Below are 52599 nucleotides of genomic sequence, written 5' to 3' on the forward strand. Positions count from 1 at the left end.
CACGTTCGCCTGATCCGGATGCTACTCCCGATCACCCTCCGCCGAGTCCCCCTCGCGCACGTTCCTCCCCAAGCCGCCGCGCCCCGGACTCACCCGCCTGGAGGACGGCCCGTCACCCGACCCCGCCCGGTCCACCCGTACGGCTCACCCGGGCGCCTTCCCCCCTACCTCCCTCGGCTACTCCGACCGTGCACCGGCGCGCCGGGCAACGGGGTCCAGGCTCCTCCGAGGAACCATCAGAAAAGGGACACGCCGCTGCTCACCCCCCGTACGGACACCCCGTCGCCCCCCAAGCGGGCATACCGCACGCACCGGACACTCCGAGGGACACCCCCCGACGTGAAGACGGAATAAGGGACCGACATAATGTCCGTCGTGGCGACAGCAACAGCAGTAGAAACCGGGCACGCGCACGGATCGGTCAACCGGCCGAACATGGTCAGCGTCGGAACGATCGTCTGGCTCAGTTCCGAGTTGATGTTCTTCGCGGCCCTCTTCGCGATGTACTTCACGCTCCGCTCCGTCAAGGGGCCGGAGTTCTGGACCGAGAAGGCCCACGCCCTCAACGTGCCCTTCTCCTCGGTCAACACCACGATCCTGGTGCTCTCCTCGCTGACCTGTCAGCTCGGCGTGTTCGCCGCCGAGCGCGGAGACGTGAAGAAGCTCCGGGCGTGGTTCATCCTCACGTTCGCCATGGGCGCGGTCTTCATCGGCGGCCAGGTCTTCGAGTACACCGAGCTGGTCAAGAAGGACGGCCTGTCGCTGTCCTCCGACCCGTACGGCACGGTGTTCTACCTGACCACCGGCTTCCACGGGCTGCACGTGACGGGTGGTCTGATCGCCTTCCTGCTGGTCCTGGGACGGACGTACGCAGCCAAGCGCTTCACGCACGAGCAGGCCACCGCCGCGATCGTCGTGTCGTACTACTGGCACTTCGTCGACGTCGTGTGGATCGGCCTGTTCGCGACCATCTACCTGATCAAGTAACCAGCTGATCAGGTCGCTGGCCACCGGCTGCGGCCCCCGCCCTCACCGGCGACGGGCCGCTTCTGCCGGTGCCGACGCTCCCACCGACCGACCGCGCGCGCAGCCCTAGACAGGCAGCCTCGTGCCGGCCAGACCGGCCGCCGGGTGCACCCACCAGTCGACCAGATCCTGACACCGGGGTTATTCCGTGAAAAAGCTCTCCGCACGACGGCGCCACCCATTGGCGGCGCTGGTCGTCCTACTTCTCGCCCTGGCGGCAACCGGGGGGCTGTACGCCGCGTTCGCGCCCGCCGACAAGGCGCAGGCCGACGTCGCCGCGCAGTCGCTCGCGATCGATGAGGGCAAGAAGCTCTTCGCCGTGGGCTGCTCCTCCTGCCACGGCCTGAACGGCCAGGGCAGCAGTGACGGTCCGAGCCTGGTCGGCGTCGGCTCCGCCGCTGTCGACTTCCAGGTCGGCACCGGCCGCATGCCGGCCCAGCAGCCCGGCGCCCAGGTCCCGCGCAAGAAGAACATCTACTCGCAGGCGGAGATCGACCAGCTCGCCGCCTTCGTCGCCTCCCTCGGTCCCGGCCCGGTGACCCCGACGGAGGAGCAGTTCACCTCGACCAACCCCGAGGACGTCTCCAAGGGTGGCGAGCTGTTCCGCACCAACTGCGCCCAGTGCCACAACTTCGCCGGCCAGGGTGGTGCCCTGACCAAGGGCAAGTACGCCCCCTCGCTGGAGGGCGTGGACGCCAAGCACATCTACGAGGCCATGCAGACCGGCCCGCAGAACATGCCGTCGTTCCCGGACACCACCATGCCCGAGGAGCAGAAGAAGCAGATCGTGGCCTTCGTCCGCCACACCACCAACGATGAGCCCAACCCCGGCGGTCTCACCCTGGGCAGCCTCGGTCCGGTGACCGAGGGTCTGTTCGGCTGGATCTTCGGCCTCGGCACGCTCATCGCGGTCGCGATCTGGGTCGCCGCCCACACCACCAAGGCCAAGAAGTCATGAGCCACGACATGTCAGAAGAGAAGCTCCCGGAGCCGCACGGCTCCGCCGGCGAGGTGGCCGACCACGGCAGCCCGTTCGCCGACCCGGGCCTGCCGGCCCACGAGCCCCGTCGCACCGACATCGACGAGAAGGCCGCGTCGCGTGCCGAGCGCCAGGTCTCGCTGATGTTCGTGGTCTCGATGCTCGCCACCGTCGGGTTCATCGCCTCGTACGTGGCCATCGACCCGGACAAGATCGTCTACATCTTCCCGCTCGGTCACGTCAGCGCGCTGAACTTCGCGCTCGGCCTGACCCTGGGCGTCGCGCTGTTCATGATCGGCGCGGGTGCGGTCCACTGGGCCCGCACGCTGATGTCGGACGTCGAGCTGCCCGCCGAGCGTCACCCGATCGAGGCCTCCGACGAGGTCCGCAACGACGTCATCGAGCAGTTCAAGACCGGTGCCGCCGAGTCCGGCTTCGGCCGCCGCAAGATGATCCGCAACACCCTGATCGGCTCCATGGCGCTGGTCCCGCTCTCCGGCGTGGTCCTGCTCCGTGACCTTGGCCCGCTTCCCGAGAAGAAGCTCAAGGAGACCGGTTGGAAGGAGGCGACCGAGACCAAGCCGCTGCAGCTCATCAACATGAACACCATGCAGCCGATGAAGCCCGAGGACATCATCGTCGGCTCGCTCACGTTCGCCATGCCGGAGGGCCTGTCCACGCACAGCGAGGACTTCCAGCAGCGGATCGCCAAGGACGCCCTGATGCTGGTCCGCATCGCGCCCGAGGACATCAAGGACGACAAGTCCAAGGAGCTGGGTTTCGAGGGCATCCTCGCCTACTCCAAGATCTGCACCCACGTCGGCTGCCCGATCAGCCTGTACGAGCAGCAGACCCACCACGCGCTCTGCCCCTGCCACCAGTCGACCTTCGACCTGGCGGACGGCGCCCGCGTGATCTTCGGCCCGGCCGGCCACCCGCTGCCGCAGCTGAAGATCATCACTGACGAGAAGGGCAACCTGGTCGCCACCGGCGACTTCGCGGAGCCCGTCGGCCCGAGCTACTGGGAGCGTGCTCGATGAGTAGCGCGAGCAGCACCACGACCGGTGCCGCCAAGCCCTCCAGCACGCGTGAAAAGCCCGCCAACAAGTGGGAAGCCGCGGCTGACTGGACTGACGGCCGGCTGGGGATCTACTCCCTCGCCAAGGCCAACCTGCGGAAGATCTTCCCGGACCACTGGTCCTTCATGCTGGGCGAGATCTGCCTCTACACCTTCGTCATCATCATCCTGACCGGTGTCTACCTGACGCTGTTCTTCAAGCCCTCGATGGCCGAGGTCGTCTACGACGGCTCGTACGTGCCGCTCAAGGGCATCCCGATGTCGGAGGCCTACGCCTCCACGGTGGACATCAGCTTCGAGGTCCGCGGCGGTCTGCTGATCCGGCAGATCCACCACTGGGCCGCCCTGGTCTTCGTGGCCGCGATGCTCGTCCACATGATGCGCGTGTTCTTCACCGGCGCGTTCCGCAAGCCGCGTGAGATCAACTGGGTCTTCGGCTTCCTGCTGCTGATCCTGGGCATGTTCGACGGCTTCTTCGGCTACTCCCTGCCGGACGACCTGCTGTCGGGCACCGGTATCCGCTTCATGGAAGGCGCGATCCTCGCCGTCCCGCTGATCGGCACCTACGTCCAGATGTTCCTGTTCGGGGGCGAGTTCCCCGGCCACGACATCGTGCCGCGGTTCTTCACCATCCACGTGCTGCTGATCCCGGGCATCATGCTCGGCCTGCTGGTGGCCCACCTGATCCTGGTCTTCTACCACAAGCACACCCAGTGGGCGGGCCCGGGCAAGACCGAGAAGAACGTCGTCGGCATGCCGCTGATGCCGGTCTACATGGCCAAGGCCGGTGGCTTCTTCTTCCTGGTGTTCGGCCTCATCGCCGTCATCTCGGCGATCGCCACGATCAACCCGATCTGGGCGTACGGCCCGTACCGTCCCGACCAGGTGTCCACGGACGCCCAGCCCGACTGGTACATGGGCTTCTCCGAGGGCCTGATCCGGATCATGCCCGGCTGGGAGATCAGCGTCTGGGGCGGCCACACCCTCAACCTGGGTGTCATGGTCCCGCTGGCGATCTTCCCGCTGGTCCTGGTCTCGATCGCGGCCTACCCGTTCATCGAGGGCTGGATCACCGGCGACAAGCGCGAGCACCACATCCTGGACCGCCCGCGCAACGCCCCGGTCCGCACCGCCCTGGGCGCCGCCTGGATCAGCCTCTACCTGATCCTGCTGATGGCCGGTGGCAACGACCTGTTCGCCACCCACCTGCACCTGTCGATCAACTCGGTCACCTACTTCGTCCGCGTCGGCTTCTTCGTCGTCCCGGTCGTCGTCTTCATCATCACCAAGCGCTGGTGCCTCGGCCTCCAGCGCCGTGACAAGGAGAAGGTGCTGCACGGCCGCGAGTCGGGCGTCATCAAGCGCCTGCCGCACGGCGAGTTCGTCGAGGTGCACACCCAGCTGCCGCAGAAGGACCTGTACAAGCTCACCGCGCACGACCAGAACCAGCCGGTCGAGCTACCGGCCCAGACGGACGAGAACGGCGTGGCCCGCAAGGCCGGCGTCGTCACCCGCACCCGGGCCAAGCTCTCCCGCGGCTTCTACGGCGAGGGCAGCCAGATCCCCAAGCCGACCGCCGAGGAGCACCACGAGATCACCAGCGGCCACGGCCACCACTGATCCCGTAGGCACCACCGCGTCACCCCGAGGGCCGCTGACCAGAGTTCTGGTCGGCGGCCCTCGGGCTTTCCCGTACCCGCCGCCCCGCGTCCTCAGGAGCCCCCGTGCAGCTGTCCGTCGACCCCGCCTCGGCCACTCCCCCGTACGAGCAGATCCGCGCCCAGATCGCCGACCGGGCCCGCTCCGGCGAGCTGCCGACCGGGCTGCGGCTGCCCACCGTCCGCGCCCTGGCCGAGGAGCTGGGACTGGCGGCCGGCACCGTCGCCCGGGCCTACCGCGAACTGGAGGCGGACGGCGTGGTGGAGACCCACGGCCGGCGCGGCACGCTGATCGCCGCCACCGGGGACGCCGCGCACCGGCTGGCCGCCGAGGCCGCCGCCGAGTACGCCGCCCGGGCGAGCCGCCTGGGCGTCTCCCGCGCGGAGGCCCTGGCCGCCGTGGACACCGCCCTGCGGCTGGCCTACCCGCAGGGCTGAGCGCCCTCGGAGGGGGCCTCAGGGGGTCTCAGAGCTCGGGGCGGACCATCCCGGCGGCGGGGGCCTGGGAGGCCGGTGCGGTGGTGCTGACGGGCTGTCCGGAGGCGCTGTGCTTGACCCAGTCCGTCCAGGCGATGTTCCAGTCCCCGAAGCCGTTGCCGAAGGGCTCCATCCGGCCGCCACGGCTGTTCACCACCGTCACCAGGTCCCCCACCCGGGTGTGCTGGAAGAACCACTCGGCGTTGCCGGTGCTCATGCCGGTACAGCCGTGGCTGACGTTCTCGACGCCCTGCGAGCCGACCGACCAGGGCGCCGCGTGGACGTACTCGCCGCTCCAGGTCACCCGGGTGGCCCACAGCACGTCGAGGTCGTAGGACTCCGTGCTGCCCGGCGCTATCCCGATCGTCTCGCCGTTCATCCGGACCGACCGCTCCTGGCCGAGCACCACCTTGACGCCGTTGCGGGTGTCGAAGCCGGGCTTGCCGGTGGTGACCGGGATGGTCCGCAGCGCCTCGCCGTCACGCTTCAGGGTGAGCTCGTGGGCGGCCGCGTCGATCACCGACTCCACCCGCTCGCCGATCCGCAGCTTCAGCGAGCTGCGGTCACCGCCGTACAGGCCGTCGGCGATCCGGCTGCCGGTGCCGTCGAAGGCCAGCGAGACGGTCGTCCCGGCCGGCCAGTAGTCCTCCGGACGGAAGTGCAGGTTCTTGTCGTCCACCCAGTACCAGGCGCCGGTGACGGCGGGCTGGGAGCCGACGGTCAGGGCGCGCTCGACCTCCTGGCGGGCCTGGGGGTCCTTCACCGCCTCGGAGAGCTCCACGGTGAGCGGCTGGCCCACCCCGTAGACGCCGCTGCCGGAGGAGTCCGGGCCGAGCTTGGCGGTGAGCAGGCGTTCGGCGGCGAGGGTGCTGAAGCTCGCGGTGGTGTCGCCGCGGCCGCCCTTGCCGTCGTCGGCGGAGATCCGCACCGTGTACGCGGTGGCGGCCTTCAGCCGGCCGGTGGTCTGCCAGCTGCGCTGGTCCTCGGCGAGCTTCCCGGCGACCACCCGGCCGTCCGGGCCGACCACGGTGACGTCGGTGAGCCGGCTGTCCTGGACGGCCGTCACGGTGACCGGCTGGGAGGGGTCCGCCTTGGCGTCCGCCGAGAGGTGGACCAGCGGGGCCGCGTCGACCCGGTGCGGTCCGACCGGCTCCTCGTCCCGGGCCGTGCAGCCGGCCAGCGGGGCCAGCACGGCGAGGGCCAGCGAGATGCCGCCGAGAGCTGCGATTCCGCGCCTGTCGGCCATGGCCGCCTCCGAAGGTTTCGCACGATTGATCAGATCGTAGGAACGCCCCCGGTGAAGCGACATCCGAGGGACATCCGGTTCACCCAGCTGAGTGAGGCCGTCATCCCGGGGACGCAGCGGCGTCCGGGAACGCGGCAGGGCCGGTCCCCCCGTACGGGAGGACCGGCCCTGGTGCACGAGCGCGAACCCTACTGGTTCTGGTTCTCGCCGCGGTAGAACTCGAAGACCCATCCGAAGATGCCGATCATGATGATCGGGGCGGCCCAGAACATCAGCCACCAGCCGAAGATCACGCCCAGGAAGGCGAGCGCGCCACCGAGCGCCAGCGAGAGCGGCTGCCAGCTGTGCGGGGCGAAGAAGCCCAGCTCGCCGGAGTCGTCCGCGACCTCGGCCTCGGGGTTGTCACCCGCGCCGCTGTCCACCCGGCGGGCGGTGAAGGCGAGGTAGTACCCGATGAAGGCGCACAGCGCGAAGGCCAGGAACAGCGCCGTGGTACCGGCGGCCTCCAGGCCCGGGCCGTTGGTGTCGGAGTTGGTCCACAGGCCGTAGGTGATGGCCATGGCCAGCACGAAGACCGACAGGCCCAGGAAGATCTTTCCCTGTTCCTTCATCAGGCGTCGCCCTCCTTGTTGCCCTTGCCCAGCTTCGGGGCGTCGTACTTCGCCGGGGTCACGCCGGCGAGGTGCTTGGCCGGCTCACCGTGGTTCTCCAGGTAGTCCAGCGCGGCGATCTCCGGGTGGTGGAGGTCGAAGGCCGGGGATTCGGAGCGGATCCGCGGGAGGGTGAGGAAGTTGTGCCGCGGCGGCGGGCAGGAGGTCGCCCACTCCAGCGAGCGGCCGAAGCCCCACGGGTCGTCCACGGTGACCTTCTCGCCGTACTTGGCGGTCTTCCAGACGTTGTAGAGGAACGGCAGGATCGACAGGCCGAGCACGAAGGAGCCGATGGTCGAGACGGTGTTCAGGGTGGTGAAGCCGTCCGAGGCCAGGTAGTCGGCGTAGCGGCGGGGCATGCCCTCCGCGCCGAGCCAGTGCTGCACCAGGAAGGTGGTGTGGAAGCCGAAGAACAGCGTCCAGAAGGTGATCTTGCCGAGGCGCTCGTCCAGCATCTTGCCGGTCATCTTCGGCCACCAGAAGTGGAAGCCGGCGAACATCGCGAACACGACGGTGCCGAAGACCACGTAGTGGAAGTGGGCGACGACGAAGTACGAGTCCGAGACGTGGAAGTCGATCGGCGGGGAGGCCAGCAGGACACCGGTCAGACCACCGAAGAGGAAGGTGACCAGGAAGCCGACCGTCCAGAGCATCGGGGTCTCGAAGCTCAGCGAGCCCTTCCACATGGTGCCGACCCAGTTGAAGAACTTCACACCGGTCGGGACCGCGATCAGGAAGGTCATGAACGAGAAGAACGGCAGCAGTACCTGTCCGGTGACGTACATGTGGTGCGCCCACACCGTCACGGACAGACCGGCGATCGCGATGGTGGCCGCGATCAGGCCGGAGTAGCCGAACATCGGCTTGCGGCTGAAGACCGGGATGATCTCCGACACGATGCCGAAGAACGGCAGCGCGATGATGTACACCTCGGGGTGGCCGAAGAACCAGAACAGGTGCTGCCAGAGCATCGCCCCGCCGTTGGCCGGGTCGAAGACGTGGGCACCGAACTTGCGGTCCGCCTCCAGGGCGAACAGCGCGGCGGCCAGCACCGGGAAGGCCAGCAGGACCAGCACCGAGGTCAGCAGGACGTTCCAGACGAAGATCGACATCCGGAACATCGTCATGCCCGGAGCGCGCATGCAGATGATCGTGGTGATGAAGTTGACCGCACCGAGGATCGTGCCGAAGCCGGAGAAGGCCAGACCCATGATCCACATGTCGCCGCCGACGCCGGGCGAGTGCACCGCGTCGGACAGCGGGGAGTAGGCGAACCAACCGAAGTCGGCGGCGCCGTTCGGGGTCACGAAGCCGGCCACCGCGATGGTCGAGCCGAAGAGGTACAGCCAGTACGCGAACATGTTCAGACGCGGGAACGCCACGTCCGGTGCGCCGATCTGGAGCGGCATGATCCAGTTCGCGAAGCCGGCGAAGAGCGGCGTCGCGAACATCAGCAGCATGATCGTGCCGTGCATCGTGAACGCCTGGTTGAACTGCTCGTTCGACAGGATCTGGGTCCCGGGACGAGCCAGCTCGGCACGCATGACCAGGGCGAGGATGCCACCGATCAGGAAGAAGGCGAACGACGTGCCCAGGTACAGGGTGCCGATCGTCTTGTGGTCGGTGGTGGTCAGCCACTTGATGATGGTGGAACCCGGCTTCCGGGTCCGCTGCGCCCCGACCGTGACGGCATCGGCGCCCCCGCCGGCCGCGGCGGGCTCGTTGAGGATGGTCACTTCTCTTCACTTCCCATGCCGATGAGGCCGGAGGGCACCCAGCCGTTCTGGCCCTTGGCGCGAAGCTCGGCCAGGTGCTTGTCGTAGTCGGCGCGGTCGACGACCTTGACGTTGAACAGCATGCGCGAGTGGTCGACGCCGCAGAGCTCGGCGCACTTGCCCATGTACTCGCCCTTGACGGTCGGCGTGACCTCGAACTTGTTCACCACGCCCGGCACGACGTCCATCTTCATCATGAAGTTGACGGGCCAGAAGTCGTGGATGACGTCACGCGAGGTGAGGCGGAACTGCACCGACTCGTTGACCGGCAGCCACAGCGTCGGAACCTCCTTGGGGGTTCCGACGTCGTACGCGGCGTCCTTGTTGGCCGGGTCGGGGGTCTCGGTGTTCTCGTAGTTGAACGCCCAGCTCCACTGGAAGCCCACCACGTTGACGTAGTGCTGCGGCTTCTCGGAGGTGGCCGTCAGCTTCGACTCGTCGCGGGCGACGAAGTAGAAGAGGACCGAGACGATGATGATGGGGACCGCGGTGTAGAGCGCCTCGATGGGCACGTTGTACCGGGTCTGCGGGGGGACCTCCACACCGGTGCGCTTGCGCCGGTGGAAGATCACGCTCCAGATGATCAGACCCCACATCAGTACGCCGACCACCAGCGCCGCGATCCAGGAGCCCTGCCACATCTGGAGGACCATGGGCCCTTCCTTGGTGACGGGGCTCGGGAGGCCAAGCCTGGGGAGGTCGTTGGCCGAGCAGCCGGTGGCGGTCGCGATGACGAGGCCCAGTGCCAGCGCCTGAGGCAGCTTCCGCCGCATCGTGCGCCGCGGCGAGCGGTCGGAGCCGTTGGGACTCACGTAGCGCCTTCCCGAAGTCTCGCCCGCCTTCGCGTCGCCCCGGGGAGGAGTGTGAGCCTCCCCGGCGACCCGTCCACGGGCACGGTTTGAATGCTTATGCGGGCCAAACCCTACTCCAGCCTTATGCGCTCCTGACGGGCAGCCCCCGGTAACGCGCCGCCCGCTAGCCCGATCAGGCCCGGTGGGGGCTGCGCCGCAGGTCATCGTAGGCATTCGAGGTCCGTACGCCCGATCGGGGGATGACCTCGGGCGACACCCGTGACGGCCCGTCGGGCGCGGACGAAGCGGACATTCGGGATGATCGACTGACGGCGGGTGAGCCGCCCGACCGACCGGGGACGCGGCCGGGTGTGTCGTTAAATGTGACCGTGTACTTCGACGCGGCCTCGACGGCCCCTCTGCACCCCGTCGCCCGGCAGGCGCTGACCGCCGCCCTGGACGAGGGCTGGGCCGATCCGGCCCGGCTGTACCGCTCCGGCCGGCAGGCCCGGATGCTGCTGGACGCCGCCCGCGAGACGGTGGCCGCGGTGCTGGGCACCCGGGCGGACGAGATCTCCTTCACCGCGAGCGGCACCCAGGCCGTCCAGCTCGGCCTGCTGGGCGCGCTGGCCGGGAACCGGCGGCGCGGCGGCCACTTCGTGCACTCCGCGGTGGAGCACTCCAGCGTGCTGCACGTCGCCGAACGCCACGAGAGCGCCGGGGGCGAGGTGTCGGTGGCGCCGGTCGACCGGGGCGGCCGGGCCGACCCGGCGGCCTTCGCCGCGCTGCTGCGACCGGACACCGCGCTGGCCGCGCTGCAGAGCGCCAACCACGAGGTCGGGACGGTGCAGCCGGTCGGCGAGGTCGCCGCGCTGTGCGCCGGGGCCGGCGTCCCGCTGCTGGTGGACGCGGCGCAGAGCGCCGGTCGGGCGGACGTCCCGGCGGGCTGGTCGCTGCTGACCGCGAGCGCCCACAAGTGGGGCGGCCCGCCCGGGGTCGGGGTGCTGGCGGTCCGCAAGGGCGTCCGGTACGCCTCGCCGCTGCCGGCCGACGAGCGCGAGGGCGGCCGGGTGCCCGGCTACGTCAACGTCCCGGCGATCGTGGCCGCGGCCGCCTCGCTGCGCGCCGTACGGGCCGAGGCCGAGCGGGAGAACGCCCGGCTGCACGCGCTGGTGGAGCGGATCCGCACCCGGGTGCCGCGGCTGGTGCCCGAGGTCGAGGTGGTCGGCGACCCGGTGCGGCGGCTGCCGCACATCGTCACCTTCTCCTGTCTGTACGTCGACGGGGAGGTGCTGCTGACCGAGCTGGACCGGGCCGGTTTCGCGGTCTCCTCCGGCTCCTCCTGCACCTCGTCCACGCTGACGCCCAGCCATGTGCTGGCGGCGATGGGGGTGCTCACCGAGGGGAACGTCCGGGTCTCGCTGCCGTACGGGACGGCCGAGGCGGACGTGGAGCGCTTCCTCGCGGTGCTGCCGGACCTGGTGGCCGGCGTCCGGGCGCCGCTCGGGCTGGACCTGCCGGCTCCCGGGCCGGCGCCGGCCGCGATCGGGGCTGCGCCCCGAGCCGAAGGGCGCGCCGGTGCCGGAGCGAGGAGCGTCGGCGCCGGGTCAGAGCGCCCGGAGGCGAGCGGGCGGGTCACAGTGATCGACGCGCTGGGCAAGCGCTGCCCGCTGCCGGTGATCGAGCTGGCGAAGCGGATCGGCGAGGTGCCGCCGGGTGGCACGGTCGTCGTGCTGGCGGACGACGAGGCGGCCCGGCTGGACATCCCGGCCTGGTGCGGGATGCGCGGACAGGAGTACGCGGGCGAGGCCCCGGCCGCCGAGTACGGCGGCGACCGGGGCTCGGCCTACCTCGTCGTCCGGCGGACTACTTGACCAGGCGGGCGCTGATCTCGGTGGCCGCCTCGGCGCCGTAGGCCTCCTCGAAGCGCTTCAGGAAGGCGGCCGGGCGCAGCTCGTACTCCTGGGTGCCGACGGTCTCGATCACCAGGGTGGCGAGCATGCAGCCGATCTGGGCGGAGCGCTCCAGGTCGAGGTCCCAGGACAGGCCGGCCAGGAAGCCCGCGCGGAAGGCGTCGCCGACGCCGGTCGGGTCGACCTTGGCCTCCTCCTTGGCGCAGCCGACCACGATCGGCGCCTCGCCCTTGCGCTCGATCCGGACGCCCTTGCTGCCCAGGGTGGTGATCCGGGTGCCGACGCGGGTGAGCAGCTCCTCGGCGCCCCAGCCGGTCTTGGTCTCGATCAGCGCGGCCTCGTACTCGTTGGTGAAGAGGTACGCGGCGCCGTCCACGATCTCGCGGATGTCCTCGCCCTCCAGGCGGGCCAGCTGCTGGGAGGGGTCGGCGGCGAAGGCGTAGCCGCGGGTGCGGCACTCCTGGGTGTGGCGGACCATGCCCTGCGGGTCGTCGGCGCCGACCAGGACGAGGTCCAGGCCGCCGACGCGGTCGGCGATCGGCTTCAGCTCGATGTTGCGGGCCTCGGCCATGGCACCGGTGTAGAACGAGGCGATCTGGTTGTGGTCCTCGTCCGTGGTGCACATGAAGCGCGCGGTGTGCCGGGTCTCGGAGATGTGGACGGAGTCGCAGTCCACGTTGTTGCGCTCCAGCCAGCTGCGGTACTCGGCGAAGTCCGCACCGGCGGCGCCGACCAGGACCGGGCGCAGGCCGAGCACACCCATGCCGAAGGCGATGTTCGGCGCGACGCCGCCGCGGCGGATGTCCAGGGTGTCGACCAGGAAGGACAGCGACACGGTGTGCAGCTGCTCGGCGACGAGCTGGTCGGCGAACCGGCCGGGGAACGTCATCAGGTGGTCGGTGGCGATCGAGCCGGCGACGGCGATACGCACGGGGGGTCTCCTCAGGGTGGCTGCGGGGCCAGCGGGCAGGCGGGGACGAACCCGCCTACGGTACCCGGCCCCGGGGAGCGCCCGGCAAGAGTGCCGCAAGTTGCCGCCCCACGGCCATGGTGGCACCCGTCGCCCTCCTCCGTGTACTACCTCCCGGTAGCACTGGTGGGCGGCCGGGCCCCTGCCTAGGGTCGGCCGTGGGGGGCCCGTCGTGCGGGCCCCGTCGTCGACCGCGGCAGCGTGGCCGCGGCCCTGGATCGGAGCGATACCGGATGATGACCGACCACTGTGCCCTGCCCGTCCTGCGGACCGAGGACGGCGAGACGCTCGACGCCCTGCTGGACTCCTCCCGGCGGCTGCGCCGGTTCTGGCCGCAGCTCGCGGCCGGCCCGGAGCCCGTCGCCCCCGCCTCGACCGGGTTCCGGGTGTCCTCCGGGGCCCAGCGGGTGGTCGCCGGGATGGCCGAGTACGGCTTCTGAGCCCGCGCCGGACCGAATCAGCCGCGCGCGGAACCGGATCCGACCGGAGCACGTCACATCCGCGCGGAGCGGCGAGGAGGCGGCACCGCTGAACCCTCGGGAGGATGTGCAGATGGATCTGGAGACGATGCCCCGGCGCGGTCGGCGAGCGGTGGCCCTGACGGGTCTGGTGCTGGCGGCGGTGGTGACGGTGGCCGGCTGCGGCAGCGGCGGCGGCAAGCCCGCCTCGGACGCGGCGACGAGCGGCTCGGCCGCCGCGTCCGCCTCGGCCAGTGCCTCGCCGCAGGCCCCGGCGGACTCCGCGAGCCCGTCCTCGGCGGCTCCGACCGGGAGTTCCTCCGGGGCCGCGCAGCCGGCCCAGCCGCCGACCGGCTTCACACCCAGCCCGGCCTCGCCCCCGCCCGGGCAGCCGGCCCCGGCCACTCCCCCGGGCAACGGGATCGCGGTGGGCGAGCCGAACCCGAACGGTTCGGACGCGCCCGTCCGTCCGCCGGTCGCCTACCGGGTGGACGGCACCACCAAGCTGACCGTCTACTTCTTCGGCGGGGTCTGCACCACGTACGCGCTGAAGGCGGACGAGTCGCAGCCGGGCCGGGTGGACGTGCTGGTCGTGCCGGGCCCGCCCACCGTCCAGCCGGGGCAGGTGTGCAACGCGCTGGCCAAGCGGCAGTCGGTCGCGGCCGACCTGCGCTCGCCGCTGGCCGGGCGGACGGTGGTCGACAGGACGAGCGGTCAGGAGCTGCCGCTGGAGGGCGACCCGCACATGGGGCCGGACCCGGTCACCCCGGACGTCGCCGGGCGGTAGGCGCCGCGGCGCCCGCGGGCGGAAACGGAAAGGCGGCCCCGGGGATCACCCCGGGGCCGCCTTCCGCAGCGGGCTTAGCTGAACGAGTCGCCGCAGGCGCAGGAGCCGGTGGCGTTCGGGTTGTCGATGGTGAAGCCCTGCTTCTCGATGGTGTCGACGAAGTCGACGGTGGCGCCGCCCAGGTACGGGGCGCTCATCCGGTCGGTGACGACCTTGACACCGTCGAAGTCCTTGATCACGTCACCGTCGAGCGAGCGCTCGTCGAAGAACAGCTGGTAACGCAGGCCGGAGCAGCCACCGGGCTGGACGGCGACGCGCAGCGCGAGGTCCTCGCGGCCTTCCTGCTCCAGCAGGGCCTTGACCTTGGCCGCGGCGGCATCGGTGAGGAGGATGCCACTCTCGACGGTGGTCTCGTCCTGGACGGTCATCTGCTTTCTCCCGGTCTTGACGACGGTCTGCCGCCAGTGCCAACCAACGGCCGTCCGGTTTCATTTCCCGGGCGGCGATCGATTTCTGCGGCCTGTTCGCGGCTGGTTGTCCGTAGGCCGGGTGTGCCACCCGCGTCCCCTACGCTCCCCATGCTCGCACACCCCCGGAGGGCCGGTCACCGCCCGAGGCACGGATCCGGGTGAACGGGCCCCACGGCCGCCCGTCGGACGCCAGGATGGTCGGCATGATCCTTCGCCAGGTCAGGGACACCGCAGCGGACGCGGAGGTCGTCCGGGAACTGTCCTTCGCCGCGTTCGCCGCACCGTCCGACGACCCCGCGCGGCCACCGCGGCCGACGCCGCTGCAGCTGGCCCGGACCAGGCACCTGGCGCGCACCGATCCCGGGGGCTGCTGGCTGGCGGAGAGCGGCGGGCAGGCGGTCGGGGTGGTGCTGTCGATGCGCCGCGAGGGCCTGTGGACGCCCTCGCTGTTCGCCGTCCGGCCGTCCGCGCAGGGCCGGGGGGTGGGGCGGCTGCTGTTCGAACGGGCGATGGCGCACGCCCGGGGCTGCCTGCGCGGGATGGTCTGCGCCTCCGGCTCCCCGGCGGCGGCCCGCCGCTACCGGCTGGCCGGGTTCACCCTGCACCCGGCGATGCGGCTGACCGGGACGGTGGACCGGCAGGGGCTGATCGATCCGGGCGACATACCGGTGCACCGCGGCAACGCCACCCACCTGCACCTGCTGGACTCGGTGGACCGCCGGCTGCGCGGGTCCGCGCACGGGCCGGACCACGAGCTGATGCTCGGGCACTTCGAGGAGCTGCTGGTCGCGGACGCGCTGGCCGGCAGCGGCTACTGCTACCGGGACGGCGGCACGGTGCGGCTGCTGGCGGCCACCAGCAAGCGGATCGGGGCCCGGCTGCTGCGCGAGGCGCTGGCCCGGGTGCCGGACGGGGCCGAGGCGCGGGTGGAGTACCTGACCGCGGAGCAGGAGTGGGCGCTGGACGTCGGGCTGGAGGTCGGGCTGACGCCGGAGACCGGCGGCTTCGTCGGGGTGCGCGGGATGCGGCCGCCGGCGCCGTACCTGCCGAACGGGGCGTTCCTGTAGACGGGCACGCGTACGGCCCCCCTCCGGAGCGCTCCGGAGGGGGCCGTACGGGCGTCAGGGGGCTCAGACCATGGTGTCCAGGATCTCCTTGACCATCTCCATGGTGGTGCCCGGGTGCAGGAAGGCGAAGCGGGCGACCGTCTCGCCGTCCCAGCCGGTGGGGGTGACGAAGCCGATCTGGTCCGCGAGCAGCTGCTGCGACCAGCGGTAGTAGTCGTCGTTGGTCCAGCCCCTGCGCTTGAAGCAGACCGCCGAGAGCTGCGGGTCGAACAGCAGCTCCAGGTGCTCGCTCTCGCGGATCAGCTGGGCCGTCTCCCGGGCCAGGGTGAGGCCGGCCTCGATGGCGTCGGTGTAGGCCTGGACGCCGTGGACGGCCAGCGAGAACCAGAGCGGCAGGCCGCGGGCGCGCCGGGTCAGGTGGTAGGCGTAGTCGGTGGGGTTCCACTCGTCGCCCTCGGTGTGCAGGACGTCCAGGTAGGAGGCGTCCTGGGTGTGCACGGCGCGGGCGAGCTGCGGGTTGCGGTAGATCAGCGCGGCGCAGTCGAAGGGGGCGAACAGCCACTTGTGCGGGTCGACCACGAAGGAGTCGGCGTGCTCGATGCCGTTGTAGCGCTCGCGCACCGAGGGGGCGAACAGGCCGGCGCCGCCGTAGGCGCCGTCCACGTGGAACCAGAGGTCGCGCTCGCGGGCGACCTCGGCCAGGCCGGCCAGGCCGTCGACGATGCCCTCGTTGGTGGTGCCGGCGGTGCCGACGACGGCGATCACCGTCTCCGGATTGGGGTCGGCGGCCAGGGCGGCGCGCAGCGCCTCGCCGGTGAACCGCCGGTTGACGGTCGGGACCTTGAAGGCCTCGACGCCGATGATGTTGAAGGTGTTCTTGACCGAGGAGTGCACCTGGTCGGCGACGGCTATCCGCAGCCGGGCCTCCGGGCCGACACCCAGCTTGCGGCGGGCGGTGTCGCGGGCGACGACGAGGGCGGAGAGGTTGCCCGCCGAGCCGCCGGACACGAAGCAGCCGCCGGCCGACTGGGGCAGGCCCGCGCGGTCGGCGATCAGGCGCAGCACCTGGTTCTCGGCGGCGATCGCGCCGGCCGCCTCCAGCCAGGAGATGCCCTGGAGGGAGGCGCAGGAGACGACCATGTCGAACAGCAGCGCGGCCTTGGTCGGGGCGCACGGGATGAAGGACAGGTAGCGGGGGCTGTCGGCGGAGATGACCGCCCGGGACAGCTCGTGGTCGTAGAGCTTGAGCACGTCGACCGGGTTGTTGCCGTCCTGGTTCAGCAGGCCGGCCAGCTGGGTGCGCAGGTGCTCGCCGTCACCGGGGTGGTCGAGCGGGACGGGGTCGTACTGCAGCCGCTCCCGCATGTAGTCGAAAACCAGGTCGACCAGCTCGTTGTCGGGCCGGTGCATGCGGTCGGGTGCTGCGGACACGGCGGTCCCTCTCGGCGTGGGGGTGTCGGGGGGCGTCCGGTCGGCGGGACGCTTCACCGCGACGACCGGACGTGATCAGCGTAGGCAGCACCGGGCCCTCCCCGCGCGTCGGAACGCGGCTGGTCAGGCAGGTTTCGGGCGTCTTCGGGCGGGTCCGCGCAGGATTCCTGCGTACGGTCCGGGGGCGGCCGGCGGGCGGTCAGCCGATGAGCTGGGAGAGGACCACCGAGGAGCGGCTGCGCTGCACTCCGGGCTCGCGCCGGATGCGCTCGATGACGGCCTCCAGGTGGCGCATGTCGGCGGCCCGCAGGTGCACCAGGGCGTCCGGGTCGCCAGTGACCGTCCAGGCGGCGACCACCTCGGGGAACTGCCGCAGGCTGGCGAGGATCTCCTCGGGGGCGGTGCGCTCGCGGCAGTAGACCTCGACGAAGGCCTCGGTCTGCCAGCCCAGCACGGACGGGTCGAGCACCACGGTGAAGCCCCGCACCACGCCGCGCGCCCGCAGCCGGTCGATCCGCCGGCGCACGGCGGTGGCGGAGAGGTTCACCTGCAGCCCGATCTCGGCGTACGAGGCGCGGCCGTCGCTGCCGAGCCGGGCGAGCAGGAGCCGGTCGGTCTCGTCCAGGTCGGCCCCGACCACCTCGTGCGCTCGGCTGCTGGTCATGGGTGAGGGGCTCCACGGGTCGTACGGGGGGTTCGGCGGGGCGCTCCGGCGGCGGGCTGCCACTGCCGAAACGGTTCGCCACCATTCTGGCGGATGACCTGGACGAGTTCACCGCCGTCGGATGACGGGCGGGCGGCCGTCACGGGACGAGCAGCACGATCTTCCCCCGGGTGCGGCCCTCGGCGCTGAGCGCCTGGGCGGAGGCGGCCTGGGCCAACGGGAAGGTGGAGGCGACGGTGACGGTCAGCCGGCCGTCGTCGGCGAGCGCGGCCAGCTCGGCGAGGTCGTCGGCGTCCGGGCGGACCCAGACGTACCGGCCGCCGAGCGCCTTGACCCCGTAGTCGGTGATCGAGGCGATCCGGCCCGGGTCCGCCACCAGGCCGGCCGAGAGCTGGACGGCGCCGTGGCCGACCAGGTCGAGGGCGGCGTCCACCCCGTCGGGGGCGAGCGCGCGGACCCGGTCGGCCAGGCCCTCGCCGTACACCACCGGCTCGGCGCCGAGGCCGCGCAGGAAGTCGTGGTTGCGCTCGGCCGCGGTGCCGATCACCCGGGCGCCGCGGGCCCGGGCCACCTGCACCGCCAGGTGGCCGACCCCGCCCGCGGCGGCGTGCACCAGGACGGTCTCCCCCTCGGCGAGGCGCAGCGCCCGCAGGCCCTGCAGCGCGGTGAGCCCGGCCAGCGGCAGGCCGCCGGCCTGCGCCCAGTCCAGCGCGGCCGGCTTGCGGGCCAGGGTGCGGACCGGGGCGGAGACCAGTTCGGCGTAGGTGCCGTGCTCGACGGCGTCCTTGCGGACGTAGCCGTACACCTCGTCGCCCGGGGCGAACTCGGTGATCCCGCCGCCGACCGCGCGGACCACGCCGGCCACGTCCCAGCCCATGACCAGCGGGAAGTGCGCGTCGAGGATGCCGGTCAGGGCGCCGTCCCGGACCTTCCAGTCCACCGGGTTCACCCCGGCCGCCCGGACCTCGACCAGGACGGAGTCGGGCCCGACCTTGGGGTCGGGCAGGTCGGTGTACTCGACCACCTCGGGGCCGCCGTAGCGGTTGATCGCGATTGCTTTCATGGGCTCAGCCATACCCGTCGGCTTCGAAGTATCGATTCGGCCACGCCCGGAAGCATCCGATTCGACGAGCGGTTCTCGTCACATCGACAGGATGGCCATCGTCACTCTGACGCTAAGCGGTTAGAATAGATAGCGTCAGTTAGACGAAAAGGCCCCACCGCTAGCTCGGCCGCACAGAAGGGCACCCGCCCGTGACCACCACCATCACCGAGACCCACGGCGTCGACCCCACTCCGACGCCGCTCGCTCTGCTGCTGCTCGGCCGTGAGGCCGACCCGAACAGCGAGCGCGGCGTCGAATGCCCCGGTGACCTCCCCCCGGCCTCCGACCCCCACCTCGTCGAGCGCGCCCGCGCGGCCAAGGCCGCGCTCGGCGACCGCGTCTTCATCCTCGGCCACCACTACCAGCGCGACGAGGTGATCGAGTTCGCCGACGTCACCGGCGACTCCTTCAAGCTCGCCCGCGACGCGGCCGCCCGCCCCGAGGCCGAGTACATCGTCTTCTGCGGCGTGCACTTCATGGCCGAGTCCGCGGACATCCTCACCAGCGACCGCCAGCAGGTCGTCCTGCCGGACCTCGCGGCCGGCTGCTCGATGGCCGACATGGCCACCGCCGAGCAGGTCGCCGAGTGCTGGGACGTGCTGACCGACGCCGGTATAGCCGACGTCACCGTCCCGGTCTCGTACATGAACTCCTCCGCCGACATCAAGGCCTTCACCGGCCGGCACGGCGGCCTCATCTGCACCTCCTCCAACGCCAAGCGCGCCCTGGAGTGGGCCTTCGAGCAGGGGCAGAAGGTGCTCTTCCTGCCCGACCAGCACCTCGGCCGCAACACCGCCGTACGGGACATGGGCTTCTCGCTGGACGACTGCGTCGTCTACAACCCGCACTGGCCGAACGGCGGCCTGACCGCCGAGCAGCTGCGGGACGCCAAGATGATCCTCTGGCGCGGCCACTGCTCGGTGCACGGCCGGTTCAGCCTGGACTCGGTGAACGACGTCCGCGAGCGGATCCCCGGCGTGAACGTCCTGGTGCACCCCGAGTGCAAGCACGAGGTCGTCGCGGCCGCCGACATGGTGGGCTCGACCGAGTACATCATCAAGGCGCTGGACGCCGCCGAGCCCGGCTCCAAGTGGGCCATCGGCACCGAGCTGAACCTGGTCCGCCGCCTGGCCAAGGCGCACCCGGACAAGGAGATCGTCTTCCTGGACCGGGCGGTCTGCTTCTGCTCGACCATGAACCGGATCGACCTGCCGCACCTGGTCTGGGCGCTGGAGTCGCTGGTCGAGGGCCGGGTGCCGAACGTGATCACCGTCGACCCGGAGACCGAGACGTACGCCAAGGCGGCGCTGGACCGGATGCTGGCCCTGCCGTAGCCGTCCGCGGACAACAGCCGAAGGGCGGGCCCCCTCCGTGGTGGAGGGGGCCCGCCCTTTCGTCTGGCAGCGGCCGCGGCCCTACTCCGGGAAGCCCGGGATCACGCCCTCGCCGTCGGCCATCAGCAGCTCGCGGACCTCGTCGATCGTCGCGTCGGCGCTCGGCAGGATCAGCTCGGACGGCTCCAGCGAATCCAGCGGCACCGGGGTGCCGTACTGCTTCACCGCGTCGATGAGCTTGCCGTAGGCCTCACGGAAGAGCGCCTCGTCCCCCGACTCCACTGCGGTGACGAGCTCGGCGTCGAGCTCGTTGAGCAGGTTCAGGTGGTCGTCGCCCACCTCGTACTGCCCCTCACCCATGACCCTCATGATCATGCCGTGCGTCTCCCTGGTTCGTGGGGTCGAGCTCAGATCACTTGTTGTAGTTGATGCGCGGGGTGTCCTGCTGCGGCTGCGGCTGGACGTCCTGCTTGCCCTGCTCGATCGCGGCGGGGCCGGCCGAGGAGGGACCGGAGAGCTCGGCCTTCATCCGGGCCAGCTCCAGCTCGACGTCGGAACCGCCGGCCACCCGCTCCAGTTCGGCCTCGATGTCGTCCTTGCGGCCGAGACCGCTCGCGTCGTCGAGCGCACCGGAGGCCAGCAGCTCGTCGATCGCGCCCGCCCGGGCCTGCATCTGGGCGGTCTTGTCCTCGGCACGCTGGATCGCCAGGCCGACGTCGCCCATCTCCTCCGAGATCCCGGAGAAGGACTCGGCGATGCGGGTCTGCGCCTGGGCGGCGGTGTACGTCGCCTTGATGGTCTCCTTCTTGGTGCGGAAGGCGTCCACCTTGGCCTGAAGTCGCTGGGAGGCGAGGGTGAGCTTCTCCTCCTCGGCCTGGAGCTGCTGGTACTGCGTCTCCAGGTCGTTGATCTGCGACTGCATGTTGGCCTTGCGGGTCAGCGCCTCGCGGGCGAGGTCCTCCCGGCCGAGCGACAGCGCCTTGCGGCCCTGGTCCTCGTACTTCGCCGACTGCTGCTGGAGCTGCGTCAGCTGGAGTTCGAGCCGCTTGCGCGAGGTCGCGACATCCGCGACACCACGCCGTACCTTCTGGAGCAGCTCAAGCTGCTTCTGGTAGGAGTAGTCAAGCGTCTCACGCGGATCCTCCGCCCGATCCAAGGCCTTGTTCGCCTTGGAGCGGAAGATCAGCCCCATACGCTTCATGATTCCGTCGCTCATGGGCCTCGGGTGCCCCCTTCTCCGGCCTGCGGTCTCTATCTCGTTACCAGACACGACGAGTGTATGTGCAGCGAGCCCTTCGCCGCAGTGCACCTGCCTGCAACAAGACTGCTACAGCGACCAGTGGCGTTTCCTCCTCCCCCGGGTGGATCCGCCCCTCATCCCCCCCATCGTCCATCCGACTGATCCCCTACGGGAAGGGCCCGGGAAACCCGCTTCGGACGGCGACCTGGCGGTATCGATATGTGTTCGGTTCCGAGGGCGCCCGTGGAAGCCGCGTCGCACCCCGTACGCTGGTGGTGTGTTCCGACGCCGTTCAGATGATGCCGCCGCCTCCGCCACCGTGCTGGAGAAGCAGGACGAGACGACCCAGGCCCGCGATCCGCAGGCCAAGAAGGGCCGCCCCACCCCCAAGCGCAGTGAGGCCGAGGCCAACCGGCGTACCCGGGTGACCGTGCCCAAGGACCGCAAGGAGGCCGCCCGCCAGGGGCGCGAGCGGATGCGCGCCGAGCGCGAGAAGCAGCGCCAGGCGCTGATGAACGGCGACGAGCGCCACCTGCCGGCCCGTGACAAGGGCCCGGTGCGCAAGTTCGCCCGCGACTACGTGGACTCCCGCTGGTCGCTGGCCGAGTTCTTCCTGCCGGCCGCCGTGGTCATCCTGGTGCTCAGCATCGTCAAGGTGCCGGCGCTCCAGCTGCTCTCCACGCTGCTGTTCCTGCTGTTCTTCGTGCTGGTGATCCTGGACTTCGTCCGCCTCGGCTTCGGCCTGCGCAAGCAGCTGGCCGAGCGCTTCGCCGACCAGAACACCCGCGGCGCCGTCGCGTACGGCATCATGCGCACCCTCCAGATGCGCCGGCTGCGCCTGCCCAAGCCGCAGGTGCGGCGCGGGGAGAAGCCCTGACCGCCGAACCGGTCGGCTCCGGCTGGGCCCCGCCCTCCTGGGAGGGGCCCGGCCTCTACGCACTCCCCGGGCAGGGCGGCGCGCTGCCGGGGCAGGGCGACGGCGGCCATGACCGCCTCGCCCAGGAGCGCCGGCTGCCCTCGCGCAGCGGCTCCTTCGCGGGCGGCACCGGCGCCTGGCTGGACCGGCTCGGCGGGCTGCGCAACTTCGTCCGCCAGGAGCTCGTCGCCCGCCAGCTCGCCGAACAGCTGGCCGGCCGCAGCGGGCAGCGCGTCCTCGACATCGGCTGCGGCCAGGGCACCCAGGCCCTGCGGCTGGCCCGGGCCGGCCACTACGTCACCGGGATCGACTCGGACCCGGTCGCGCTCGGTGTCGCCCAGGGGGCGCTCGCCGAGGAGCCGCCGGAGGTCCGCGGCCGGATGCAGCTGCTCAGCGGCGACGGCCACCAGTGCGGGCGCTGGTTCGGCCCGCGCAGCTTCGACGTGGTGCTCTGCCACGGCGTCCTGATGTACCTGCCCGACCCTGACCCGATGATCGCCTCGCTGGCCCGGCTGCTGGCGCCCGGGGGGCTGCTCTCGCTGCTGGTCCGCAACCGCGACGCGCTCGCCCTGCGGCCGGCCGCCGCCGGGGACTGGCGGGCCGCCCTGCACGCCTTCGAGAGCGACCGGTACTACAACCGGCTCGGACTGGCCGCACGGGCCGACCGGCTCGCCGACCTCACCGTCACCCTCTCCGAGGTGTCCGTCCCGCTGCGGCACTGGTACGGCGTGCGGGTCTTCACCGACAGCGCCCCGGACGACGCGGCCCCGCCGGTGGACGGGCGGCAGCTGGCCCAGCTCCTGGAAGCCGAGGACCGGGCCGGCCGCACCGACCCGTACCGGCAGGTCGCCGCGCTCCTGCACGTGATCGGGGCGAAGTAGCCGCGCCGCGGCCGCTCCACCCCGTCCGCGCTACTCCTCGCCCAGGCTCATCGAGTAGACGACCCGGTCGTCCTCCAGCAGCACCGCGGTGTCCACACCGTCCTCCGCGAGCTGCTTCCAGGTCTCCCCGATCCAGGTCTCGGCGTCCCCCTGGCCGGCGAACTCCTCCTGGCCGGCGCCCGGCGTCACCGCGCTGCCGTCCGCCTTCTCGTACCGCCACGTCCAGACCATGCCGGCTCCTCCCACTGACCACGCTGCCTGTGTTGCTGCGCACCATAGCCTGCCCGGCCCGATCTTCCGTATGCCTGCTCCGGCAGGATGGACGGCATGGCGACCCGATCCGAGCCCACCCGTCCCCCGCTGCCCCGCACCCTGCTGCTCGGCGGCGCCCGCTCCGGCAAGTCCACCCGCGCCGAGCAGCTGCTCGCCGACCGTCCGGACGTCCTGTACGTGGCCACCGGCGGCACCCGCGACGGCGACGCCGAGTGGGCCCAGCGGGTCGCGCTGCACCGGGAGCGCCGGCCGGCGAGCTGGCGCACCGCCGAGACCTGCGACCTGGAGGCCGTGCTGGCCGACCCGGCCGACCCGGCACCGGTGCTGGTCGACTGCCTCGCCCTGTGGCTGACCGCCGTGATGGACGAGTGCGGCGCCTGGGACGACGAGGTCTGGGCGGCCGGCGGCGAGGCCGCCGTGCAGCGCCGCTGCGAGGCGCTGGCGCGGGCCTGGGCGGCCACCGGACGGACCGCCGTCGCGGTGAGCAACGAGGTCGGCATGGGCGTCGTCCCGGCCACCGCCGCGGGCCGCCGCTTCCGCGACACCCTGGGCCGGCTCAACATGGCCGTGGCGGACGCCTCCGAGCGGGTCCTGCTGGTGGTGGCCGGTCAGGTGCTGACCGTCAAGCCAGCCGTTGGCTGAACACCCGCGCCGTGTAGCCTTCCGGACGATGGACACGACCGTGGATCTCGATACGTTCTCCTCGCTCGTCGAGCGCCCCGACGAGAGCGCCCGGCGGGCCGCCGAGGAGCGCTGGCAGGCGGCCGACCGGCCGCGCGGCGGGCTCGGCCGGCTCGAGGAGCTGGGCAGCTGGCTGGCCTCCGTACAGGGGCGCTCGCCGGTGCTGCCCGTCTCCGCCCCCAAGGTGCTGCTGTTCGCCGCCGACCACGGCGTGGCGGCGCTCGGGGTCTCCCGGATGCCCGCCCGGGGCGGCACCGCGGCCCGGGTGCGGGCCGTGCTCGACGGCAGCGCGCCGGTGTCCCGGCTGGCCGCGCGCTACGGCGCCCAGGTGCGGGTCGTCGACGTCGCCGTGGACGCCGACCCGACCGACTTCCCGGACGAGGTGGTCGCCCACCGGATCCGGCGCGGCTCCGGGCGGATCGACGTCGAGGACGCGCTCACCGCCCAGGAGACCGTCCGGGCGTTCCGGGCCGGCATGGCCGTCGCCGACGAGGAGGCCGACGCCGGCACCGACCTGGTGCTGCTCGGCGACCTCGGGGTCGGCGCCACCACGGTGGCCGGCGTGCTGGTCGGCGCGCTCTGCGGGACCGACGCGGCGGCGGTGACCGGGCGCGGCTCCGGGATCGACGACCGGGTGTGGATGGTCAAGTGCGCCACCATCCGGGACTCGCTGCGGCGGGCCCGGCCGGTGCTCGGCGACCAGCTGGCCCTGCTCGGCGCCACCGGCGGCGCCGACTTCGCCGCGATCACCGGCTTCCTGCTCCAGGCGGCCGTCCGACGGCTGCCGGTGGTGCTGGACGGCGTGGTCTCGGCGGCCTGCGCGCTGGTCGCGCAGCGGATCGCCTTCCGGGCGCCGGAGTGGTGGCGCGCCGGGCAGTCCAGCGGCGAGCCGGCCCAGGCGAAGGCGTACGACCGGCTGACCCTGACGCCGCTGCAGGACCAGGGCATCACCATGGGCGAGGGCGTCGGCGCGCTGCTGGCGCTGCCGCTGCTCCAGGCCGCGGGGGACGTGCTCGCGGACGAGGCCCCGAAGCCCTTCGTGCCGGCGGCGCCGGGCGCGCCGAAGGAGCAGCCGAGGCTGCCCTCGGCGGCGGACCTGCTGCGGAAGCTGTAACGGCGGCCCCGGCCGTCCGGAGAACGCCCCTTCGCCGGGGCGTTCTTGCTTTCCCGCCCTCTCCTACTGTCCTGCTGTCTGACTGTCCTGCTGTCTGACCTTCGAGAGGAACACGCACATGACGGACCGCGGCGACCGGGCCGGCTGGGCCGAGGGCCTGCGGTTCGGGTTCGGGACGCTGTCCGTGCTGCGGGTGCGGGTGGAGCGCTGGGACCGGGCCGCGGCGGCCCGGGCGATGGTGGCGGCCCCGGTGGTCGGGCTGGTGCTGGGCACCCTGGCGGCCGTGGTCGGCGCCCTGGTGGCCTGGCGGGCGGGCGGGCCGCTCGGCGCGGTGGCCGCGGTGGGGGTGCTCGCCGGGCTGACCCGGGGTCTGCACCTGGACGGCCTGGCGGACGTCGCCGACGGGCTGGGCAGCGGGAAGCCGGCCGAGGACGCGCTGCGCATCATGAAGCAGTCCGACATCGGTCCGTTCGGCGTCCTGACCCTGGTCCTCGTCCTGCTCGCCCAGGTGGCCGCGCTGGCCGGACAGTTCGGCCACTCCCCGCTGCGCGGCGCGCTCGCGGTGCTCGCCTCGGCGACGGCCGCCCGCTGCGCGCTCGCCTGGGGCTGTCTGCGCTCGGTGCCGGCCGCCCGGCCGGGCGGGCTCGGGGCGATGGTCGCGGGCACCGTGCCGCCCGCCGGGGCCGCCGCCGCGACGGCCGCCGCCGCGCTCGCCCTGGCCGCGGCCGGACTGCTCGACGGATGGTCAGTTCTCCGCCTCCCGCTGGCCGTTGCGGTCGGCACGGGCTGCTCCTGGCTGCTGCTCCGGCGGTGCGTGCGCAGGTTCGGCGGGATCACCGGGGACGTGCTCGGCGCGATGGCCGAAACCGCCGCGACCGCCTCGCTGTTCGCCCTGGCGTTGCTCGGCTGACACCGGGCGGCGCGTGATCCCACCATGCGGACTACCATGCGTGGAGCACCGCAGCCCTGCACCGTGGCAGGTCCTGCCCGCCCGGCGCGTACCGAGGAGCCGGGGCCTCTGGTGTACGCGGCCACCCCGGCGGACGCGCGCAGCCAGGGGGCCCGGACCCGGAGGCCCGCCGGCGGACGGCCTGCGACGGCGCGGGCTGCGCCGGTGCGGCAGCCTCGCCGTGGCCGGCCGTGGACCGCGAAAGAACAGGACGCATTACGTGACTGCATTGTCTGTGAGCACCTCCTCCGCCGCCTCGCTGCGCGCGGACGCCCTGGTGGTCGGTGTCGCGAAGGGCCCGAAGGGCATCGTGCTGGCCCCCGGTGCCGAGGCCGTGAACGAGGCGTTCGAGGGCAAGCTGACCGAGGTCCTCAGCACCCTGGGCGCGACCGGCGCCGAGGGCGAGGCCGTCAAGGTCCCCTCCCCCGCCGGCCTGAAGGCCGCGCTCGTGCTCGCGGTCGGCCTGGGCGAGGCCGCCGAGGACGGTTACGCGCTGGAGACGCTGCGCCGCGCCGCCGGTGTCGCCGCCCGCACCCTGGCCGGCGCCAAGAAGGCCGCACTGGCCCTGCCGGCCGAGTCCGCGGCGGACATCGAGGCGGTCGCGCTGGGCGGCCTGCTCGGCTCGTACGCCTTCGGCACCTACAAGGGCGACGGCAACGGCAAGGAGCCGGTCGGCGAGCTGGTCGTGCTGGCCGCCCGCAAGGGCAGCAAGGACGCCAAGGCCGCCGTGGAGCGCGCCACCGCGATCGGCGAGGAGATGAACCGGGCCCGCGACCTGGTCAACACCGCGCCGAACGACCTGAACCCGAAGAGCTTCGCCGCGCTCGCCCAGGCGGCCGGCAAGGAGCACGGCCTCAAGGTCGAGGTGCTGGACGAGAAGGCGCTGACCAAGGGCGGCTTCGGCGGCCTGATCGGCGTCGGCATCGGCTCGGCGAACCCGCCCCGCCTGGTGAAGGTGGCCTACACCCACCCGAAGGCCAAGGCCACCCTGGCGTTCGTCGGCAAGGGCATCACCTACGACTCGGGCGGCATCTCGCTGAAGCCGGCCGGCCACAACGAGACCATGAAGTGCGACATGGCCGGCGCCGCCGCCGTGTTCGCCGCCGTGGTGGCCGCCAAGCGCCTGGGCCTGGCCGTCAACGTGACCGGCTGGCTGGCGCTGGCCGAGAACATGCCGTCCGGTTCCGCCACCCGCCCCGGCGACGTGCTGCGGATGTACGGCGGCAAGACCGTCGAGGTGCTGAACACCGACGCCGAGGGCCGCCTGGTGCTGGCCGACGCGATCGTGCGGGCCGGCGAGGAGAACCCGGACGTCATCGTCGACGTGGCCACCCTGACCGGCGCCATGGTGCTGGCCCTGGGCAACCGCACCTTCGGTGTGATGTCGAACAACGACGAGCTGCGCGACGGCCTGCACGCCCTGGCCGGCGAGGTGGGCGAGCAGTCCTGGCCGATGCCGCTGCCGGCCGACCTGCGCAAGGGCATGACCGAGTCGACCATCGCCGACCTGGCCAACATGGGCGAGCGGATGGGCGGCGGCCTGGTGGCCGGCCTGTTCCTGAAGGAGTTCGTGGCCGAGGGCACCGACTGGGCGCACCTGGACATCGCCGGTCCGGCGTTCCACGAGAGCGCGCCGTACGGCTACACCCCGAAGGGCGGCACCGCGAGCGCGGTGCGCACCCTGGTCCGCTTCGCCGAGCAGCGGGCGAACGGCAAGGCCTGACCCGGACACCCCTGACCCGGGGCGTCCCCCGGTCCAGGACCCGCTGCGACGGGGCCCGGCGCGTGTGCGCCGGGCCCCGTCGGCGTTCCGGCCCGGTTACCCGCGAGTAGGCCGGAGCGCCGCGACGCACGCCTGTTCGCTGCGGGCGAAACTTTGTTCCACAGTGCGGAAGAAGCCGTGGCGGGTGGCGCGGAAGACGCCCGTCCGGCGGCTGTCAACACCGCTCTGAGCTGCGATGATGCCCTTCCGTCGGGGGCGTTCCCGCCCCGGTGACCACTCCGCGGGACACCCCTGGGGCGGACCCGGACATCAGCCACCGTGAACAAGTGCGAAGATGTATTTCCGGCACGACTGGGCGCCCCACAAAGGCTTCCGACCCACCGGACCGCGACCGGCCCGGCGACCCACCCCATGCATGGAGGACGTGACGTGGCGAACGACGCCAGCACCGTTTTCGACGTAGTCATTCTCGGAGGCGGAAGCGGCGGTTACGCCGCGGCGCTCCGCGCCGCTCAGCTGGGCCTGAGTGTTGCCCTGGTCGAGAAGGGTGAGCTGGGCGGCACCTGCCTGCACCGCGGCTGCATCCCGACCAAGGCGCTGCTGCACGCCGCGGAGATCGCGGACGAGACGAAGGAGGCCGCCGAGTTCGGCGTCCTGGCCACCTTCCAGGGCATCGACATCAACGGCGTCCACAAGTACAAGGACGACGTGATCGCCGGCCTGTACAAGGGCCTCCAGGGCCTGGTGGCCTCCCGCAAGGTCACCTTCATCCAGGGCGAGGGCAAGCTCTCCTCGCAGACCTCGGTGGACGTCAACGGCCAGCGCATCGAAGGCCGCCACATCGTCCTGGCCACCGGCTCCGTGCCGCGCTCGATCCCGGGCCTGGAGATCGACGGCAACCGCGTGATCTCCTCGGACCACGCCCTCAAGCTCGACCGCATCCCGAAGTCGGTCGTCATCCTCGGCGGCGGCGTGATCGGCGTCGAGTTCGCCTCGGTCTGGAAGTCCTTCGGCGTCGAGGTCACCATCGTCGAGGCGCTGCCGCACCTCGTTCCGCTGGAGGACGAGAACTCCTCCAAGCTGCTGGAGCGCGCGTTCCGCAAGCGCGGCATCAAGTTCGAGCTGAAGGCCCGCTTCTCGGGCGTGGAGTACACCGAGACCGGTGTCCGCGTCTCCACCGAGAACGGCAAGCAGATCGACGCCGACCTGCTGCTCGTCGCCATCGGCCGCGGCCCCGTCTCGGCCGGCCTCGGCTACGAGGAGAACGGCGTCGCGATGGACCGCGGCTACGTCCTCGTCGACGAGTACATGCGCACCAACGTGCCCACCATCTCCGCCGTCGGCGACCTCGCCCCGACCCTCCAGCTGGCCCACGTCGGCTTCGCCGAGGGCATCCTGGTCGCCGAGCGCCTGGCCGGCCTCAAGCCGGTGCCGATCGACTACGACGGCGTTCCGCGGGTGACCTACTCCAACCCCGAGGTGGCCTCCGTCGGCATCTCCGAGGCCAAGGCCGTCGAGCTGTACGGCAAGGACAAGGTCGTCACCCTGAAGTACAACCTGGCCGGCAACGGCAAGAGCAAGATCCTGAAGACCGCCGGCGAGATCAAGCTCGTCCAGGTCAAGGACGGCGCCGTGGTCGGCGTCCACATGGTCGGCGCCCGCATGGGCGAGCAGGTCGGTGAAGCCCAGCTGATCTACAACTGGGAGGCGCTCCCGGCCGAGGTCGCGCAGCTCATCCACGCGCACCCGACCCAGTCCGAGGCCCTGGGCGAGGCGCACCTGGCGCTGGCCGGCAAGCCGCTGCACGCGCACGACTGATCACGCCCCACCCCCTTTCCCGGTACTTCCCGTACGCAAGTACTTCCCGTACGCAAGACTTGATAGGAGTCGCTGAAACCATGGCGGTCTCAGTAACACTGCCCGCGCTGGGCGAGAGCGTTTCCGAGGGCACCGTCACCCGCTGGCTGAAGGCCGAGGGTGAGCGTGTCGAGGTCGACGAGCCGCTGCTGGAGGTGTCGACCGACAAGGTCGACACCGAGATCCCGGCCCCGGCCTCCGGCATCCTGGCCTCGATCAAGGTCGCCGAGGACGAGACCGTCGAGGTGGGCGCCGAGCTGGCGATCATCGACGACGGCTCGGGCGCCCCGGTCGCCGCCGCGGCCCCGGTCGTCGAGGCCGCGCCGGCCCCGGTCGCCGCCCCCGCTCCGGTCGCTGCCCCGGCTCCGGTCGCCGCTCCGGCCCCCGTTGCCGCCCCGGCCCCGGCCGCCGCTCCGGCCGCCGACGCCACCCCGGTGCTGCTGCCCGCGCTGGGCGAGTCGGTCACCGAGGGCACCGTCACCCGCTGGCTGAAGGCCGAGGGCGACACCGTCGAGGTCGACGAGCCGCTGCTGGAGGTGTCGACCGACAAGGTCGACACCGAGATCCCGTCGCCGGTCGCCGGCACCGTGGTGAAGATCCTGGTCGCCGAGGACGAGACCGCCGAGGTCGGCGCCCAGCTCGCGCTGATCGGTGCCGCCGGTGCCGTCGCCGCCGCCCCGGCCCCGGTCGCCGCTCCGGCCCCGGTCGCCGCTCCGGCCCCGGCCCCGGTTGCCGCTCCGGCTCCCGTTGCCGCCCCGGCTCCGGTCGCTGCCCCGGCCCCCGTCGCTCCGGCCGCTCCGGTCGCCGCCCCGGCTCCGGTTGCCGCCCCCGCCCCGGTTGCCGCTCCGGCCCCCGTCGCCGCCCCGGCTCCGGTCGCCCCGGCCGCCCCGGTGGCCGACAGCGGTGACGCCTACGTCACCCCGCTGGTGCGCAAGCTCGCCGCCGAGCACGGCGTCGCGCTGTCCTCCGTCGCCGGCACCGGCGTCGGCGGCCGCATCCGCAAGCAGGACGTCATCGCCGCCGCGGAGGCCGCCAAGGCCGCTCCGGCCCCGGTCGCCGCTGCCGCCCCGGCCGCCGCGCCGAAGGCCGCCGCCACGCCGTCCGCCCTGCGCGGTCAGACCGTCAAGATGACCCGCATGCGCAAGGTCATCGGCGACAACATGCTGAAGGCGCTGCACGAGCAGGCCCAGCTGACCAGCGTGGTCGAGGTGGACGTCACCAAGATCATGTCGCTGCGCGCCAAGGCGAAGGAGGGCTTCCTGGCCCGCGAGGGCGTCAAGCTCTCCCCGATGCCGTTCTTCGTCAAGGCCGCCGCCCAGGCGCTGAAGGTCCACGCGGTCGTCAACGCCCGGATCAACGACGCCGAGGGCACGGTCACCTACTTCGACACCGAGAACATCGGTATCGCGGTGGACTCCGAGAAGGGCCTGATGACCCCGGTCATCAAGGGCGCGGGCGACCTCAACATCGCCGGCATCTCGAAGAAGACCGCCGAGCTGGCCAGCAAGGTCCGCGACAGCAAGATCACCCCGGACGAGCTGTCCGGCGCCACCTTCACCATCAGCAACACCGGCTCGCGCGGTGCGCTGTTCGACACCGTGATCGTGCCGCCGAACCAGGTCGCCATCCTGGGCATCGGCGCCACCGTCAAGCGCCCGGTCGTCATCGAGGCCGACGGCGGCACTGCCATCGGCATCCGCGACATGACCTACCTGTCGCTCTCCTACGACCACCGCCTGGTGGACGGCGCCGACGCCGCCCGCTACCTGGTCGCGGTCAAGGAGATCCTGGAGGCCGGCGAGTTCGAGGTCGAGCTCGGCCTCTGACCCCACCAGGTCCCCGCGGCACCCCGCGTACGGAACCCCGCGTCGTCCCCGGACGGCGCGGGGTTCCGCCGTTCCCGGCCCCCGGGCGCACCGGGTTCCGGGACCCCGGGCACACCGGGCACGGGCCCGTGTCGAGTCGTGGCATGCGCGGAGGCGGCCGAACGGGGATGCTTGAGCGGTGATGGACGAGACGGACTTCTGGCAGATCATCGACGACACCCGGGACGCCGCCGACGGCGACCCCGACGAACAGGCCGACCTCCTGGTGGAACGGCTCCTCCAGCTGACCCCGGACGACGTGATCGACTTCGCCCGGCTGTTCCAGGCGCGGTTCCGGCGCGCCTACCGCAACGACCTGTGGGGCGCGGCCTACCTGCTGCTCGACGGCGCCTCGGACGACTCCTTCGACTACTTCCGCTTCTGGCTGATCGGCCAGGGCCGCGAGGTCTTCGAGGGCGGACTGGCCGAACCGGACGACCTGGCGGACCTGCTGCCGGAGTTCGACGAGGAGGAGGACGGCGACGCCGAGGACCTCGGCTACGCCGCCGACGAGGCGTACGAGCGGCTGACCGGGCTGCCGCTGCCCGAGGTGGGCGGGCGGCAGGCCGAGCAGCCGTCCGGGCCGGCGCTGGACTTCGACGACCCGGACGTGATGGCCAAGCGCTACCCCAAGCTCTGGGAGCGGTACGGGGATTAGGGCGTACCGGACGGGCCGGCGGACCGGCCCTCGCGGTTTCGTCAGGTGCTGCTGCCGGAGGAGCTGTCCTGCTGGATGCCGTTGAGGATCTGGTCCAGCGCCGAGAAGTCCGGCGCGGCCGGGCTGTCGTCCACGCCGCCCTCCATGACCACGTAGCCGCCGCCCTTGGCCGGGAGGGCGGCCAGCAGGACGTAGCCCTGGGTGCCGTCCGTGGTGCGGATGTGCCAGCGGGTGGCGTAGCCGAGCACCCCGGCCACCCTGACGTACCCGGATCCCGCGTCGGTGTGCGAGCTGACCCCGGAGAAGATCTGCCCGGCGTAGACGGGGATCTGGGCGTCGGCGGCCGCCTTGGGGGTGGTGCCCTGGACGGTGTCCTTCTCGACCGAGAACTGGCCGCGGATGCAGGAGCTGCCGTCCGGGCAGCTGTAGCGGCCGGTGCCGAGGTAGACCGTCGAGTGCGGCGGGTTGGTGGACACGTCCCAGCCGTCGAAGACCGGCACGGTGATCGCGTGCTGGGGGTCGGGGACGGTGCTCTTGACCACCGGCAGGGGCTTGGGCTTGGGGGTGGGCGTGGGCACGGTGGGGCTGGGGCTCGACGTGGGGCTGCCGCTCTGGGTCACGGTGACCGTGGGGTCCGGGGTCGGGTCCGCCCTCCGGTCGCCGCCGCCGCTGAACGCGATGCCGGCGACGATCCCGCCCACGGCCAGCACGGCGACCGCGATGCCGATGACCAGGCCGGTCTGCGGCCTGGCCTTGGCCGCCGGGGGCGGCGGGTAGCCCGGGCCCGGGTAGCCGTAGCCGGGGCCCTGGCCGGGGTAGGCGCCCTGGGCCGGGTAGCCGCCCTGGGCCTGGCCCTGGGCCTGGTAGGCGTCCTGGCCCGGGTAGCCGTGGGGCGGGAGCTGGTGGGCGTCCTGGCCCGGGTAGCCGTAGGCCGGGGCCTGGTGGGCGTCCTGGCCCGGGTAGCCGTAGGGCGCCGCGGGGCCGCCGGGGTAGCCGTAGCCGGGCCGCTGGTCGGACGGCGGCCGGGTCTGGGTGGGGGCGTCGGCGAGCCCGCCCGCGACGCCGTCCTGGAGCGGTCGGACCTCGCTGCTCCAGGCGTTGCCGTCCCACCAGCGCTCGTGACCGGGGGTGCCGTCCGCACCCGGGACCGGGTACCACCCGGGAGGCGTCGAGTTGCTCACGGGCGTACGGTACCCGGCGCGGCGGCGGTCCAGACAGCGCGGAACCGTCACGACTCGGCACCGGCCCGGAACGCCGAACATCCGCTCGCGGCAAGCCTGTTCGGATCTTCGGCGCGGGCCCGGGCGGGCTCGGCGGGGTGCCGTCCGGGGCTCAGTCGGCCAGGCGGCGGGCCATCCAGACGTCGTCCACGTACCGGCCGTCGATGAGGAACTCCTCGGCCAGCGAGCCCTCGACGACGAAGCCGCAGCTCTCGTAGAGCCGACGGGCCGGGGCGTTCCAACCGAGCACCCGCAGGGTCAGCTTGCGGGCGCCTTCGGCCCGGGCCGCCGCGCAGGCCGCCTCGACCAGCCGGCGGCCGATGCCCCGGCCGCGGACGGTGTCGTCGACGGCCAGGCCCTGGATCTGCCGGACGTGCCGGTTGCTCGCCAGCGGGGTGGCCGGGACCTGACGGACGTAGCCGACGATCCGGCCGTCCAGCACGGCCAGCAGGTACTGCTCGGCCGGGTGCCGCTCGTCGAAGACCGGGTCCTCGACGGGCGGTCGCGGGGAGACGTCGGACAGGACGGACCAGGCGGCGTGGTTGAGGACGGCGAGTTCGCGCTCGTCCTCGCTCCGCGCCGTACGGATGATCAGATCGTCGTCAGGCATGCGCGTCATGCTAACGGGACGCATGCGAAGGTGACGGGCGGTCGGGAACACCGCGGGAGCGGGCGGGAGCTGCGAGGATGGGCGCATGCGCATCGCTGTCACGGGTTCCACGGGTTTGATCGGTTCGGCGCTCGTCCGCTCCCTGTTGGCGGACGGCCACGAGGTGGTCCGGCTGGTCCGGCACCGCTCGAAGACCGGCCCCCGGCCGGACGGCAGCACGGCGATCGGCTGGAACCCGCTGCTCGGCGAGGTCGAGCGGGACGGGCTGACCGGAGTCCAGGCCGTGGTGCACCTGGCCGGCGCCGGGGTCGGCGACCGCCGCTGGACGGACTCCTACAAGCGGGAGATCCGGGAGAGCCGGGCGTACGGCACCGAGACGCTGGCCGTCGCCCTGGCCGCGCTCAAGGAGCCGCCGCAGGTCCTGGTGAGCGCCTCCGCGGTCGGCTGGTACGGACAGACCGGCGACCGGGTGATCGACGAGGACTCCCCCGCCGGGGACGACTTCCTGGCCGAGGTCTGCCGGGAGTGGGAGGACGCCGCCAGGCCGGCCGAACGGGCCGGGATCCGGGTCGTCCACCCCCGCACCGGGATGGTGCTGTCCGCGGCCGGCGGGGCGGGCGGACGGCTCTTCCCGCTGTTCAAGCTGGGCCTCGGCGGGCGGCTCGGCAACGGGCGGCAGTACTGGAGCTTCATCTCGCTGCACGACGAGGTGGCCGCGCTGCGGTTCCTGATCGACCACGACGGCCTCTCCGGCGCCTTCAACCTCACCGCGCCGAACCCGGCGACCAACGCCGAGCTGACCACCGCGCTCGGGCGGGCGCTGCGGCGGCCGACGCCGTTCCCGGTGCCGGAGGCGGTGCTCAAGGCGGTGCTGGGCGAGCTGGCGGTCGAGGTGGTCGGCAGCCACCGGGTGGTGCCGCGGCGGCTGCTGGACGCGGGCTTCCGCTTCACCCACCCGGACGTGTACTCGGCGGTGCTCGCGGCGATGTGACGGGCCGGCGTGCGTGCGGCGGTGCTCGCGGCGATGTGACCGGTGGGCGTGCGCGCGGGGGCGCGACGCCTGGGCGTGCGCGCGGCGGTGTGACGGATGGGTGTGCGCGCGGGCATGTGACGCGTGGGCGTGCGCGCGGGGCGTGCGGAGCCGTGCGTACTCCGACCGCGGCATCCACCCTGGCCAGCGGCATATGCCGGGCCCGGCCCGAGGGGGCCCGAGGAGGGGGCGCACGGGAGCACATGGTGGGCGCGTCGCACGCCCCCGGTGACCGTACGCGCCCGCCGACCCCCGAACCCGGCCGCCACGGCGCACTGTCCGTGACCGCGCCCCCGCCCGGTGCCGCACAACCCTCCCCGGCCCTCGGATCCGGCCCGATGCGCTTGTCTGATGCTCGTACTGACTGGGCATCACCCTCCACGGACCGTGTCCCGGCACCCCGCTGCCTGCGTCGGCCGGAGCCCCGGGACCAGGGAGGGAGCACCCCAGTGCCCACGTACGACTTCACCCGCCGCGCCCGCCGGCCGTCCGACCCGGACGTCGTCGTGGTCGGCGCCGGACTCGCGGGCCTGGCCGCCGCCCGCGCGCTCACCGGCCACGGCCTCGACGTCCAGGTCCTGGAGACCACCGACCGGATCGGCGGCCGGATGGCCACCCGCGAACAGGACGGATTCCGGCTCGACGACGGCAGTCACCTGCTGAACACCGCCTTCCCCGAGCTGCGCCGCACGCTCGACCTCGACCGCCTCGACCTGCGCCCGCTCGCGCCCGGCGTGCTGGTGCACAGCGCCGGCCGCCGGTACCGCGCCGGGGACCCCCAGCTCGCCGTCGCCCGGCAGGCCGCCGCCCGGGCCCCGCTCGGCAGCCCGCTGGACAAGGCCCGGCTGGCCGGCCGGCTCGGCCGGCTCGCCACCACCCCGGTCGGCCGGCTCCAGGCCCGCCCGGAGACCACCGCCGCCCGCGCACTGGCCGGCCACGGCCTCGCCCAGCGCACCGTGGACGGCTTCCTGCGCCCGCTGCTCAGCGCGCTGCTCTCCGACCCGGCCCTCGGCACCAGCAGCCGGATCGCCGACCTGGTGCTGCGCTCGTACGCGCGCGGGCGGCTCTGTCTGCCCGCCGGCGGGATCGCGGCGGTACCGGCCCAGCTGGCCGCCGCCCTGCCCGCCGGAACCGTCCGCACCCGGGTGCAGGTCACCTCGATCGCCGCGGACGGCGTCGAGACCCTCGCGCACGGGCGGATCGGCGCCCAGGCCGTCATCGTCGCCACCGACGCCCGCTCCGCCACCGGACTGCTGCCCGGGCTGCGGCTGCCGGACTTCCACCCCGTCACGACCTTCTACCACGCGGCCGACACCGCCCCGCTGGGCGAGGCCGTCCTGCTGCTCGACGGCGACCGGCCGAACGGGCACCCGCCACTGGTCTCGCACTCGCTGGTGCTCAGCGAGCTGCACCCGTCCTACGCCCCGGCCGGCCAGGCGCTGATCGCCACCACCGTGCTCGGGCGGCGCGCCTTCGACGTGGGCGGCCCGGCCGGGCTGGAGCCGGCCGTCCGGGCCCGGCTGACCGAGCTGTACGACGTCCCGACCTCGGGCTGGCAGTTCCTCGGCGTACGGCACGTCCCGGACGCGCTGCCCGCGATGCCGCCGCCGCACAACCCCCGCCGCCCGGTGCGGCTGCTGGCCGGGCTGTACGTCGCCGGGGACCACCGGGACACCAGCACCGTGCAGGGCGCGCTGGTCTCCGGGCGGCGGGCGGCGCAGGCGGTCCTGGGCGACCTCGGCGTCCCGGCGGACGCCCGGGAGGCGGAGGCGGCGGCCTGACGGCGGCACGGGTGGCCGTCGGGGCGGTCCGAGCGGCGGGGTGCCACCATCGGAGCGCATCGGGGCACCGGGACACACCAGCGGTCTGCCGGGGTGACAGACCGACGGCGTGCCAGGATGCCGGGGTGCCTGCTCTGACCGTTCATCGGATGGTTTCGACCGTTCGGCCGGTTGCGCGGTGAGCGCCGCCGCCCAGCCGCTGACCCTGATCCTGATCCCCGCCGCAGCCGTGGCCGCCCCGCTGCTCGCCGACCGGCTGCTGCGGTGGATCGCCGTCCCGACCGTCGTGTTCGAGATCGTACTCGGCGTCCTGATCGGCCCGGACGTCCTGGGCTGGGCGCACGTCGACGGCCTGGTCGACGCGCTCTCCCAGTTCGGCCTGGCCATGCTGATGTTCCTGGCCGGCTACGAGATCGACTTCGCCAAGCTGCGCGGCGGCCCGCTGAAACGGGCGGGCACCGCGTGGCTGGTCTCGGTGGCCGTCGGGCTCGGCGTGGGCGCGCTGGTCAACCGGGACCCGCTGGACGGCGCCTTCGCCGGGCTGGTGCTCACCACCACGGCGCTCGGCACCATCCTGCCGATCCTCCGCGACTCCGGTGAACTGCCCACGCCCTTCGGCTCCCTGGTGATGGCCACCGGGGCGGTCGGCGAGTTCGGGCCGATCATCGCGATCGCCGCCCTGCTCAGCGGCAACTCCCCGGCCCGCACGGCGGTCATCCTCGGGGCCTTCGCGGTGATCACCGCGCTCGCCGTGTTCGGCGCGCGCCGGCCCCGCCCGGCCTGGACCACCCGGCTGATCGAACGGACCCTGCGCACCTCCGGGCAGTTCGCGATCCGCGCGGTGATCCTGGTGCTGGCCGCCATGGTCGCCGCCGCGCTCTGGCTGGACCTCGACATGCTGCTCGGGGCCTTCGTCGCCGGGATCGTCTCCCGGCTGCTGCTGGCCGGCGTCCGGCAGGCCGAGGAGGAGGTGATCGAGGCCAAGTTGGAGGGCATCGGCTTCGGCTTCCTGGTGCCGGTGTTCTTCGTGGTCAGCGGGATGAACTTCGACCTGGACGCCCTGCTGGACGACCCGGGCACGCTGCTGCTGGTCCCGGTGTTCCTGCTGCTCTTCCTGGCCGTGCGCGGGCTGCCCGCCGCACTGCTCGCCCCGGCCGGGCTCGGCCTGCGCGACCGCGCGGCGCTCGCGCTGTACGGGGCGACGGCGCTGCCGCTGGTCGTGGTGATCACCACCATCGAGGTGGACGCCGGGCACCTGCCGTCCTCCACCGCGGCGGCGCTGGTCGGCGCCGGGATGCTGTCGGTGCTGGTGTTCCCGCTGGCGGCGCAGCGGGTGCGCGGCGGCGCGCGGCCGCCGGTGGCGGCCGACGCGGATCAGCCGAGGGTCCGGGCCGAGAGCTGGTAGGCCCGGGCCTCCGTACGCCGGGTGCGTGAGGCCCGTCCCCACGCACGCCGCCGGTCAGTTCACCTCCGCGCTCAGATCACTCCCGCCTGCCGGGCCGTCTCCTCGAAGGCGCGGGCCACCGGGCTGCCGCGGTAGGGGGTGAGGCGGCGGTGGAAGTCCCGGACGTACTCCAGCGAGCGGGCCGAGCGCATCTCCCCCGCCGCCCGCAGCGCGTCGGTGGCCATGGTGCACGCCTCGTCGAGGTCCCCCATGCCGAGCCGGGCGGTGGCCAGCACCAGGCGGCAGAAGATCCGGCTGCGGGCGTAGGCGGGCGAGCGCAGCCGCAGCGACTTCTCGGCGTGCTGCGCGGCCGTCCGCCACTGCTGGAGGTCGCGGTAGCAGTGGGCGAACTCGTCGGAGAGCTGGGCCTCGTCGAAGTACCGTGCCCAGGAGGGCAGTTCGTCGCCCGTCCGGGCCGCCGCCAGGGCGCGCTCGGCGCGCACCAGGGCGGTGGTGCAGGACCGGACGTCGCCCAGCAGGCCGTGCCCGCGCGCCTCGGCGGCGTGCATCAGCGACTGGACGACCGGCGGCACGGCGGTGCCCACGCCCTGCTGGGCGACCCTGGCGAGCTGGACCGCCTCCCGGCCGTGGCCGAGGTGGACGGCCTGCTGGCTCATCGTCACCAGCACGTAGCCGCCGAGCGCGCGGTCCCCGGCGGCCTGGGAGAGGCGCAGCGCCTGGACGAAGTAGCGCTGGGCGAGGCCGTGCGCGGCGATGTCGAAGGACGTCCAGCCGGCCAGCCTGGTGAGGTCGGCGACGGCGCCGAACAGGGCCCGGCCGATCTGCTCGCCGTAGCGGCCGCGCAGCATCGGCTCGGCCTCGCTCTCCAGGTAGCGGACCAGCGCCTGGCGGGCGTGGCCGCCGCCGTAGGCGTGGTCGAGCGCGCGGAAGAGGTCGCCGACGGCGCGGATGGCGGCGATGTCGCCGCGGCCGACCCGCAGGGTGGGGCGGGACTCGCGGGCCGGGTCGGTGTACGGCGGCTCGACGGCGACCGGCGGCCGGCGGCTCTGGATCGGCACCCGGCCGATGGTGGGGGCGGTGCCGGTCGTCCCGGCGGTGCTGCGCGCGGTGGGGGCCCCGGGGGCGCCGGGGGCCGGGCCGCGCAACGGGCTCCCGGGGGACGCGCCGGGCGCACCCGGTGCCGGGGCGCCGGTGATGGCCGCGGAGGTGGCGCTGCCGGAGGGTGGGCCGGTGGCGGTGTCCGGCCGGGCCAGGGTGGAGCCGTCCCGGGCGACCCGCTCGTCGGTGCGGCCGATCAGCCAGTCCCGGCTGGGGACGACCAGGCCGGCCGGGGTGAAGGCGATCCGGCGCAGCTCGGACTGCGGGCCGTTGTCCTTGCGCCACATGCTCGCCACGATGTCCACCGCCTCCTGCGGCGTCTCGGCGAACTCCAGGCCCGCGTAGACCGGGGCGCAGGCGTCCAGGCCGAGGTCCTGGGCGGTGAGGCGGCGGCCGAGCCGGCGGGTGAAGACCTCGGCGATCAGCGCCGGGGTGGCCCCGCGCGGCTGCTGGCCGCGCAGCCAGCGGGTGACCGAGGTCTTGTCGTAGCGCAGGTCGAGGCCGTGCTCCAGGCCGAGCTGGTCGACCCGGCGGGCCAGGCCCGCGTGCGAGAAGCCGGCCTCCTCGATCAGCGCCGCGAGCTGGCCGTTCTGCGGGGCCGGGCCGGAGTGGCCGGCGCCGCGGGCCGGGGCGGGCGCGACGGGGTTCTCGTGCCGGTCGGGTGTGGCCTGCACCGGCAGCCGCAGGTCGTCGGCGTCCGGGGCGTCGGCGGTCAACGTGTCGGTGGTCGACGCGTCGGCGGTCATGGCGTCGGCCGTCAGCGTGTCGGCGGTCATGGCGTCGGCGGTCAGTGCGTCGGGGGCGTCCGGAAGGGTCCGGCCGACCGGACCTCGGTGCTGGCCGAGCGGGTCGAGCGGTCCGTACGCCGGGCTGTCGGTTGCAGGCCGTTGGGGCATGTCTGTCAACACCTCTCGGACGTCGCACCGGGCCTCACCAGCACTTCGGCGGCCTGGGGCGGCGCCCCCTGTCGGGAATCGGCGTGAATGTAGCGAGCATTCGGGCGCTATGGGTGGATCTGACCGAGCAATCCACCGAACGGGTGAAGCAACCGCGCCCATTGTGGGGAAGCGGAGCCGGGAGGGGTTTGGTCTTCCGTAGCCGAACCGTCGGTGGTTCCGGGGGCCTCTCCGAGGGCCTCTCCGAGGGTCGATCCGCCGTTCGGGCCGCGGGTCGCCGTCATGGCGGACAACGCCACAACCTGGCGGGATGCTGTGGCGGTCCGCCACATGGGAGCGGGGCCGCCGGATTCCTACCGTTCTGGGCCATGGACACCTCTACTGCCCGCCCGCTCGCCGGGCGCACGGCCATGGTCACCGGGGCCGCCTCGGGCATCGGCCGGGCCTGCGCCGAGGCCTTCGCCGGGGCCGGCGCCCGGGTCTACGTCGTCGACCTCGCGGCCGGCCCGGCCGAGGAGCTCGCCGAGCGGATCGGCGGCCGCGCGATCGTCACCGACCTCGCCGACCCCGGGGCCGTGGACGCCCTCCCGGACGACGCCGACATCGTCGTCAACAACGCGGGCCTCCAGCACGTCGCCCCCGTGCACGAGTTCCCGCCCGACCGCTTCACCCTCATCCAGCGCGTCATGGTCGAGGCCCCCTTCCGCATCCTGCGCCGCACCCTGCCGCACATGTACGAGCAGGGGTGGGGCCGGGTCGTCAACATCTCCTCCGTCCACGGCCTGCGCGCCAGCGCGTTCAAGTCCGCGTACGTCACCGCGAAGCACGCGCTGGAGGGCCTGAGCAAGACCGTCGCCCTGGAGGGCGCGCCGTACGGCGTCACCAGCAACTGCGTCAACCCGGGCTACGTCCGGACCCCCCTGGTGGAGAAGCAGATCGCCGCCCAGGCGCTCGCGCACGGCATCCCCGAGGACGAGGTGGTCGAGCGGATCATGCTCGACCGCACCGCCGTGAAGCGCCTCATCGAACCCGACGAGGTCGCCCAGCTCGCCCTCTGGCTCTGCTCCCCCGCCTCCTCGTACATCACCGGCGCCAGCCTCCCCGTCGACGGCGGCTGGACGGCGCACTGAGCGACGGGCGCTCCGTGGTCCGGCCATCCCTCTCATAGGGAGAGCGGGCACATTCGACCCCGGGACTGTGTGGGCCGCCCACATAGTCCCGGGGTCGGCCGCTTCCTACCTTGTGGCGACATCGTCTCCCCCCTGGTTCTGGAAGTGGTGGCCATGAGCACCTCCGCACGAGGTACGGCGGCGAGCAGTTCACTCCCGAGAGTGGTGGCTGCGAGCCTGATCGGCACGACGATCGAGTGGTACGACTACTTCCTGTACGGAACGGCGGCGGCCCTGGTGTTCGGGAAGCTGTTCTTCCCGCACAGCGATCCGCTGACCGGGACGCTGCTGTCCTTCCTGACCTACGCGATCGGCTTCGCGGCGCGGCCGCTCGGGGCGCTGGTGTTCGGGCACTTCGGGGACCGGGTGGGCCGGAAGAAGCTGCTGGTGGTGAGCCTGCTGCTGATGGGCGGGTCGACCACGGCGATCGGGCTGCTGCCGACCTACGACTCGATCGGGGTCGCGGCGCCGGTGCTGCTGACGGTGCTGCGGCTGGTGCAGGGCTTCGCGCTCGGCGGCGAGTGGGGCGGCGCGGTGCTGCTGGTGTCGGAACACGGGGACCAGCGGCGACGGGGCTTCTGGGCGTCCTGGCCGCAGGGCGGGGCGCCGGCCGGGAACCTGCTGGCGGCCGGGGTGCTGTCGCTGATGACGGCGGTGCAGTCGGACGCGGCGTTCCTGGCCTGGGGCTGGCGGGTGCCGTTCCTGCTGTCGGCGGTGCTGGTCGCGGTCGGGATGTGGATCCGGCTCGCGGTGGACGAGTCGCCGCTGTTCAAGCAGGCGCTGGCGGCGCAGCAGTCCCGGAAGGCTCCCGAACGGCCGCCGCTGGTCGAGGTGTTGCGGAACCACTGGCGGGAGGTGCTGGTGGCCATGGGCGCGCGGATGGCGGAGAACATCTCCTATTACGTGATGACGACGTTCGTGCTCGTGTACGCCGTCAACCACGCCCACTTCTCCAAGCAGACCGCGCTGAACGCCGTGCTGGTCGCCTCCGCGATCCAGTTCGCGCTGATCCCGCTGTTCGGCGCGCTGTCCGACCGGGTCGGGCGCAGGCCGGTCTACCTGGTGGGCGCGGTCGGGGTGGGCGCCTGGGCCTTCGTCTTCTTCGGCCTGGTCGACACGAGGTCCTTCGGCTCGCTGCTCGCCGCCGTGACCGTCGGACTGGTCTTCCACAGCGCCATGTACGCACCCCAGGCCGCCTTCTTCTCCGAACTGTTCGCGACCCGGATGCGGTACTCGGGCGCCTCGATCGGGGCCCAGTTCTCCTCCGTGGCGGCCGGCGCCCCGGCGCCGCTGATCGCCACCGCGCTGCTCAAGGACTACGGCAGCGCCACCCCCATCGCGGTGTACGTCGCCGTCGCGGCGGCGGTCACCGTCCTGGCGGTGCTCTGCGGCCGGGAGACCAGGGGCCTGGACCTCGCGGAGGTCGAGGGGCAGGCCGGCCAGGACGGCCCGGAGCCGGACGCCGCCGCGGCCGGAAGGCCCGCCGTCGTCTGAGGGCCGAGCCGGTACGATCGCGCTTTCTCGGAACCGACGGAACCGACGCCGATTGGCAGCACGCACCATGAACCACCCTCAGGAAAGCGCCGCGCCCGCGCTGCGGCGACTGCTCGACCTGCTCGCCTCCGGCGCCGCCACCGAGGACTTCGCCGACGTGCTGGCCGACGCCCGCCGCCGCGGGGCGCCGGCCGCCGTCCTCGCCGAGATCGACGACGCCACCTGGCAGGCCCTGCGGGTCCACCGCACCCTGCGTCAACACCGGCGCCGCGAGGCCGAGTTGACCGCCCTGTTCGACACCGCCGGGGACCTCGCCGCCTCCCGGGACCTGGACACCGTGCTCCAGGCGATCGTCCGCCGGGCCCGGATGCTGCTCGGCACCGACACCGCCTACCTGACCCTGCCGGACGAGGCCGCAGGCGACACCTACATGCGGGTCACCGACGGCTCGGTCTCCGTCCTGTTCCAGACCCTGCGGCTCAGCCTCGGCCACGGCCTGGGCGGGCTGGTCGCCCAGACCGCCCGCCCGTACGCCACCCCCGACTACCGCACCGACGAGCGCTTCCACCACACCGGCACGATCGACGCGGGCGTGCTGGACGAGGGCCTGGTGGCGATCATCGGGGTGCCGCTGCTGCTCGGCGGGCAGGTCATCGGCGTCCTGTTCGCCGCCGACCGCTCGCCGCGCGCCTTCTCCCCCGACGAGGTCGCGCTGCTCTGCTCGCTGGCCGCGCACGCCGCGATCGCCCTGGACACCGCCAAGTCGCTGGCCGACACCCGGGCCGCGCTCGCCGAGCTGAACGCCGCCAACGAGCTGGTCCGGGCCCACTCCGCCGCCGTCCAGCGCGCCGAGCAGGCCCACGACCGTCTCACCGACCTGGTGCTGCGCGGCGCCGAGGTGCCGGATGTCGCCGCCGCCGTCGCCGCCCTGCTGGGCGGGGAGATAGCGGTCCTGGACGCCGAGGGCGAGCCGCTGGCCGGACGCTCCGCCCCCGCCGCCGAACTGGCCGAGGCGGTTGCCGCCTCCCGCGCCGAGGGCCGGTCCGTACGGCACCGCGAGCAGTGGGTCTGCGCGGTGCTGGCCGGGCACGACGCGCTCGGCACCATGGTGCTGCGCGGCCGCCCCGACCTCGACGACGCCGACCGGCGGCTGTTCGAGCGGGCCAGCGTGGTCACCGCCCTGCTCCTGCTGCTGCGCCGCTCCGTCGCCGAGACCGAGAACCGGATCCGCGGCGACCTGCTCACCGACCTGCTGACCGCCCCCGAGCGCGACCCGGCCGGGCTCACCGCCCGCGGCCGCCGGCTCGGCGTCGACCTCGCCCGGCCGCACCTGGTGCTGGTCGCGGAGCCGGCCGACGGGAAGACCGACGAGCGCGGCCGGCTGGCCGGGGCGGCCCGGCGCTACCTGTTCGGCTCCCGGGGCGTCAGCGCCGAGCACGCCGAGACGGTGGTGCTGCTGACGCCCGTCGAGAGCGGCAGCGGCAGTGGCAGCGGCGGCGCGGTCGGCGCCGGCGATCCCGAGGAGACCGCCCGGCAGGCCGCCGAACGGCTGGCCCGGCTGGCCGGGTTCCCGGTCACCGTCGGCGCGGGCCGCCCGGCCGCCGGGCCGTCCGCGCTGGCCGCCTCCTACGGCGAGGGCCTGCGCTGCCTCCGGGCCCTGCGGGTGCTCGGCCGGGCCGGGGAGGGCGCCTCCGCCCGGGCGCTCGGCTTCCTCGGCGTGCTGCTCGGCGACGGCCACGACGTGGACGGCTTCGTCGGCGCGACGCTCGGCCCGCTGCTGGCCTACGACGCCCGGCGCGGCACCGAGCTGGTCCGCACCCTGCGCGCCTACTTCGACTGCGGCGGCAGCCTGACCAGGGCCAAGGACGAGCTGCACGTCCACGTGAACACCGTGGTCCAGCGGCTGGACCGGGTCGAGGCGCTGCTCGGGCGGGACTGGAACCAGCCGGAGCGGTCGCTGGAGCTCCAGCTCGCGCTGCGGCTCCAGCTGCTCGCGGGGGGCTGAGCTGGGCGGGGCGGCTGAGCAGGGCTGCTGGGCGGGGCAGGGCTCGGGTCGGGCCGCTGCCCGCAGGCGGCTGAAGGGGTTCGGACGGGCTGGGCGTACAGTGGCGAGGTTGGTCTCGAACGCCTGGCAAGGAGCGGCAGCGGTGAGCGAGAACGTGCGTTTTGTTCGCATGGGCATAGGTGAGCGGACCGTGCCCTACCAGGAGGCCTGGGAGGAGCAGCAGCGGCTGCACGCGCTGCGGGTCGCGGACGAGATCCCCGACACCGTCCTGCTCCTGGAGCACCAGTCGGTGTACACCATGGGCAAGCGCACCAACCCCGCCGACCTGCCGCTGGACGGCACCCCGGTGGTCGAGGTCAACCGCGGCGGGGAGATCACCTGGCACGGCCCCGGCCAGCTGGTCGGCTACCCGATCGTCAAGCTGCCCGACCCGATCGACGTCATCGCCTACGTCCGCCGGCTGGAGGAGGCGCTGATCCGCACCGCCGGCGAGTTCGGCATCGACTCCACCCGGGTCGAGGGCCGCAGCGGGGTCTGGGTGCTGGGCGAGTCCATCCCGGACGCCGTGGTGGACCCGGCGCAGGTCGTGGACATCGGCAAGCTGACCCTGCGGATGGGCCTGCCGCTCGGCATCGACCCGCGCCTGGCCGGCCCCGAGTACGCGCCCTCCAACGCCGGCCAGCGCGGGGACGACCGCAAGCTCGCCGCGATCGGCGTGCGGGTCGCCCGCGGGGTCACCATGCACGGCTTCGCGCTCAACTGCGACCCGGACATGACCTGGTTCGACAAGATCGTGCCGTGCGGCATCCGGGACGCGGGCGTCGCCTCGCTCACCGGCGAGCTGCGGCGCGGGCTGTCCGCCGCCGAGGCGGCACCGGTGGTCGAGCGGCACCTGGCGGCCGTCCTCGCCGAGCTGCCGGAGCCGGCGCTCAGCCGCTGAGCGCCGCCGCCCGGCTCCGGTGCACCGCCGAGCACCTGCCCTGATGTGTCCTGACGGCCGTCCGCCCCGACAGCCGTCCCCCCCTGTCCTGACGGCCGTCGGAAATCCCGGCGGCCGCTGGGAATCTACCGACCGGTAGCCATGTTGCCCTGCGATTGCAGGGCAACAGGCCCGACGAAGGCCGTACAACCACAGGCGTACCCTGGGGGTACCCCGTCTAGTTCTAGGAGTCGCACGTGTCCGCTGTCGCGCCCGACGGCAGGAAGCTGCTCCGCCTGGAGGTCCGCAACAGCGAGACCCCCATCGAGCGGAAGCCCGAGTGGATCAAGACCCGCGCGAAGATGGGCCCGGAGTACAACGCCCTCCAGTCGCTGGTGAAGAAGGAGGGGCTGCACACGGTCTGCCAGGAGGCCGGCTGCCCCAACATCTTCGAGTGCTGGGAGGACCGCGAGGCGACCTTCCTCATCGGCGGTGACCAGTGCACCCGCCGCTGCGACTTCTGTCAGATCGACACCGGCAAGCCCGCCGAGTTCGACCGCGACGAGCCGCGCCGGGTCGCCGAGTCCATCGTCACCATGGACCTCAACTACGCCACCATCACCGGCGTCGCCCGCGACGACCTGGAGGACGGCGGCGCCTGGCTGTACGCCGAGACCGTGCGCCAGGTGCACGCGATGACCGCCGACCGCGCGGCCGGCCGCACCGGCGTCGAGCTGCTCATCCCCGACTTCAACGCGGTGCCCGAGCAGCTGGCCGAGGTCTTCTCCTCCCGCCCCGAGGTGCTCGCGCACAACGTCGAGACGGTGCCGCGGATCTTCAAGCGGATCCGCCCGGCCTTCCGCTACGAGCGCTCGCTGGACGTCATCACCCAGGCCCGCGCGGCCGGGCTGGTGACCAAGTCCAACCTGATCCTCGGCATGGGCGAGACCCGCGAGGAGGTCAGCCAGGCGCTGGCCGACCTGGTCGGCGCCGGCTGCGAGCTGATCACCATCACCCAGTACCTGCGCCCCTCGCTGCGCCACCACCCGGTGGAGCGCTGGGTGAAGCCGCAGGAGTTCGTCGAGCTCCAGCAGGAGGCCGAGGAGCTGGGCTTCGCGGGCGTCATGTCGGGCCCGCTGGTGCGGTCCTCGTACCGGGCCGGCCGGCTGTACCGGCAGGCGCTGGAGCGGCGCGAGCAGGCCGCGGTCTGACGGTCTCCTGACCGGTACGGTCCGATCGGGCCGGTCGGACCGTTCGGTCCGGCCGTGCCGTTCAAGCCAGGGAAAGGGCGGAGCTTCGGCTCCGCCCTTTCGGTTTCACCACGCTTTGACGGCCTGGTCACGGGCTGGTAACACGGGGTGGGGACGCTGGACGCCTGGTGAGCGTTCGATTTTTCTCGGCCACCTCGGCCACCTCGGCCGGCTCGGCCACCACGGCCGTCTCACCCGGCTCGGCCGGCTCGGCCCCCATCAGCCCGGAGAGGAGCTGTTCGGCATGCGGATGCGGATCCGATCGGTCGGAGTGGCACTGCGGTACGCCGAGAGCGTGCTGCTGGCCCCCGGCCAGCAGCACGCGCGCCGCAACGCGTGGGCGGCGGTGTGCGAGAACCGCCGGTACGCGGCGGACCGCCGGCACGACGACGCGGAGGCCGCCCGGACCACGCCGCAGCCCCTCTCCACGCCCCCGGTCCGTCCCGCGCCGCGGACCCGTTCCACGCCACGGAAGTGAGCCCCCGGCGTCGCTGTGCGCGACGGCGCACCGGCGCACGGGTCACGGTTGGGGCGAACGGGTACCCGGGCTTGGATATCCCGTACCCGTGCCACGTACCATGAGCGTTATGGCGAGGGAAACATCCGAGAACCCCGGACGGCTGAAGCAGATCCGTCTGGCGTACACCATGACCAAGAAGGTCGACACCAAGATCGGCCTGATCATCGCCGGCGTCGGCCTGCTGACCTTCGGCGTGTTCCTCGCCATCGGCTTCGCGATCGAGCATCCCGTCTACCTGGGCATCCTGGGCTTCATCGTGGCCGTGCTGGCCATGGCGATCGTCTTCGGGCGCCGGGCCGAGCGCGCCGCGTTCGGGCAGATGGAGGGGCAGCCGGGCGCCGTCGCGGCGGTGCTGAACAACATCCGGCGCGGCTGGAGCTCCAACAGCACCCCGGTCGCGGTCACCCGTAGCCAGGACGCGGTCTACCGCGCCGTGGGCCGGGCAGGCATCGCGCTGATCGGCGAGGGCAACCCGAACCGGGTCCGCCAGCTGCTGGCCTCCGAGAAGAAGAAGATGGCCCGTGTGGTCGGCGACGTGCCGGTGCACGACATCGTGGTGGGCAACGGCGAGGGCGAGATCCCGCTGAAGAAGCTCCAGATCCACCTGATGCGCCTGCCCCGCGCCATCACCGCCGCCCAGGTCACCGAGACCAACGACCGCCTGCGCGCGCTGGGCGACCTGCTCTCCAAGGCGCCGATCCCCAAGGGTCCGATGCCGAAGGGCGCCCGGATGCCCAAGGGCGGCCAGGCCCGCTGACCCTCCCCCGCCCCTCACGACACGAGAACGGCCCCGCTGAATCCTCAGCGGGGCCGTTTCGGCATCGTCCGGCATCTGCTGCCGGGCTTGTCCGGACCGTGCTAGATGCGGACCTCGACCGTGCCGACCGCCTTGTCGTGCAGGCCGCGGGTGTCGCGGTCCCAGACCAGCGGCGGCACCACCAGGCAGAGCAGCAGGGTGCGCAGCAGGACCTGCGGGATGGTCGCGCGGCGGCCGTCCAGCCGGACCACCCGGAGGCCGAACAGCCGCTTGCCGACCGTCGTGCCGGTGGTGGAGAGCATCAGGGCCGCGACGAGGAAGTACAGCGGGCTGGTCCACAGGTTGGCCTCGGCCTGGTCGCCGCGGGCGATCAGCCCGTACGAGATCAGGGCGACGAGCCAGCCGTCCACGAACAGCGCGCCGATCCGGCGGCCGGGGCCGGCGATCGAGCCGGGGCCCTCCTTGGGCAGCCCGAGGCGCTCGCCGCGGTGGCCGAAGTCGGCGCCCATCTTCTCGGCGGCCGCCCGGGGGCCGTCGATCCACGATCCCAACGCTTCTCTGGTGTCCACGAATCCACACTAACCGGGCTGACGGGTCGCACCGCCACCGGCTCCCCTCCGGCCGGGGCATCACCCCCGACCGGGTGAATCGTCATCCCGGCGCCCTTCCAAGTGGTCCAGACCACTTGCGGAAGGGTGCGCAGCTGGGCGGGGCGATTTGTACCGTCCCGTACATCTTTGCCGCCCGCGAGGCGACCGTGGTTAACATCTAGGAAACGAGTGGGTCACCGGCTGGAAACGACCCATTCCTATGGTGAGCCCAATTCGCACGCCGAGGAGGATGGATGTTCAACAACGCCGCCGAAGTGAAGCAGTACATCCAGGACAACGACGTGAAGTTCGTCGACGTCCGGTTCTGCGACCTGCCGGGCGTCTTGCAGCACTTCTCCGTACCTGCGGCGACCTTCGACCCGTCCGAGATCCTGATGTTCGACGGCTCGTCGATCCGCGGCTTCCAGGCCATCCACGAGTCCGACATGGCCCTGGTGCCGGACCTCGCCACCGCCCGCCTCGACCCCTTCCGGGCCGAGAAGCACCTCAACATCAACTTCTTCATCCAGGACCCGGTCACCGGCGAGGCCTACAGCCGCGACCCGCGCAACGTCGCCAGGAAGGCCGAGGCCTACCTGGCCTCCTCCGGCATCGCCGACACCGCGTACTTCGGGCCCGAGGCCGAGTTCTACGTCTTCGACTCGGTCCGCTTCGAGACCAGCGCCAACGCGTCCTTCTACCACATCGACTCGGAGGCCGGCGCCTGGAACAGCGGCGCCGCCGAGGGCGACGTGCGCGGCTACAAGGTCAAGTACAAGGGCGGCTACTTCCCCGTCCCGCCGGTCGACCACTTCGCCGACCTGCGCGCCGAGATGTCGCTGGAGCTCGCCAAGGCCGGACTGGAGGTCGAGCGCCAGCACCACGAAGTCGGCACCGCCGGCCAGGCCGAGATCAACTACAAGTTCAACACCCTGCTGCACGCCGCCGACGACCTGATGCTGTTCAAGTACATCATCAAGAACGTCGCCTGGCGGAACGGCAAGACCGCCACCTTCATGCCGAAGCCGATCTTCGGCGACAACGGCTCCGGCATGCACGTCCACCAGTCCCTGTGGACCGAGGGCTCGCCGCTCTTCTACGACGAGCAGGGCTACGCCGGACTCTCCGACACCGCCCGCTACTACATCGGCGGCCTGCTGCGGCACGCCCCCTCGCTGCTGGCCTTCACCAACCCCTCGGTGAACTCCTACCACCGCCTGGTGCCGGGCTTCGAGGCGCCGGTCAACCTGGTCTACTCGCAGCGCAACCGCTCCGCGGCGATCCGCATCCCGATCACGGGCTCCAACGCCAAGGCCAAGCGCATCGAGTTCCGCGCCCCGGACCCGGCCTCCAACCCCTACCTGGCCTTCGCCGCCATGCTGATGGCCGGCCTCGACGGCATCCGCAACAAGATCGAGCCGCTGGAGCCCGTCGACAAGGACCTCTACGAGCTGGCCCCCGAGGAGCACGCCAACGTCCCCCAGGTCCCCTCCTCCCTCCCCGCCGTCCTGGAGGCCCTCGAAGCCGACCACGAGTACCTCCTCGCCGGCAACGTCTTCACCCCGGACCTCATCGAGACCTGGATCGACTACAAGCGCACCAACGAGATCGCCCCGATCGCCCTCCGCCCCCACCCCCACGAGTTCGAGCTCTACTACGACCTGTAGGGGTGCCTCTGACCTGCGGAAACGTGATTCGACCTCTCATCGTTTCCGCAGGTCGGCAGCGCTCTGACCTGCGGAAACGCGAGGCTGCCGACCCGCGTCGAACGCTCTGGGGCTCGCGATGTGAAATGAGAGTGCACTGGGTTCGATCTCGGCAGGAGTTCTGTGTAGTACCCCTCGCACCTGGACCCACGAGCCCCGAGCGATGCATCTTGTGGATCATCACGTGGCACCAATGAATTACTAGAAGCATAAGTGGCAGGACGCATAGCCCACACTCAAGAGGATGGGCACGTCCCGCCGCTTGGCTTCATTGATCGCCTCCTACCGCCTCACCGAAAACGTACGCGGGGCGACGGCGCATGCCAGCCGGTGAACGATGTCGGAAAGCCGTGTGCGGGAGAACTGCATGCACGCTTTGAAGCGGCGGGGACTGGAAACGGAGCATCGGCCACCGCGCCATTCTCCGATCCTACTCAGAAAGTGATCGGTTCGGCTCTGCATCGATCCCGATGGCGAGGGAGTCAGACCAGCGGGCGATTTGCGGCGGCACGGTAACCGGCGCAATGGGTCGTGCTTCCGGTCGGCTGTTCTAGTCAGCCGGGCGCGCCGTCGGGCCTCGGCAGTATCGGTGCCAGCGGCGCCCCCAACTGCCGCATGGCCCGACGGGCGCACTGTCGAACGGCAGCGAATCCCTTTGCCGCTTCGGCACCGCGAGGCGGACCACTGCCTCCTCCTCGGGGTACAGTCGTGCTTCCGGGGGATCCACCATCGTCTCGGCACTGGCGACGCGGTCAGGCAGGATCTCCTCGATCACCCGACAGCGCCCTTGGCACTGACAGGCAGGTGCAGGCGAATCATTCGCCCCTGATCTGCTGAATCAGAGTAGGGTGGCCCACCATCGGCCACACTTCGGAAACTCGACCGCTCTCCAGCCGGTAGAAAACATGGGCTCGCTGGGTGACGCGCCGGCCGGTGGCATCGATCCCGCCGAACTGCCCAGTGTGCGTGCCCGTCAGCGTTCCTCGAACCGCGACCTGGTCATCATCCGCAACGATGCCCTCGACCTCGAACCGCAGGTCCCCGAAGGCTCGGCAGAGCGAACCCCAGGTGGCCTTGATGATGTCCGGACCAATGCGATCGCTGTGCTGCGCGTTGTGCATCACCGCATGGGCCGCCACCAGGTCGTCGGCAAGGCTCTCGTAGCGGGCCTGGTTCATGGCCTCGTCGTAGAGACGGATCACGATGGCCTTGTTGAGCTCAGCTGTGCTGGTCATTCTTTTCCTCCATAGTGCGAGGCCGTTGTGTCGAGCGGCACAACGGATCCTGCCAATCGACGCTAGGGAAGCTCTGACGATTGGATAGGGACAGATGTCAGGGCCGTTGCAAAGTCTGGTGATCTTGTGAGTGTGTCTGGTCAGGCGATGCCGAGAGGTTGAGCGGGCGGGTGAAGGGCTCATAGGAGGCGTGCCGGAGGCCGGCGGCAATGTTGCGGTGCCCGTGCTGCCGCGGCGTGTTGATCGCCAGGTTGCGCAGGGTTGCCATGTTCCCGGGGCCGTGGCCGGTGCGGATCCTCGAGGCGTCCTCGGCGAAGGTGGTGTCGCGGACGAAGTGCAGCCGGTTTTCGGTGGTCCACTGCGACATGGCGAGTTGGCCGAGTCGCTGGGGCGAGGCCTGGAGGTCGGTGATCGCGTAGACGGTCTGGCGGTTGACGGTGCCGGTCTTGAGGTTGGTGCGGTGGTGCAGGATGCGTGCGGCCTGGACGGCATGGGGGAAGTCCAGGCCGGGGTCGGTGACGGTGAGGGCTCTGGTCGCGCGGGTCCCTTTGCGGCCGTGGCCGGTCTCGCGGTCGTAGCGGCGCGCGGTGACCTCCTTCCGCAGCAACATCCGGAGCCTGCAGTGCAGTTCGGGCTGGTTGCGCTTGACCACCAGCACGTAGTGGGCATTCTTCTCCTCGGCCAGGAAACGTCCGTGGCCGCGCTGGGTGTGCAGGGCATCGGCGGTGACCGTGACCCCGGTCAGGTCGTAGGGCTCCAGCAGCGCGGTGAAGCAGGCGATCTCGTTGGTCCTGTCGGGCACCCGTAGCTGGGTGACGGTCCGGTCGTCGCCGGTCATCGCGGCCGGCAGGTGGGCGATGGGTGAGGTGCCGTGCCGG

The 52599-nt window shown here is 72.4% G+C and carries 48 protein-coding genes and 1 pseudogene; 30 read left to right on the forward strand and 19 right to left on the reverse strand.

All coding sequences use genetic code 11. The features are described from left to right. Window positions 1-366: 366 nt before the first annotated feature. The 5 genes from ctaE to ACWDD9_RS08685 all read left to right on the forward strand — a co-directional run bounded on the left by ctaE (window position 367) and on the right by ACWDD9_RS08685 (window position 5179). A complete protein-coding gene (gene ctaE, locus ACWDD9_RS08665) occupies window positions 367-987 on the forward strand; it encodes an aa3-type cytochrome oxidase subunit III (RefSeq protein WP_049651835.1) in 621 nt (206 codons plus the stop codon). Window positions 988-1174: 187 nt separating this feature from the next. Then, window positions 1175-1984: a cytochrome bc1 complex diheme cytochrome c subunit gene (qcrC, locus tag ACWDD9_RS08670; RefSeq protein ID WP_049651836.1), complete on the forward strand. Its 810-nt coding sequence runs from the start codon at window positions 1175-1177 to the stop codon at window positions 1982-1984. Window positions 1985-1992: 8 nt separating this feature from the next. After that, window positions 1993-3045, forward strand: a complete 1053-nt coding sequence (qcrA, locus tag ACWDD9_RS08675; RefSeq protein WP_049651837.1) for a cytochrome bc1 complex Rieske iron-sulfur subunit — start codon at window positions 1993-1995, stop codon at window positions 3043-3045. Next, on the forward strand, window positions 3042-4703 hold the full coding sequence (gene qcrB / locus ACWDD9_RS08680) for a cytochrome bc1 complex cytochrome b subunit (RefSeq protein ID WP_074000891.1): 1662 nt from the start codon (window positions 3042-3044) through the stop codon (window positions 4701-4703). Before qcrA ends, qcrB begins: the two co-directional genes overlap by 4 nt. A 104-nt stretch (window positions 4704-4807) precedes the next feature. Beyond that, the gene (locus tag ACWDD9_RS08685; RefSeq protein WP_074000890.1) at window positions 4808-5179 is read left to right on the forward strand and encodes a GntR family transcriptional regulator; all 372 of its coding nucleotides are present in this window, start codon (window positions 4808-4810) and stop codon (window positions 5177-5179) included. Between the two features lie 28 nt (window positions 5180-5207). Here the strand turns inward: ACWDD9_RS08685 and ACWDD9_RS08690 are convergent, their stop codons facing one another. The 4 genes from ACWDD9_RS08690 to ctaC form a co-directional block, all read right to left on the reverse strand. Further along, on the reverse strand, window positions 5208-6464 hold the full coding sequence (locus tag ACWDD9_RS08690) for a L,D-transpeptidase (RefSeq protein WP_074000889.1): 1257 nt from the start codon (window positions 6462-6464) through the stop codon (window positions 5208-5210). 188 nt (window positions 6465-6652) lie between these two features. Continuing rightward, the gene (locus ACWDD9_RS08695) at window positions 6653-7075 is read right to left on the reverse strand and encodes a cytochrome c oxidase subunit 4 (RefSeq protein WP_049651840.1); all 423 of its coding nucleotides are present in this window, start codon (window positions 7073-7075) and stop codon (window positions 6653-6655) included. Further along, the gene (gene ctaD, locus ACWDD9_RS08700; RefSeq protein ID WP_074000888.1) at window positions 7075-8850 is read right to left on the reverse strand and encodes an aa3-type cytochrome oxidase subunit I; all 1776 of its coding nucleotides are present in this window, start codon (window positions 8848-8850) and stop codon (window positions 7075-7077) included. Before ctaD ends, ACWDD9_RS08695 begins: the two co-directional genes overlap by 1 nt. Beyond that, a complete protein-coding gene (gene ctaC, locus ACWDD9_RS08705; RefSeq protein WP_049651842.1) occupies window positions 8847-9701 on the reverse strand; it encodes an aa3-type cytochrome oxidase subunit II in 855 nt (284 codons plus the stop codon). Before ctaC ends, ctaD begins: the two co-directional genes overlap by 4 nt. A 368-nt stretch (window positions 9702-10069) precedes the next feature. On the opposite strand from ctaC, the gene ACWDD9_RS08710 reads away from it, so the two are divergent. Continuing rightward, a complete protein-coding gene (locus tag ACWDD9_RS08710; RefSeq protein ID WP_449811160.1) occupies window positions 10070-11554 on the forward strand; it encodes an aminotransferase class V-fold PLP-dependent enzyme in 1485 nt (494 codons plus the stop codon). Here ACWDD9_RS08710 and ACWDD9_RS08715 read toward each other — a convergent pair. Further along, complete coding sequence (locus ACWDD9_RS08715; protein WP_049651843.1) at window positions 11547-12524, reverse strand: carbohydrate kinase family protein; 978 nt, start codon at window positions 12522-12524, stop codon at window positions 11547-11549. The two genes, ACWDD9_RS08710 and ACWDD9_RS08715, sit on opposite strands and share 8 nt — an antisense overlap. Window positions 12525-12796: 272 nt before the next feature. Here ACWDD9_RS08715 and ACWDD9_RS08720 point away from each other — a divergent pair, with 272 nt between their 5' ends. Next, window positions 12797-13003, forward strand: a complete 207-nt coding sequence (locus ACWDD9_RS08720; protein WP_049651844.1) for a hypothetical protein — start codon at window positions 12797-12799, stop codon at window positions 13001-13003. Window positions 13004-13115: 112 nt separating this feature from the next. Then, window positions 13116-13808, forward strand: coding sequence for a hypothetical protein (locus ACWDD9_RS08725; protein WP_117487461.1), 693 nt, complete (start codon window positions 13116-13118; stop codon window positions 13806-13808). Between the two features lie 74 nt (window positions 13809-13882). Here the strand turns inward: ACWDD9_RS08725 and erpA are convergent, their stop codons facing one another. Next, on the reverse strand, window positions 13883-14236 hold the full coding sequence (erpA, locus tag ACWDD9_RS08730) for an iron-sulfur cluster insertion protein ErpA (protein ID WP_049651846.1): 354 nt from the start codon (window positions 14234-14236) through the stop codon (window positions 13883-13885). 245 nt (window positions 14237-14481) lie between these two features. Here erpA and ACWDD9_RS08735 point away from each other — a divergent pair, with 245 nt between their 5' ends. Beyond that, complete coding sequence (locus ACWDD9_RS08735; protein ID WP_074001184.1) at window positions 14482-15345, forward strand: GNAT family N-acetyltransferase; 864 nt, start codon at window positions 14482-14484, stop codon at window positions 15343-15345. Window positions 15346-15408: 63 nt separating this feature from the next. Here the strand turns inward: ACWDD9_RS08735 and ACWDD9_RS08740 are convergent, their stop codons facing one another. From ACWDD9_RS08740 to ACWDD9_RS08750, 3 genes are all read right to left on the reverse strand, one after another. After that, a complete protein-coding gene (locus ACWDD9_RS08740; protein ID WP_449811161.1) occupies window positions 15409-16776 on the reverse strand; it encodes a pyridoxal phosphate-dependent decarboxylase family protein in 1368 nt (455 codons plus the stop codon). 199 nt (window positions 16777-16975) lie between these two features. Then, entirely contained in the window at window positions 16976-17440 is a 465-nt protein-coding gene (locus tag ACWDD9_RS08745) for an Lrp/AsnC family transcriptional regulator (protein ID WP_049651848.1), read from the reverse strand. Window positions 17441-17579: 139 nt separating this feature from the next. Then, a complete protein-coding gene (locus tag ACWDD9_RS08750; protein ID WP_449811162.1) occupies window positions 17580-18503 on the reverse strand; it encodes an NADP-dependent oxidoreductase in 924 nt (307 codons plus the stop codon). A gap of 191 nt (window positions 18504-18694) precedes the next feature. Between ACWDD9_RS08750 and nadA the strand changes: the two genes are divergently transcribed. Continuing rightward, window positions 18695-19879, forward strand: coding sequence for a quinolinate synthase NadA (gene nadA / locus ACWDD9_RS08755; protein ID WP_449811163.1), 1185 nt, complete (start codon window positions 18695-18697; stop codon window positions 19877-19879). A gap of 81 nt (window positions 19880-19960) precedes the next feature. On the opposite strand, the gene pspAA is transcribed toward nadA, so the two are convergent. Continuing rightward, a complete protein-coding gene (gene pspAA / locus ACWDD9_RS08760; protein ID WP_449811164.1) occupies window positions 19961-20254 on the reverse strand; it encodes a PspA-associated protein PspAA in 294 nt (97 codons plus the stop codon). Window positions 20255-20291: 37 nt separating this feature from the next. Further along, complete coding sequence (locus ACWDD9_RS08765) at window positions 20292-21095, reverse strand: PspA/IM30 family protein (protein WP_074000884.1); 804 nt, start codon at window positions 21093-21095, stop codon at window positions 20292-20294. Between the two features lie 301 nt (window positions 21096-21396). On the opposite strand from ACWDD9_RS08765, the gene ACWDD9_RS08770 reads away from it, so the two are divergent. Both ACWDD9_RS08770 and ACWDD9_RS08775 read left to right on the forward strand, forming a co-directional pair. Next, window positions 21397-21996 (forward strand): DUF3043 domain-containing protein, encoded by a 600-nt coding sequence (locus tag ACWDD9_RS08770; protein ID WP_241852715.1) that lies wholly within the window; start codon window positions 21397-21399, stop codon window positions 21994-21996. Window positions 21997-22175: 179 nt separating this feature from the next. Next, complete coding sequence (locus ACWDD9_RS08775; RefSeq protein ID WP_181970803.1) at window positions 22176-22916, forward strand: class I SAM-dependent methyltransferase; 741 nt, start codon at window positions 22176-22178, stop codon at window positions 22914-22916. A gap of 30 nt (window positions 22917-22946) precedes the next feature. Here ACWDD9_RS08775 and ACWDD9_RS08780 read toward each other — a convergent pair whose 3' ends face one another. Next, window positions 22947-23147, reverse strand: coding sequence for a hypothetical protein (locus tag ACWDD9_RS08780; protein ID WP_049651853.1), 201 nt, complete (start codon window positions 23145-23147; stop codon window positions 22947-22949). Window positions 23148-23270: 123 nt separating this feature from the next. Between ACWDD9_RS08780 and cobU the strand changes: the two are divergent. The 7 genes and pseudogenes from cobU to ACWDD9_RS08815 all read left to right on the forward strand — a co-directional run. Further along, a pseudogene (gene cobU, locus ACWDD9_RS08785) lies at window positions 23271-23831 on the forward strand (bifunctional adenosylcobinamide kinase/adenosylcobinamide-phosphate guanylyltransferase); the annotation flags it as partial. A 28-nt stretch (window positions 23832-23859) separates the two neighbouring features. Continuing rightward, complete coding sequence (locus ACWDD9_RS08790; protein WP_049651854.1) at window positions 23860-24984, forward strand: nicotinate-nucleotide--dimethylbenzimidazole phosphoribosyltransferase; 1125 nt, start codon at window positions 23860-23862, stop codon at window positions 24982-24984. Window positions 24985-25102: 118 nt separating this feature from the next. Next, a complete protein-coding gene (locus ACWDD9_RS08795) occupies window positions 25103-25894 on the forward strand; it encodes an adenosylcobinamide-GDP ribazoletransferase (RefSeq protein ID WP_375874023.1) in 792 nt (263 codons plus the stop codon). A 259-nt stretch (window positions 25895-26153) separates the two neighbouring features. Next, entirely contained in the window at window positions 26154-27656 is a 1503-nt protein-coding gene (locus ACWDD9_RS08800; RefSeq protein WP_380737814.1) for a leucyl aminopeptidase, read from the forward strand. A 411-nt stretch (window positions 27657-28067) separates the two neighbouring features. Further along, a complete protein-coding gene (gene lpdA / locus ACWDD9_RS08805) occupies window positions 28068-29474 on the forward strand; it encodes a dihydrolipoyl dehydrogenase (RefSeq protein WP_107086631.1) in 1407 nt (468 codons plus the stop codon). Window positions 29475-29554: 80 nt separating this feature from the next. Further along, window positions 29555-31339: a 2-oxoglutarate dehydrogenase, E2 component, dihydrolipoamide succinyltransferase gene (sucB, locus tag ACWDD9_RS08810; protein WP_449811165.1), complete on the forward strand. Its 1785-nt coding sequence runs from the start codon at window positions 29555-29557 to the stop codon at window positions 31337-31339. 181 nt (window positions 31340-31520) lie between these two features. Continuing rightward, window positions 31521-32036: a DUF4240 domain-containing protein gene (locus ACWDD9_RS08815; protein ID WP_049658975.1), complete on the forward strand. Its 516-nt coding sequence runs from the start codon at window positions 31521-31523 to the stop codon at window positions 32034-32036. A 41-nt stretch (window positions 32037-32077) separates the two neighbouring features. Here ACWDD9_RS08815 and ACWDD9_RS08820 read toward each other — a convergent pair whose 3' ends face one another. Together ACWDD9_RS08820 and ACWDD9_RS08825 are read right to left on the reverse strand one after the other, a co-directional pair. Beyond that, the gene (locus ACWDD9_RS08820; protein WP_388043690.1) at window positions 32078-33217 is read right to left on the reverse strand and encodes a DUF2510 domain-containing protein; all 1140 of its coding nucleotides are present in this window, start codon (window positions 33215-33217) and stop codon (window positions 32078-32080) included. 151 nt (window positions 33218-33368) lie between these two features. After that, window positions 33369-33875 carry a GNAT family N-acetyltransferase gene (locus ACWDD9_RS08825; protein ID WP_049658978.1) on the reverse strand — a complete coding sequence of 169 codons (507 nt, stop codon included), beginning with the start codon at window positions 33873-33875 and terminating at the stop codon, window positions 33369-33371. Window positions 33876-33951: 76 nt separating this feature from the next. Here ACWDD9_RS08825 and ACWDD9_RS08830 point away from each other — a divergent pair, with 76 nt between their 5' ends. From ACWDD9_RS08830 to ACWDD9_RS08840, 3 genes are all read left to right on the forward strand, one after another. Next, the gene (locus ACWDD9_RS08830; RefSeq protein ID WP_074000879.1) at window positions 33952-34857 is read left to right on the forward strand and encodes a TIGR01777 family oxidoreductase; all 906 of its coding nucleotides are present in this window, start codon (window positions 33952-33954) and stop codon (window positions 34855-34857) included. A 488-nt stretch (window positions 34858-35345) separates the two neighbouring features. Continuing rightward, a complete protein-coding gene (locus ACWDD9_RS08835) occupies window positions 35346-36677 on the forward strand; it encodes an FAD-dependent oxidoreductase (RefSeq protein WP_074000878.1) in 1332 nt (443 codons plus the stop codon). Between the two features lie 178 nt (window positions 36678-36855). Then, entirely contained in the window at window positions 36856-38082 is a 1227-nt protein-coding gene (locus tag ACWDD9_RS08840) for a cation:proton antiporter (protein ID WP_049659880.1), read from the forward strand. A gap of 71 nt (window positions 38083-38153) precedes the next feature. Here the strand turns inward: ACWDD9_RS08840 and ACWDD9_RS08845 are convergent, their stop codons facing one another. After that, complete coding sequence (locus ACWDD9_RS08845) at window positions 38154-40076, reverse strand: regulator (RefSeq protein WP_449811166.1); 1923 nt, start codon at window positions 40074-40076, stop codon at window positions 38154-38156. Window positions 40077-40444: 368 nt separating this feature from the next. On the opposite strand from ACWDD9_RS08845, the gene ACWDD9_RS08850 reads away from it, so the two are divergent. From ACWDD9_RS08850 to ACWDD9_RS08880, 7 genes are all read left to right on the forward strand, one after another. Next, a complete protein-coding gene (locus ACWDD9_RS08850) occupies window positions 40445-41206 on the forward strand; it encodes a 3-hydroxybutyrate dehydrogenase (protein WP_049659106.1) in 762 nt (253 codons plus the stop codon). Between the two features lie 153 nt (window positions 41207-41359). Continuing rightward, window positions 41360-42739, forward strand: a complete 1380-nt coding sequence (locus tag ACWDD9_RS08855; RefSeq protein ID WP_449811167.1) for an MFS transporter — start codon at window positions 41360-41362, stop codon at window positions 42737-42739. Window positions 42740-42806: 67 nt separating this feature from the next. Beyond that, window positions 42807-44744 carry a helix-turn-helix domain-containing protein gene (locus ACWDD9_RS08860; RefSeq protein ID WP_449811168.1) on the forward strand — a complete coding sequence of 646 codons (1938 nt, stop codon included), beginning with the start codon at window positions 42807-42809 and terminating at the stop codon, window positions 44742-44744. Window positions 44745-44913: 169 nt separating this feature from the next. Continuing rightward, window positions 44914-45684: a lipoyl(octanoyl) transferase LipB gene (gene lipB, locus ACWDD9_RS08865; protein WP_049656811.1), complete on the forward strand. Its 771-nt coding sequence runs from the start codon at window positions 44914-44916 to the stop codon at window positions 45682-45684. A gap of 236 nt (window positions 45685-45920) precedes the next feature. After that, window positions 45921-46874, forward strand: coding sequence for a lipoyl synthase (gene lipA / locus ACWDD9_RS08870; RefSeq protein ID WP_049656812.1), 954 nt, complete (start codon window positions 45921-45923; stop codon window positions 46872-46874). A 283-nt stretch (window positions 46875-47157) separates the two neighbouring features. Then, window positions 47158-47391: a hypothetical protein gene (locus ACWDD9_RS08875; protein WP_117487469.1), complete on the forward strand. Its 234-nt coding sequence runs from the start codon at window positions 47158-47160 to the stop codon at window positions 47389-47391. 109 nt (window positions 47392-47500) lie between these two features. Continuing rightward, complete coding sequence (locus ACWDD9_RS08880) at window positions 47501-48190, forward strand: DUF4191 domain-containing protein (protein WP_049656816.1); 690 nt, start codon at window positions 47501-47503, stop codon at window positions 48188-48190. Window positions 48191-48291: 101 nt separating this feature from the next. Here the strand turns inward: ACWDD9_RS08880 and ACWDD9_RS08885 are convergent, their stop codons facing one another. Next, the gene (locus ACWDD9_RS08885) at window positions 48292-48759 is read right to left on the reverse strand and encodes an RDD family protein (RefSeq protein WP_074000874.1); all 468 of its coding nucleotides are present in this window, start codon (window positions 48757-48759) and stop codon (window positions 48292-48294) included. Window positions 48760-49034: 275 nt separating this feature from the next. Between ACWDD9_RS08885 and glnA the strand changes: the two genes are divergently transcribed. Then, the gene (gene glnA / locus ACWDD9_RS08890) at window positions 49035-50447 is read left to right on the forward strand and encodes a type I glutamate--ammonia ligase (RefSeq protein ID WP_049656821.1); all 1413 of its coding nucleotides are present in this window, start codon (window positions 49035-49037) and stop codon (window positions 50445-50447) included. A 240-nt stretch (window positions 50448-50687) separates the two neighbouring features. Here the strand turns inward: glnA and ACWDD9_RS08895 are convergent, their stop codons facing one another. The 3 genes from ACWDD9_RS08895 to ACWDD9_RS08905 all read right to left on the reverse strand — a co-directional run. Beyond that, the gene (locus tag ACWDD9_RS08895; protein WP_449811179.1) at window positions 50688-50762 is read right to left on the reverse strand and encodes a hypothetical protein; all 75 of its coding nucleotides are present in this window, start codon (window positions 50760-50762) and stop codon (window positions 50688-50690) included. A 539-nt stretch (window positions 50763-51301) separates the two neighbouring features. Beyond that, a complete protein-coding gene (locus tag ACWDD9_RS08900; RefSeq protein ID WP_449811169.1) occupies window positions 51302-51721 on the reverse strand; it encodes an ester cyclase in 420 nt (139 codons plus the stop codon). 97 nt (window positions 51722-51818) lie between these two features. Beyond that, a partial coding sequence (locus ACWDD9_RS08905; RefSeq protein WP_449811170.1) for an ISAs1 family transposase occupies window positions 51819-52599 on the reverse strand: 781 nt, incomplete at its 5' end.

This window comes from Kitasatospora sp. NPDC001119, from assembly GCF_053598475.1.

Bases quoted from the DNA above. Each gene is read 5' to 3' on its own strand.
- ctaE (WP_049651835.1), top strand. From the start codon at position 367: ATGTCCGTCGTGGCGACAGCAACAGCAGTAGAAACCGGGCACGCGCAC.
- qcrA (WP_049651837.1), top strand. From the start codon at position 1,993: ATGTCAGAAGAGAAGCTCCCGGAGCCGCACGGCTCCGCCGGCGAGGTG.
- qcrB (WP_074000891.1), top strand. From the start codon at position 3,042: ATGAGTAGCGCGAGCAGCACCACGACCGGTGCCGCCAAGCCCTCCAGC.
- ACWDD9_RS08690 (WP_074000889.1), bottom strand. From the start codon at position 6,464: ATGGCCGACAGGCGCGGAATCGCAGCTCTCGGCGGCATCTCGCTGGCC.
- ACWDD9_RS08695 (WP_049651840.1), bottom strand. From the start codon at position 7,075: ATGAAGGAACAGGGAAAGATCTTCCTGGGCCTGTCGGTCTTCGTGCTG.
- ACWDD9_RS08720 (WP_049651844.1), top strand. From the start codon at position 12,797: ATGATGACCGACCACTGTGCCCTGCCCGTCCTGCGGACCGAGGACGGC.
- ACWDD9_RS08725 (WP_117487461.1), top strand. From the start codon at position 13,116: ATGGATCTGGAGACGATGCCCCGGCGCGGTCGGCGAGCGGTGGCCCTG.
- erpA (WP_049651846.1), bottom strand. From the start codon at position 14,236: ATGACCGTCCAGGACGAGACCACCGTCGAGAGTGGCATCCTCCTCACC.
- ACWDD9_RS08735 (WP_074001184.1), top strand. From the start codon at position 14,482: ATGATCCTTCGCCAGGTCAGGGACACCGCAGCGGACGCGGAGGTCGTC.
- ACWDD9_RS08745 (WP_049651848.1), bottom strand. From the start codon at position 17,440: ATGACCAGCAGCCGAGCGCACGAGGTGGTCGGGGCCGACCTGGACGAG.
- ACWDD9_RS08750 (WP_449811162.1), bottom strand. From the start codon at position 18,503: ATGAAAGCAATCGCGATCAACCGCTACGGCGGCCCCGAGGTGGTCGAG.
- pspAA (WP_449811164.1), bottom strand. From the start codon at position 20,254: ATGATCATGAGGGTCATGGGTGAGGGGCAGTACGAGGTGGGCGACGAC.
- ACWDD9_RS08765 (WP_074000884.1), bottom strand. From the start codon at position 21,095: ATGAGCGACGGAATCATGAAGCGTATGGGGCTGATCTTCCGCTCCAAG.
- ACWDD9_RS08780 (WP_049651853.1), bottom strand. From the start codon at position 23,147: ATGGTCTGGACGTGGCGGTACGAGAAGGCGGACGGCAGCGCGGTGACG.
- ACWDD9_RS08790 (WP_049651854.1), top strand. From the start codon at position 23,860: ATGGACACGACCGTGGATCTCGATACGTTCTCCTCGCTCGTCGAGCGC.
- ACWDD9_RS08795 (WP_375874023.1), top strand. From the start codon at position 25,103: ATGACGGACCGCGGCGACCGGGCCGGCTGGGCCGAGGGCCTGCGGTTC.
- lpdA (WP_107086631.1), top strand. From the start codon at position 28,068: ATGCATGGAGGACGTGACGTGGCGAACGACGCCAGCACCGTTTTCGAC.
- sucB (WP_449811165.1), top strand. From the start codon at position 29,555: ATGGCGGTCTCAGTAACACTGCCCGCGCTGGGCGAGAGCGTTTCCGAG.
- ACWDD9_RS08815 (WP_049658975.1), top strand. From the start codon at position 31,521: ATGGACGAGACGGACTTCTGGCAGATCATCGACGACACCCGGGACGCC.
- ACWDD9_RS08825 (WP_049658978.1), bottom strand. From the start codon at position 33,875: ATGACGCGCATGCCTGACGACGATCTGATCATCCGTACGGCGCGGAGC.
- ACWDD9_RS08830 (WP_074000879.1), top strand. From the start codon at position 33,952: ATGCGCATCGCTGTCACGGGTTCCACGGGTTTGATCGGTTCGGCGCTC.
- ACWDD9_RS08845 (WP_449811166.1), bottom strand. From the start codon at position 40,076: ATGCCCCAACGGCCTGCAACCGACAGCCCGGCGTACGGACCGCTCGAC.
- ACWDD9_RS08850 (WP_049659106.1), top strand. From the start codon at position 40,445: ATGGACACCTCTACTGCCCGCCCGCTCGCCGGGCGCACGGCCATGGTC.
- ACWDD9_RS08855 (WP_449811167.1), top strand. From the start codon at position 41,360: ATGAGCACCTCCGCACGAGGTACGGCGGCGAGCAGTTCACTCCCGAGA.
- ACWDD9_RS08860 (WP_449811168.1), top strand. From the start codon at position 42,807: ATGAACCACCCTCAGGAAAGCGCCGCGCCCGCGCTGCGGCGACTGCTC.
- lipB (WP_049656811.1), top strand. From the start codon at position 44,914: ATGGGCATAGGTGAGCGGACCGTGCCCTACCAGGAGGCCTGGGAGGAG.
- ACWDD9_RS08875 (WP_117487469.1), top strand. From the start codon at position 47,158: ATGCGGATGCGGATCCGATCGGTCGGAGTGGCACTGCGGTACGCCGAG.
- ACWDD9_RS08880 (WP_049656816.1), top strand. From the start codon at position 47,501: ATGGCGAGGGAAACATCCGAGAACCCCGGACGGCTGAAGCAGATCCGT.
- glnA (WP_049656821.1), top strand. From the start codon at position 49,035: ATGTTCAACAACGCCGCCGAAGTGAAGCAGTACATCCAGGACAACGAC.
- ACWDD9_RS08900 (WP_449811169.1), bottom strand. From the start codon at position 51,721: ATGACCAGCACAGCTGAGCTCAACAAGGCCATCGTGATCCGTCTCTAC.